The organism is Bradyrhizobium sp. CCBAU 51745, assembly GCF_028128715.1.
Classification (GTDB): domain Bacteria; phylum Pseudomonadota; class Alphaproteobacteria; order Rhizobiales; family Xanthobacteraceae; genus Bradyrhizobium; species Bradyrhizobium manausense.
Window position 1 is genome coordinate 287,248 of the sequence record NZ_LBJP01000093.1, and the last position, 57,549, is coordinate 344,796.

General features: G+C 58.8%; 53 protein-coding genes (1 of these 53 only partly in view). 34 read left to right on the top strand and 19 right to left on the bottom strand.

The window, feature by feature from the left end; translation table 11 throughout:
* The 3 genes from rfbD to XH98_RS37665 all read left to right on the top strand — a co-directional run.
* Positions 1-388 carry the final stretch of a dTDP-4-dehydrorhamnose reductase gene (rfbD, locus tag XH98_RS37655; protein ID WP_271621552.1) on the top strand. 605 nt of this gene lie to the left of the window's left edge, so 388 of the gene's 993 nt are visible here — the last part of the coding sequence; the start codon falls outside the window, past its left edge; it ends in the stop codon at positions 386-388.
* Positions 297-1,178, top strand: coding sequence for a glucose-1-phosphate thymidylyltransferase RfbA (gene rfbA / locus XH98_RS37660; RefSeq protein ID WP_271621553.1), 882 nt, complete (start codon positions 297-299; stop codon positions 1,176-1,178). Before rfbD ends, rfbA begins: the two co-directional genes overlap by 92 nt.
* A 98-nt stretch (positions 1,179-1,276) precedes the next feature.
* A complete protein-coding gene (locus XH98_RS37665; protein ID WP_271621554.1) occupies positions 1,277-2,395 on the top strand; it encodes a hypothetical protein in 1,119 nt (372 codons plus the stop codon).
* On the opposite strand, the gene XH98_RS37670 is transcribed toward XH98_RS37665, so the two are convergent.
* On the bottom strand, positions 2,392-3,345 hold the full coding sequence (locus tag XH98_RS37670; RefSeq protein WP_271621555.1) for a glycosyltransferase: 954 nt from the start codon (positions 3,343-3,345) through the stop codon (positions 2,392-2,394). The two genes, XH98_RS37665 and XH98_RS37670, sit on opposite strands and share 4 nt — an antisense overlap.
* Positions 3,346-3,467: 122 nt before the next feature.
* On the opposite strand from XH98_RS37670, the gene XH98_RS37675 reads away from it, so the two are divergent.
* The 4 genes from XH98_RS37675 to XH98_RS37690 all read left to right on the top strand — a co-directional run bounded on the left by XH98_RS37675 (position 3,468) and on the right by XH98_RS37690 (position 7,789).
* Positions 3,468-4,241, top strand: coding sequence for a WecB/TagA/CpsF family glycosyltransferase (locus XH98_RS37675; RefSeq protein WP_271621556.1), 774 nt, complete (start codon positions 3,468-3,470; stop codon positions 4,239-4,241).
* A gap of 1 nt (position 4,242) precedes the next feature.
* Complete coding sequence (gene wecB / locus XH98_RS37680) at positions 4,243-5,367, top strand: non-hydrolyzing UDP-N-acetylglucosamine 2-epimerase (protein WP_271621557.1); 1,125 nt, start codon at positions 4,243-4,245, stop codon at positions 5,365-5,367.
* Complete coding sequence (gene wecC / locus XH98_RS37685; RefSeq protein WP_271621558.1) at positions 5,360-6,622, top strand: UDP-N-acetyl-D-mannosamine dehydrogenase; 1,263 nt, start codon at positions 5,360-5,362, stop codon at positions 6,620-6,622. Before wecB ends, wecC begins: the two co-directional genes overlap by 8 nt.
* 174 nt (positions 6,623-6,796) lie before the next feature.
* Complete coding sequence (locus XH98_RS37690; protein ID WP_271621942.1) at positions 6,797-7,789, top strand: NAD-dependent epimerase/dehydratase family protein; 993 nt, start codon at positions 6,797-6,799, stop codon at positions 7,787-7,789.
* Positions 7,790-7,847: 58 nt separating this feature from the next.
* Here XH98_RS37690 and asnB read toward each other — a convergent pair whose 3' ends face one another.
* Complete coding sequence (gene asnB / locus XH98_RS37695; protein WP_271621559.1) at positions 7,848-9,515, bottom strand: asparagine synthase B; 1,668 nt, start codon at positions 9,513-9,515, stop codon at positions 7,848-7,850.
* A 75-nt stretch (positions 9,516-9,590) separates the two neighbouring features.
* The gene (locus tag XH98_RS37700; RefSeq protein ID WP_271621560.1) at positions 9,591-10,514 is read right to left on the bottom strand and encodes a thioesterase domain-containing protein; all 924 of its coding nucleotides are present in this window, start codon (positions 10,512-10,514) and stop codon (positions 9,591-9,593) included.
* Between the two features lie 410 nt (positions 10,515-10,924).
* On the opposite strand from XH98_RS37700, the gene XH98_RS37705 reads away from it, so the two are divergent.
* From XH98_RS37705 to XH98_RS37720, 4 genes are all read left to right on the top strand, one after another.
* Positions 10,925-12,067, top strand: coding sequence for an acyl-CoA dehydrogenase family protein (locus XH98_RS37705; RefSeq protein WP_271621943.1), 1,143 nt, complete (start codon positions 10,925-10,927; stop codon positions 12,065-12,067).
* Positions 12,064-13,995, top strand: a complete 1,932-nt coding sequence (locus XH98_RS37710; protein WP_271621561.1) for a non-ribosomal peptide synthetase — start codon at positions 12,064-12,066, stop codon at positions 13,993-13,995. Before XH98_RS37705 ends, XH98_RS37710 begins: the two co-directional genes overlap by 4 nt.
* A complete protein-coding gene (locus XH98_RS37715) occupies positions 13,992-15,323 on the top strand; it encodes a methyltransferase (RefSeq protein ID WP_271621562.1) in 1,332 nt (443 codons plus the stop codon). The genes XH98_RS37710 and XH98_RS37715 overlap by 4 nt, the downstream gene beginning before the upstream one ends.
* A 286-nt stretch (positions 15,324-15,609) precedes the next feature.
* Positions 15,610-16,317 carry a polysaccharide deacetylase family protein gene (locus tag XH98_RS37720; protein WP_271621563.1) on the top strand — a complete coding sequence of 236 codons (708 nt, stop codon included), beginning with the start codon at positions 15,610-15,612 and terminating at the stop codon, positions 16,315-16,317.
* Positions 16,318-16,340: 23 nt separating this feature from the next.
* On the opposite strand, the gene XH98_RS37725 is transcribed toward XH98_RS37720, so the two are convergent.
* Both XH98_RS37725 and XH98_RS37730 read right to left on the bottom strand, forming a co-directional pair.
* Positions 16,341-17,381 (bottom strand): glycosyltransferase family 2 protein, encoded by a 1,041-nt coding sequence (locus XH98_RS37725; protein WP_271621564.1) that lies wholly within the window; start codon positions 17,379-17,381, stop codon positions 16,341-16,343.
* A gap of 174 nt (positions 17,382-17,555) precedes the next feature.
* Complete coding sequence (locus XH98_RS37730) at positions 17,556-18,998, bottom strand: oligosaccharide flippase family protein (RefSeq protein ID WP_271621565.1); 1,443 nt, start codon at positions 18,996-18,998, stop codon at positions 17,556-17,558.
* A 311-nt stretch (positions 18,999-19,309) separates the two neighbouring features.
* On the opposite strand from XH98_RS37730, the gene XH98_RS37735 reads away from it, so the two are divergent.
* On the top strand, positions 19,310-20,143 hold the full coding sequence (locus tag XH98_RS37735) for a class I SAM-dependent methyltransferase (RefSeq protein ID WP_271621566.1): 834 nt from the start codon (positions 19,310-19,312) through the stop codon (positions 20,141-20,143).
* Between the two features lie 48 nt (positions 20,144-20,191).
* Entirely contained in the window at positions 20,192-21,715 is a 1,524-nt protein-coding gene (locus XH98_RS37740) for a hypothetical protein (protein WP_271621567.1), read from the top strand.
* A 251-nt stretch (positions 21,716-21,966) separates the two neighbouring features.
* Here XH98_RS37740 and XH98_RS37745 read toward each other — a convergent pair whose 3' ends face one another.
* Positions 21,967-23,271: an O-antigen ligase family protein gene (locus XH98_RS37745; protein WP_271621568.1), complete on the bottom strand. Its 1,305-nt coding sequence runs from the start codon at positions 23,269-23,271 to the stop codon at positions 21,967-21,969.
* Between the two features lie 156 nt (positions 23,272-23,427).
* Here XH98_RS37745 and XH98_RS37750 point away from each other — a divergent pair, with 156 nt between their 5' ends.
* From XH98_RS37750 to XH98_RS37765, 4 genes are all read left to right on the top strand, one after another.
* Positions 23,428-24,222: a hypothetical protein gene (locus tag XH98_RS37750; RefSeq protein WP_271621569.1), complete on the top strand. Its 795-nt coding sequence runs from the start codon at positions 23,428-23,430 to the stop codon at positions 24,220-24,222.
* Positions 24,219-25,292, top strand: a complete 1,074-nt coding sequence (locus XH98_RS37755) for a hypothetical protein (RefSeq protein WP_271621570.1) — start codon at positions 24,219-24,221, stop codon at positions 25,290-25,292. The genes XH98_RS37750 and XH98_RS37755 overlap by 4 nt, the downstream gene beginning before the upstream one ends.
* Before the next feature lie 66 nt (positions 25,293-25,358).
* Complete coding sequence (locus tag XH98_RS37760; RefSeq protein WP_271621571.1) at positions 25,359-26,303, top strand: class I SAM-dependent methyltransferase; 945 nt, start codon at positions 25,359-25,361, stop codon at positions 26,301-26,303.
* Between the two features lie 236 nt (positions 26,304-26,539).
* Positions 26,540-27,592, top strand: a complete 1,053-nt coding sequence (locus tag XH98_RS37765) for a hypothetical protein (RefSeq protein WP_271621572.1) — start codon at positions 26,540-26,542, stop codon at positions 27,590-27,592.
* Here the strand turns inward: XH98_RS37765 and XH98_RS37770 are convergent.
* Complete coding sequence (locus XH98_RS37770; protein WP_271621573.1) at positions 27,527-28,300, bottom strand: class I SAM-dependent methyltransferase; 774 nt, start codon at positions 28,298-28,300, stop codon at positions 27,527-27,529. The two genes, XH98_RS37765 and XH98_RS37770, sit on opposite strands and share 66 nt — an antisense overlap.
* A 176-nt stretch (positions 28,301-28,476) precedes the next feature.
* Here XH98_RS37770 and XH98_RS37775 point away from each other — a divergent pair, with 176 nt between their 5' ends.
* On the top strand, positions 28,477-29,787 hold the full coding sequence (locus tag XH98_RS37775) for a GNAT family N-acetyltransferase (RefSeq protein WP_271621574.1): 1,311 nt from the start codon (positions 28,477-28,479) through the stop codon (positions 29,785-29,787).
* A 16-nt stretch (positions 29,788-29,803) separates the two neighbouring features.
* On the top strand, positions 29,804-31,075 hold the full coding sequence (locus XH98_RS37780; protein WP_271621575.1) for a glycosyltransferase family 4 protein: 1,272 nt from the start codon (positions 29,804-29,806) through the stop codon (positions 31,073-31,075).
* Here the strand turns inward: XH98_RS37780 and XH98_RS37785 are convergent.
* Both XH98_RS37785 and XH98_RS37790 read right to left on the bottom strand, forming a co-directional pair.
* Complete coding sequence (locus XH98_RS37785; RefSeq protein ID WP_271621576.1) at positions 31,070-31,288, bottom strand: hypothetical protein; 219 nt, start codon at positions 31,286-31,288, stop codon at positions 31,070-31,072. The genes XH98_RS37780 and XH98_RS37785 overlap by 6 nt on opposite strands.
* Before the next feature lie 116 nt (positions 31,289-31,404).
* Positions 31,405-31,632, bottom strand: coding sequence for a PilZ domain-containing protein (locus tag XH98_RS37790; protein ID WP_271621577.1), 228 nt, complete (start codon positions 31,630-31,632; stop codon positions 31,405-31,407).
* Positions 31,633-32,782: 1,150 nt separating this feature from the next.
* On the opposite strand from XH98_RS37790, the gene XH98_RS37795 reads away from it, so the two are divergent.
* The 3 genes from XH98_RS37795 to XH98_RS37805 all read left to right on the top strand — a co-directional run bounded on the left by XH98_RS37795 (position 32,783) and on the right by XH98_RS37805 (position 37,772).
* Positions 32,783-34,429, top strand: a complete 1,647-nt coding sequence (locus tag XH98_RS37795) for an Ig-like domain-containing protein (protein ID WP_271621578.1) — start codon at positions 32,783-32,785, stop codon at positions 34,427-34,429.
* Positions 34,430-34,568: 139 nt separating this feature from the next.
* Positions 34,569-36,455: a type I secretion system permease/ATPase gene (locus XH98_RS37800; protein ID WP_442868680.1), complete on the top strand. Its 1,887-nt coding sequence runs from the start codon at positions 34,569-34,571 to the stop codon at positions 36,453-36,455.
* Positions 36,456-36,458: 3 nt separating this feature from the next.
* A complete protein-coding gene (locus XH98_RS37805; protein WP_057747578.1) occupies positions 36,459-37,772 on the top strand; it encodes an HlyD family type I secretion periplasmic adaptor subunit in 1,314 nt (437 codons plus the stop codon).
* A 38-nt stretch (positions 37,773-37,810) separates the two neighbouring features.
* Here XH98_RS37805 and XH98_RS37810 read toward each other — a convergent pair whose 3' ends face one another.
* Together XH98_RS37810 and XH98_RS37815 are read right to left on the bottom strand one after the other, a co-directional pair.
* The gene (locus XH98_RS37810; protein ID WP_271621580.1) at positions 37,811-38,890 is read right to left on the bottom strand and encodes a nucleotidyltransferase family protein; all 1,080 of its coding nucleotides are present in this window, start codon (positions 38,888-38,890) and stop codon (positions 37,811-37,813) included.
* The gene (locus XH98_RS37815; protein WP_271621581.1) at positions 38,877-39,932 is read right to left on the bottom strand and encodes a PqqD family peptide modification chaperone; all 1,056 of its coding nucleotides are present in this window, start codon (positions 39,930-39,932) and stop codon (positions 38,877-38,879) included. Before XH98_RS37815 ends, XH98_RS37810 begins: the two co-directional genes overlap by 14 nt.
* Positions 39,933-40,133: 201 nt before the next feature.
* Here XH98_RS37815 and XH98_RS37820 point away from each other — a divergent pair, with 201 nt between their 5' ends.
* Positions 40,134-40,394: a hypothetical protein gene (locus XH98_RS37820; RefSeq protein WP_220001576.1), complete on the top strand. Its 261-nt coding sequence runs from the start codon at positions 40,134-40,136 to the stop codon at positions 40,392-40,394.
* 1,257 nt (positions 40,395-41,651) lie between these two features.
* On the opposite strand, the gene XH98_RS37825 is transcribed toward XH98_RS37820, so the two are convergent.
* Positions 41,652-41,993 (bottom strand): H-NS histone family protein, encoded by a 342-nt coding sequence (locus XH98_RS37825; protein WP_271621582.1) that lies wholly within the window; start codon positions 41,991-41,993, stop codon positions 41,652-41,654.
* Positions 41,994-42,822: 829 nt separating this feature from the next.
* Between XH98_RS37825 and XH98_RS37830 the strand changes: the two genes are divergently transcribed.
* From XH98_RS37830 to XH98_RS37845, 4 genes are all read left to right on the top strand, one after another.
* Entirely contained in the window at positions 42,823-43,521 is a 699-nt protein-coding gene (locus XH98_RS37830; RefSeq protein ID WP_271621583.1) for a LuxR C-terminal-related transcriptional regulator, read from the top strand.
* Between the two features lie 728 nt (positions 43,522-44,249).
* Positions 44,250-44,531, top strand: coding sequence for a hypothetical protein (locus tag XH98_RS37835; RefSeq protein WP_271621584.1), 282 nt, complete (start codon positions 44,250-44,252; stop codon positions 44,529-44,531).
* Positions 44,532-44,582: 51 nt separating this feature from the next.
* Positions 44,583-44,999 carry a hypothetical protein gene (locus tag XH98_RS37840; RefSeq protein WP_057748023.1) on the top strand — a complete coding sequence of 139 codons (417 nt, stop codon included), beginning with the start codon at positions 44,583-44,585 and terminating at the stop codon, positions 44,997-44,999.
* A gap of 185 nt (positions 45,000-45,184) precedes the next feature.
* A complete protein-coding gene (locus XH98_RS37845; protein ID WP_271601033.1) occupies positions 45,185-45,421 on the top strand; it encodes a hypothetical protein in 237 nt (78 codons plus the stop codon).
* A 33-nt stretch (positions 45,422-45,454) separates the two neighbouring features.
* Here XH98_RS37845 and XH98_RS37850 read toward each other — a convergent pair whose 3' ends face one another.
* Positions 45,455-46,663: a hypothetical protein gene (locus tag XH98_RS37850; protein ID WP_271621585.1), complete on the bottom strand. Its 1,209-nt coding sequence runs from the start codon at positions 46,661-46,663 to the stop codon at positions 45,455-45,457.
* Positions 46,664-46,749: 86 nt separating this feature from the next.
* On the bottom strand, positions 46,750-47,145 hold the full coding sequence (locus XH98_RS37855) for a hypothetical protein (RefSeq protein WP_271621586.1): 396 nt from the start codon (positions 47,143-47,145) through the stop codon (positions 46,750-46,752).
* Positions 47,146-47,173: 28 nt separating this feature from the next.
* Here XH98_RS37855 and XH98_RS37860 point away from each other — a divergent pair, with 28 nt between their 5' ends.
* Positions 47,174-47,413 carry a hypothetical protein gene (locus XH98_RS37860; RefSeq protein ID WP_220001571.1) on the top strand — a complete coding sequence of 80 codons (240 nt, stop codon included), beginning with the start codon at positions 47,174-47,176 and terminating at the stop codon, positions 47,411-47,413.
* A gap of 294 nt (positions 47,414-47,707) precedes the next feature.
* The gene (locus XH98_RS37865) at positions 47,708-48,154 is read left to right on the top strand and encodes a hypothetical protein (protein ID WP_271621587.1); all 447 of its coding nucleotides are present in this window, start codon (positions 47,708-47,710) and stop codon (positions 48,152-48,154) included.
* Positions 48,155-48,185: 31 nt separating this feature from the next.
* Here XH98_RS37865 and XH98_RS37870 read toward each other — a convergent pair whose 3' ends face one another.
* A complete protein-coding gene (locus tag XH98_RS37870; RefSeq protein WP_271621588.1) occupies positions 48,186-48,905 on the bottom strand; it encodes a hypothetical protein in 720 nt (239 codons plus the stop codon).
* Positions 48,906-48,907: 2 nt separating this feature from the next.
* Complete coding sequence (locus XH98_RS37875; RefSeq protein ID WP_271621944.1) at positions 48,908-49,645, bottom strand: metallophosphoesterase family protein; 738 nt, start codon at positions 49,643-49,645, stop codon at positions 48,908-48,910.
* Positions 49,646-49,873: 228 nt separating this feature from the next.
* On the opposite strand from XH98_RS37875, the gene XH98_RS37880 reads away from it, so the two are divergent.
* A complete protein-coding gene (locus XH98_RS37880; RefSeq protein WP_271621589.1) occupies positions 49,874-50,503 on the top strand; it encodes a transglutaminase-like cysteine peptidase in 630 nt (209 codons plus the stop codon).
* 10 nt (positions 50,504-50,513) lie between these two features.
* Here XH98_RS37880 and XH98_RS37885 read toward each other — a convergent pair whose 3' ends face one another.
* The 3 genes from XH98_RS37885 to XH98_RS37895 form a co-directional block, all read right to left on the bottom strand.
* On the bottom strand, positions 50,514-51,689 hold the full coding sequence (locus XH98_RS37885; RefSeq protein ID WP_271621590.1) for a hypothetical protein: 1,176 nt from the start codon (positions 51,687-51,689) through the stop codon (positions 50,514-50,516).
* Positions 51,690-51,966: 277 nt separating this feature from the next.
* Positions 51,967-52,242, bottom strand: coding sequence for a hypothetical protein (locus tag XH98_RS37890; RefSeq protein WP_271621591.1), 276 nt, complete (start codon positions 52,240-52,242; stop codon positions 51,967-51,969).
* A 75-nt stretch (positions 52,243-52,317) separates the two neighbouring features.
* Positions 52,318-52,503: a hypothetical protein gene (locus XH98_RS37895; protein WP_271621592.1), complete on the bottom strand. Its 186-nt coding sequence runs from the start codon at positions 52,501-52,503 to the stop codon at positions 52,318-52,320.
* Positions 52,504-53,131: 628 nt separating this feature from the next.
* On the opposite strand from XH98_RS37895, the gene XH98_RS37900 reads away from it, so the two are divergent.
* From XH98_RS37900 to XH98_RS37915, 4 genes are all read left to right on the top strand, one after another.
* A complete protein-coding gene (locus tag XH98_RS37900; protein ID WP_271621593.1) occupies positions 53,132-54,334 on the top strand; it encodes a polysaccharide biosynthesis/export family protein in 1,203 nt (400 codons plus the stop codon).
* Between the two features lie 200 nt (positions 54,335-54,534).
* Positions 54,535-55,116 carry a hypothetical protein gene (locus XH98_RS37905; protein ID WP_271621594.1) on the top strand — a complete coding sequence of 194 codons (582 nt, stop codon included), beginning with the start codon at positions 54,535-54,537 and terminating at the stop codon, positions 55,114-55,116.
* Positions 55,117-55,176: 60 nt separating this feature from the next.
* Positions 55,177-56,703, top strand: coding sequence for an O-antigen ligase family protein (locus XH98_RS37910; protein ID WP_271621595.1), 1,527 nt, complete (start codon positions 55,177-55,179; stop codon positions 56,701-56,703).
* An 86-nt stretch (positions 56,704-56,789) separates the two neighbouring features.
* Positions 56,790-57,383, top strand: coding sequence for a hypothetical protein (locus XH98_RS37915; protein WP_271621596.1), 594 nt, complete (start codon positions 56,790-56,792; stop codon positions 57,381-57,383).
* Positions 57,384-57,549 lie beyond the last annotated feature (166 nt).

The window sequence follows — 57,549 nt, forward strand, 5'->3', positions numbered from 1 at the left end:
GCTACCGTCGATCGATCGAAGGACGAGCGCGGGAATATTTCATCTCGTCGGGCAAGGTGAAACGTCTTGGTATGGGTTTGCAGAGGCGATCTTTGATGGGCTCTCCCGTCGCGGAATCCCGGTTCCCAAGCTCGAAGCGGTCACAACGGACGAGTACCCCACCTCGGCGCGCAGGCCACGGAATTCGCGCCTAGATTCGTCCAAGGCTGAACGCCTATTCGGGGTCAGGTTGGGAGCTTGGCAGCATTCGCTTGATGTCTGCCTCACTGAACTACTTAGCACAGCGGGAGAAGCGGATGCTGAAAGGAATTGTTCTAGCTGGAGGCAGCGGAACGCGGTTGTATCCGATCACACGGGTGGTCAGCAAACAGTTGCTCCCGGTTTATGATAAGCCGATGATCTACTACCCGCTATCAACTTTGATGTTGGCGGGCATTCGGGATATCTTGCTGATCACCACACCGTCCGATCGTCCCCAATTCGAGCGGCTGCTGGGCAGCGGTCGACAATGGGGCATTCAGCTCAGCTACGCGGAGCAGCCCCGGCCGGCCGGCCTTGCCGACGCCTTTATCGTGGGCGCCGACTTCATCGGAAGCGATCGTGTAGCGATGATTCTCGGAGACAACATCTTTTTCGGAAATAGTCTCACCCAGCTGCTCGCTAGGGCCGCGGAACGGGAGCAAGGAGCAACCGTCTTCGCGTACCATGTCCGAGATCCGGAGCGGTACGGGGTCGTGACATTTGATGAAGCGGATCGCCCGGTGCGGATTGAGGAGAAGCCCAAACGGCCTGTTTCGAATTGGGCGATTACGGGACTTTATTTCTTCGACAGCCGGGTCGCGCAGTACGCCCGACGGATCGAGCCCTCGGCGCGTGGAGAGCTCGAAATAACCGATCTGCAGATGCGCTATCTTGCGGCTGGCGCACTTCACGTGGAGCGCATGGGGCGAGGCTTCGCCTGGCTAGACACTGGGACTGTCGAGTCGCTCACTGAAGCCGCCGGCTTTGTGCAGACGCTGGAGCATCGACAGGGAATGAAGGTGGGCTGCCCGGAAGAAGTGGCGTTCAGACAAGGTTTCATCGACCGGAACGAGCTCATCACACTGGCTGCTCCGCTGGAAAAGAGTGGCTACGGCAAGTACCTCACCGAACTGGTGAGCGTCCACGGCCTGTCCTAACTTAACACAAGGAAGTTGGTCCGGTGGAAAGAACTCAGAACGGCTGCGCCATCCCCTTGAGACACCCGGTCAACAGACCGGTCTCGCGCAACGCGCCCATGATCGATTATGCTCTCAGGGGTCTACGACAATGCTGGATCTCCGAGAAGGGCAGATGGTCTCACATCTATCATCTCGATGGACGTGCTTCGCCGAATGAGTCTCTGCCGCACAGCGACGTGTTTTACACGCTCAACGTCCTCCTTGGCATGTCGCGCGTACGGGACATTCCGGACGATATCGATCTGGCACAAATATTCGATCGGAACGTCGATGAGCTCACTCGGCTTCCGGTTGCGAAATATGCTTTTGGCATGGCACTTTGGGCTGCGGCCGAGCTCGGATTCGCGCTACCTGAGCCGGTGAAGCGGAAGGTGAGAGCGATCTTGACCGATCAGGCGCGCTGGAAGAGCTTCCGGGCCCAAGATTTGGGAATGCTGCTGATAGGGGTGGTAGCGCAAACGCGAGCTGGTGAGAACGAGTGGGCGGTATTTGCCGATCCGCTGTTCCGTTTTCTCAGACATCGCTTTCGGAGCGAATCGGGATTGTTTTTTGACACGCCATTCGGCTTTCGGCGGCGCTTCGCTTCGTTCGCGACACAGATTTATCTCGCCATGGGCTGCTATGAATACGGAGATTTCGTCAGAGATGGCTATGCCATTCATTTGGCAGACAAGTGTGTACGCAAGCTGATCGCCCTCCAGGGGCCCCAAGGCGAATGGCCCTGGTTCTTCGATGCGACGACTGGCCGCGTACTCGACTTCTACGAAATCTATTCCGTTCATCAATTTGGCATGGGCCCCGCGCTGTTGGAATGGGCGGAGCGCCACAATGTACGAGGCGCACGAGAGGCACTAGCGAACGGCTTCAAATGGGGTCTCGGGCAGAATCAACTCGGCCGCTCCATGCTTGTGCCCAAACTCGGCTTGACGGTGCGCTCGCACGTTCGCACGCGGGAATACACAACTAGGATTCCGAGGATGTGTCGCGCGTTGAAGAACGCCTACTTGGGACGCGAGACGGGGTTGATCGACAATTTGGATGTGCGGCTCCGCCTCGAATGTCGCAGCTACGAACTTGGCTGGATCTTGTGGTCGTTTGGTCAACGTGTCGACGTGCGCGAGCTTACGCACGATCAGGCGTTTAGCGATATCTCCGTGGAACGAGACACGATCTAGCGGTTCCAAATCACAGACCGTCTACTGCGCAGCTGTGCAAACATCGCAATGGCGCGATGCGTCCTCACCGCGCAGAGAACGGCGGTCGCCTTGAGGCGGGCCGCGCCACCCGCGAGACGGTCGCTCATCATGATGGTCACGACGCCCGATGCGGGGGAGGCTAATACCAGCAGCGCCTGTGCAATCCAGCGCAGTCGCCATGCCGGATCTCGTTCTCTCATGTTTCGATAGTGAGCAATTTGCCGATCCCATTTGGCGTACAATTCCCGCAGGGAATTGCGTGCGGGATGATAGACGATCATGCCTGGGGTGTATTGAAAGCGAAGGCCGGCGCAAACCGCACGCTGTCCCCATTCCATGTCTTCAGCGACGTCGACTCCCGCGAAGCGGCCCACGCGCTCGAAGTCGCGACGAAAGACCGCCATGTTGCCTGTCCCGGAGTAGCCGTGCCGTTCAATATATAGTTTGAACCGGTAGGCAAACACGCTTTCATATGCAGCGATAGCGCCGACGGCAGTTTCTGCCGGGTGCCAGATCCGAACGTCTCCCCCCAAGATCGTGCCAGGCGGAGACACGGTCAGTGCGTCGACAATGCTGCTCAGCCAATTCGGGTCTGCCCTGCAATCGGCGTCGATGAATGCAAGGATGTCGCCTCTTGCCAAATCCACGCCGGTGTTGCGTGCAGGTCCTGGGCCCGGGGTGAGCTCGCGGAGCAATGTTGCGCCTGGGTGCCGGGCAATGGCTTCGATCGGAACTGTCGCGGAACCGTTATCGACCACAATGACCTCAAACTTGTCGCGGTCCAGCAGCTGGCGATCGAGGCTCGAGAGGCAAATCTCCAGCGCCGCCGCTTGATTTAAATGCGGAATAATGACCGAGACCGTCGGTTTAATGTTGGGTGGGGTGGCGCCGCTACTCCAGGCGCTTGTATCCGGCTTTTTCTCGGCCATTCGCCGCCTCATTTTTCCGCTGATTTTAGATCGCTTGCATATTAAATTGTGCTGGACATTATATGTATTATAAATTTAAATCTATAATGTTTTGATTTAGGTCGGTCGGATTAGGGGTTCCCATGCGTGCATCTTTTCTGGATTGCCCCATTGATATTCTCACGATGGACGAGACCGTTGAACTTGGGCGTCAAGCCATGCGGACACGAAAGCGACTGCAGCACGTCGCACTAAACGTCGCCAAGTTCGTCAACATGCGCTCCGATGCAGTGCTCGCCGCGGATGTGGCGAGCAGCGACATCGTCGGCATCGACGGCATGGGAATCGTTTGGGCCGCGCGAGCACTTGGGCTTCCGGTCACCTCGCGCGTGGCTGGCGTGGACCTCCTTTGCGAATTGCTGAAGGTCTGTGCTGAGGATGGTTTCAGACCATATTTCTTGGGAGCCACTCCCGCCGTGCTCGATCAGGCCGTTCGTCGCGTCCGCGACAAGCATCCTGCCCTCGTCTTCGCCGGTTGGACGGATGGCTACTTCGATGATCGCGAAGAGCGCGAGATTGTCCGAAAGATCCGATCGAGCGGGGCCGACTGCCTTTTTATTGGAATGCCCACGCCGCGCAAAGAGCGATTTCTCGCGGCTCACCGCGACGAACTCGGCGTACCCTACATTATGGGGGTCGGTGGCGCGTTTGATATTCTGTCCGGCGTGGTTCGACGAGCACCGGTTCTCATCCAGCAACTCGGCTTTGAGTGGCTGTATCGGATCTATCAGGAGCCCGGGCGCATGTGGTGGCGTTACGCAAGGACGAATACTCTGTTTGCGGCCATGCTAGCGCAGGCGATGATCATGCGATCGTCCGTACAAGGAGCACTCCCGCCCAGCCGAGTCGGAGGATGAGATGCAGAAGCATTTCCTGATCCTGCTGGGGACCCGGCCGGAGGCGATCAAACTCTTTCCAGTGATCAATCGACTGAAGTCCGAAAACAGAAAGGACGTCGCGATCACCGTCTGCGCGACGGCTCAGCACCGGCAGTTGCTCGATCAGGTTCTCAAGTTGGCCGAAGTGATACCGGATTTCGATCTGGACATAATGACAAGCAACCAGACCCTCGATCATCTCACGGCCCGGTTATTGGCTCAGATCGGGGACATGCTCGAGAAAGTCAGGCCCACAAGGGTCATCGTTCAGGGCGATACGGCGACTGCGATGACGGGAGCGCTTTCAGCTTACTACCACAGAATTCCAGTCTCGCATGTCGAGGCTGGACTAAGAAGCGGAGATATCTTCGCTCCATGGCCCGAGGAGGTGAACCGAAAAATTGTTGGCTCGATTGCGGACCAACATTTTGCGCCGACCGAGCGGGCCGCGCAGGCCTTGCGATCCGAGAATGTCCCGAAAAACCGTATTCATGTGACAGGCAACACTGTCGTTGACGCGCTGATCCTCGCGAAGGCCAGGGTTGAAGGCGATCCCGCGCTTTCGGCGCGATGGAACGGGATTAGGCAGTGCCACGGAAACCGCCGCATTATCCTGGTCACGTGTCATCGGCGTGAGAATTTCGGAGGCGGAGTTCTCAACATCGCAACTGCATTGGAGACAATCCTTGCACGAGAGGATGTTGCGGTGGTTCTGCCTGTTCACCCGAATCCAAACGTCAGGGACGTGTTCGTTAGCAGGTTCTCCAATCACCCGCGCGTCGTGCTCATTTCCCCTCAGGAATACACCGACTTTGTCAGTCTGCTATCTCTGTCATATCTCGTCCTAACCGATTCTGGTGGCGTGCAAGAAGAGGCGCCGACATTCGGAAAGCCGGTGCTCGTCATGCGTGACACGACCGAGAGGCCGGAAGGCATTGAGGCAGGAACCGCCCGCCTTGTCGGCGCGAGCCACGAGCGAATTGTGGGCGAAACATTCCGTCTGCTGGATGACGATGAAATTTATGCATCAATGGCGCGCTCTCACAATCCATTCGGGGATGGCCATGCGAGCGAGCGAATCGTGAAGGTCCTACTCGATGCCTGAATTTGCCAAAGTCGCAGTTCTTGGTCTCGGCTATATTGGACTGCCGACCGCTGCGCTGATCGCGAGCCGCGGTTTACGGGTCGTTGGAGTTGATACCAACGAGCGCATCGTGGACACCGTCGGATCCGGTAAGATCCACATTGCTGAGCCCGACTTGGACGGGCTGGTTTCGAAGGTCGTCTCGAGTGGAGCGCTCGCGACCTCCTGCAAGCCCCAGCCGGCCGACGTTTTCATCATCGCAGTGCCGACTCCAATTGACGGAGAAAATCGTCCGGATCTATCAAGCGTGGATGCTGCCATCGAGAGCATCGTCGACCTTCTCACACCTGGTAATCTAGTAATTCTCGAGTCCACCTCTCCGATCGGAACGACTGAAGCAATCGCAAAACGGATTGGTGAACGGAGGCCGGACCTGCACATCGGCACCAACGGCAAGGAGAACGGCGCGATCTACGTCGCGTATTGTCCGGAGCGCGTGTTGCCGGGACGCATCTTGACCGAGCTTGCCAACAATGACCGTTGCATTGGCGGCATCACCACGGCGTGCACACGCCGCGCCCAACGCTTCTATAAGATGTTTGTTCGTGGTGCTTGCGTCGGCACGACGGCGCGGGCGGCTGAACTGGTGAAGCTGACGGAAAATGCCTTCCGCGACACCAACATCGCGTTCGCAAACGAGCTTTCGTTGATTTGCGATAGGTTGGAGATCAACGTGTGGGAGGTGATCGACATTGCAAATCGCCACCCGCGAGTGAACGTGCTACGGCCCGGCCCAGGCGTGGGAGGGCACTGCATTGCGGTGGACCCCTGGTTCATAATCGACTCTGCACCCGATCTGGCGCGTATCATGCGGATGAGCCGCGAGGTGAACAAGACCAAGACGCGCACGGTCATCGAGCGTGCGGAGGCGTTGATCGAGGAGAATTCTTACGCCCACATCGCCTGTTGTGGCTTGACCTTCAAAGCCAATGTCGACGACTTGCGCGAGAGCCCGGCGCTGGAAATAGTTTTACATCTAGCGGGAAAGTATGGTTCGCGCATAAAGGTGGTCGAGCCAAATCTTCGACGGTTGCCACCGGAATTGGCTGATTGCCGGGTCGGCTTTGTGAGTATCGACGAAGCGCTACGAAGCTGTGAGGTGGCCATCATTCTTGTCGATCACGATGAATTCAGGATGGTCCCGTTAGCTGAACGCCGTCATCTTGACGTCATCGATACGCGCGGCATCTGGCAGGATATGCCGATGAGGGCGTAGTCCCTCCGATGTTGATCACCGAGATGGACCCGCTTCATGTCGATGGCTTGTCCCGATACCTTGGTAATCATCGAGAAAACCGCCAAGGCTTGCAAAGCGAGGGTCGCGAACACATCCGACTTAGGATGCTTTAGATGCCTAGTCGCAGACTAAAGGAGAGTGGCGTTGAGTGATCTGAAGGGCAAGCGCATTCTCGTCACGGGCGCTTCCGGCTTCATCGGATCGCATATCGTCGATCTGCTGTGCGAGGAGGGCTGCATCGAGATCGTGGCACTCGACAACATGCTAACGGGTCGACCGGAGAACCTGCGCAGGGCGCTGACTCGAGGGCCGGTGCGGGTGGTACATGGCGACATGCGTGATATCAAGCTGATGGCCGCGTTGACCAAGTCGACTGACATAGTCTTTCACCAGGCCGCATTACGGAATGCCCGTTGTGCTGCCGAGCCGCGCCTCTTCATGGAGGTAATGGTGAGTGGCACGTTCGAACTGCTTCAGCTTTGTGTGAAGCACGACGTCGAGAAGGTCATAGCGGCCTCTTCAGCTTCCGTATACGGCCCGGCAGAGGAGCTGCCAACCACGGAGCATGAAGCGCCTTACCGGAACCGTACTCTTCATGGTGCGGGGAAGGCTTTTGGCGAGGGACTGTTGCGCGCCTATAACGAGATGTATGGTCTGGACTACGTCGCGCTCCGATACTTCAACGTCTATGGTAGTCGGATGGGCATTCACGGCCGCTACACTGAAATGCTGATTCGCTGGATGGAGCGAGTTGAAGCGGGATGGCCTCCTATCATCTTTGGCGATGGTCAGCAGACGATGGATTTTGTGCACGTACGCGACGTCGGCCGCGCCAACATACTTGCGGCCAAGGCTCATGTCACCGACGAGGTATTCAATGTGGGGAGCGGCACGGAGACTAGCCTGACGCAACTCGCGGAGGTGCTCGTAGAGATAATGGGGCGCCGCGGATTGGCCCCGGAGTTCGCTCGCGAGCGTTGCGCCAGCCCTGTGCCGCGTTGGTGCGCCTCAACTGGGAAAGCAGAGCGATTACTGGACTTCCGTGCGTCCATGTCGCTCGAAAAAGGTCTTGCCGAACTGGTGAAATGGTGGCGGCTCGAGCGTGGACTCGCGGCAGATCGTCAAAGATCCGAGTGGGCCTCGTAACTCCCGCTAACAACCTGCCGCGATTTGTCGAGAGTATCGCTGCGGGTGCTGGCGCTGGTCAGATGGCATCGATCGCACGCACGTGGATCCCCTTGACTGCTCTGCCGGATGGATCATCCATCTTTGTAAACTCCTGCGACCAACGGAACGCAGCGGGGCTCGAACACGCAATGGACGGCCCGACAGGTACAGTCAAACAAGCCGTTGGGTTCTTGAAGATGGTGTCAAAGATCATTCTATAGAGATATCCCTCCTTCGAGGTCGGCGTTTGCTTCGGAAAGCGATCGGCTGCCCGGGCCAGCATCTCATCGGAGACTGTTTGCGCCGCCTGTTGCTTCAGGCAATCGATCCAGTTGTACCCGACTCCGTCCGAGAACTGCTCCTTCTGGCGCCACAGGACGTCTTCCGGGAGGAGATCCCGAAACGCCTCCCGTAGTATGTACTTTTCAATTCTTTTGCCCGGACACATCTTGTCGGCGGGGTCTATAGACATTGCGTAATCCAGAAAATCCTTGTCCAGGAACGGTACGCGTGTCTCCACCCCCCACGCTGCCGTGGCCTTGTTGGCGCGACAACAATCATACTTGCTGAGCGCGAATAGCTTGCGCACCGTTTCCTGGTGGAACTCCTCGGCGGTCGGGGCCATGTGAAAATACAGGTACCCCCCGAACACTTCATCGGCGCCTTCCCCGGAGAGGACCATCTTGATTCCCATCGATTTTATCCTGCGGGCCATCAGGTACATCGGAGTGGCCGCGCGGATCGATGTGACATCAAAGGTTTCGAGATGGCGGATAACGTCCTTGAGGGCATCGAGGCCCTCCTCGATCGTGAAGACGATCTCGTGATGCACGGTACCAATGTGCGCCGCCACCTTCCGTGCATACTGCATGTCCGGAGCCCCTTCGAGGCCGACCGAGAACGAGTGGAGCCGCGGCCACCATGCCTCCTCGACTTCTCCCGTTTCAATTCTCTTGAAGCGATGCTGCGCGACGATTGCCGCGATCAGCGACGAATCCAGGCCACCTGATATGAGCACGCCATACGGGACATCGCACATCAGCTGCTGTTTGACTGCGGAGTCAAGAGCAGCTCGCAGGGCCGGTAAAGACACCTTTCGCTCGGGGACCGTGTGTGCCCACTCGGGATCGTACCACTTCACGAACTGTCGATCGCGACTTGTGTAATAGTGGCCCGGTGGGAACTCTTGGATCGTTTCGCATACGTCATCCAGCGCCTTCATTTCGCTTGCGACGTAGCTCGTGCCGTCGATGCCCCATCCTATATAGAGAGGAACAATGCCGAGATGATCTCGGGCAATGAAAAATTCATTCTGCCTTTCGTCAAACAATGCAAACGCGAAGATGCCGCTTAACATTTTGCATACGGCAGGCCCATATTCGTCGTATAGGTACAGAATGATTTCGCAATCTGAATTCGTCGTCCACGGGTGGGCGCGCTTCAGCTCTTGACGCAACGCGAGGTGGTTGTAGATCTCCCCATTCACGGCGAGCACGCGGCGGGCGCTTGAATCAATGAGGGGCTGCGCGCCGTGGTCGACATCGACGATTGAAAGTCGCTCGTGAGCAAGCACCGCGCGATCGTTTACGTAAACTCCACTCCAGTCTGGGCCCCGATGTCGGATGGTCTTGGCCATATCGAGGGCGCGGGCGCGCGCAAATTCCAGCGATTCCTTAAATTCGAAAAGTCCGACAAAGCCGCACACGATGTTTGTCCTATTGTTTGGAAAAAATCGATTGCTCGAAGACCAGATCCGCGGCGTGAAAAGGATTATGCAATGCTAATTCTGAAGTTGATCTAGCCTTCGTTGAAGCGAAGCAGCAAGGAGGCCGACTTTGGGTCCGAGCAAGAGGTCGTTGACGGGGTAGTCGCCAACGTGATGCTCGCGCAGGGTTCGGGCAAATCGTCCCCATTGGCGGGATCGGTGCCACTTGTCGCCCGTGACAAATAGGTCGATATGACCTGGATAAGGGCGCGGCGCGTATTTGCGGACCGCCGCTACGGTGGCGCTTTCGACCCGTTCTCTCGCCCTTCGTGCAGCGGGGTCCATGAGTGCTTGGGCTCGTTGCCGCTCTAGTCGCTGCCGCAGTCTGCGTAAGAACTCTGCGGGCGCCAGCGCAGTCGCATAGCTGGCAAGGCGAACCCACATCATTGAGGTGCGCCCGAACACCCGGGGGAATGGGCTGCCGATGAGCGCGAGGAGGGAGACCTCATGCCCCGCGGCGACGAGCTGTTGTGCAACCTCGAATGCAAGGGTCCCGCCAGCACAGTGGCCGGCAATTCGGTAGGGGCCGTGAGGCCGATACCGGCGTATCTGCTCGATCTCATAGCGTGCCAGCGCTTCGATGGAATGCAAAGGTTCGGTCCCGTCGAGCCCTGGTGGCTGTATGCCGATAACCGGCTGCGCAGCATCCAGGTGGCGTGCCAATGGCAAAAGACAAAAGACATCGCCAGCATGACCGGATACAGCGAAAATCGGCGGCCTGCTTCCCTCTGGCTTAATCGGAACAATGGAGACTGGTCCGCTCTGCAGCGCCTCCGCCTGGCGCAGCAAGGCGATTATCTCGTCCTTACGGCCCTTCAGCGCTTCGCGCAATGCGAGGTCGAGCGCACCCACCGGCGCGCTGCACCTGAGCTGGGCATTCTCAATCCACAGCTTCACGTCTCGGGATCGAAGCGTCGACAGCAGTGCGGCAGCATCCATTACAACCAACCTCTCGCGCAGGCGTTGACCACTTAAGTTGCGTCCTCCGCCTCGGCCCCTCCGGTCGCTTCTCTCCGCTCGTGTCAGCAAGCCGCATTGTTACTTTAAAATTCAATATATGGCAATTAAATCTGGGAAAGAAAAAACTTGCCAATTATTATATCTGTGTCAGATTAATAATGGCGGTGATTTTGGTATTTTCGTTGAGTTCTCGGCGCGAAGTGTATTGAGCGTTTAAATATGAATTTAATGCAGCCATCATTTCGGCCGCGGTTGGCTTCCGGGCGATCGGAGCAGTCCGTGGACTTGCTTGCCATCGAAGCAGAACCCGGGCTCGCAAAATGGCCTGACCGATATCGTGGCGATCCGCGGACACCGACCAAAAACTGCGCGGAAGAGAAGTGGCACTGATGAACTGCGAAGCGCCTTGGACCACCGATGATACGCGGGTCTTCAGGAAGACGGCGCACGAGTTCATTGCAAAGGAGTTTCTCTCGCGCCAGGCCCAGTGGGATGAGCAGGGGCGGCCCGATCGGGAAGCATGGCGCAAGGCAGGCAGGGTCGGCCTGCTGCTCCCAGACGTGCCGGAGGAGTACGGCGGGGCTGGTGGGACGTTTGCTCACGAGGCGGTTGTCATCGAGGAGCTCGCCCGGGCAGGAATTCATTCGGGCTTTGGTGTTCAGAGTATCGTCGCGCACTACATTCTTGCTTACGGAAACGAGGAGCAGAGGCGCCGTTGGCTGCCGGGTATGGCCGCCGGCGAGCTGATCGGCGCAATTGGGATGACGGAGCCCAACGCAGGATCTGACGTTCAGGCAATTAAGACAACGGCCCGCAGGGAAGGAGATGAGTACATCGTCAATGGCTCCAAGACGTTCATCACGAATGGCTCGCAGACCAACCTTCTCTGCCTGGCTGTCCGGACAGGGGGGGCCGCGCCGGGGCCAAGGGCACTCTCTTTGCTCGTGTTGGAAACCAACGATTTGGCGGGTTATCGGGTCGGACGTTCGCTGCACAAGATAGGTCGGCATTCTCAGGACACGACCGAGCTGTTCTTCGACGATGTGCGCGTGCCGGCCCGGAATTTGCTCGGTCCGAGTGAGGGTAGGGGATTGTTCCAGATGATGGATCAGCTCTCCTACGAGCGGTTGTCAATCGCAGTGAGCGCGGTCGCCGCCGCGGAGAGCGCGGTGGACCTAACGACGCGCTACGTGAAGGAGCGCAACGCATTCGGCAAGCCGCTCATCGATCTGCAGAACACGAGGTTCAAGCTCGCAGAGTGCAAGACCGACGTGCACATCGGTCGGATCTTCGTGGACAAGTGCATTCAGCAGTTCATCGCGGGCCGGCTCGACTCGATCACTGCGGCGATGGTGAAGTACTGGCTCACCGAATGCCAATGTCGAGTGATCGACGAGTGTGTGCAGTTGCACGGCGGCTACGGCTACATGCAGGAATATCCGATTGCGCGCATGTGGGTCGATAGCCGCATCCAAAAAATCTATGCCGGATCGAATGAGATCATGAAGGAAATCGTAGGGAGCTCTTTATGACGACGCTGAGCGAGGTCCGGGTGCAGGGGGCGACGAAGGCTGCAGGATGGCAATTGGACCATCTCGTCAACAAATGGAACAACACGCGGGCCGAGTTCCCGCAGGTCTGCGCACACGAACTGTTCGAACAGCAAGTCAGTCGTGAACCGGCGGCGATCGCACTGGAGCATGGCCGAGTGCAGATCAGCTATCAGGAGCTGAACGAGCGCGCCAATAAAGTGGCTCATCACTTGCGTCGAAGTGGGGTTGGGCCAGACGTCCTGGTTGGGGTGTGTTTCGACCGCTCTCCGCAAATGGTCGTCGCGCTGCTCGCAGTCTGGAAGGCCGGCGGAGCCTACGTGCCCCTCGATCCGAGTTACCCGCTCGAGCGACTGGCGTTCATGATCGAAGACTCGCAAACGCCCATCCTACTCACGGAGGAGAAGCATCGGCGGCTCTTCGAGGCGGCGGCCACCAGGCTGATCTGCCTTGATTCCGATTGGCCGATGCTGTCCCGAGAGCCGCGCGAAAATCCCTCGCCGATCACGGCTCCAACGAACCTTGCTTACGTGATGTATACCTCCGGCTCGACCGGCAAGCCCAAAGGGGCCATGATCCTTCACCGCGGGCTGGTCAATTACCTCTGGTGGGCAATCAAGGCCTACGAGGTCGGGCCCGGGAGTTCGGTGCCCCTTCACAGTTCTATCTCTTTCGACCTCACAGTGACCAGTCTGTACACGCCTCTTCTGGCGGGTGGGTCCGTCGAGCTGCTTTCCGAGGACGTTGCAGCGCAGAGCTTGGTGGCTGCGCTGCTCAGATCGGGGGATCGCGGACTTGTTAAGATCACGCCGGCGCACCTGGAACTGCTGAGCCGTCAGATCGATCGCAGCGAGGCCGTGAACTTTTCACGAGCTTTCGTGATCGGAGGTGAAAATCTGCTGGCCGAAACTCTGCAGTTTTGGCGCGATGCTGCGCCTGATACGAGACTGATCAACGAGTATGGTCCGACTGAAACGGTCGTAGGTTGCTGTGTCTATGAGGTGCAACGCGGAGATCCTCGTACGGGATCTGTACCTATAGGGCAACCCATCGCAAATACCCAGTTGTACGTCTTGGATGCGAGCTTGGAGCCGGTCCCTCCTGGGGCAACCGGTGAACTATATATCGGCGGTGCAGGTGTAGCGCTCGGGTACCTGAACAGGCCGGAACTGACGGCAGAACGTTTCTTGGCAGATCCGTTCAGCCGAGACCCTGAGGCGCGCCTATACAAAACGGGAGACCTCGCCCGCTACCGCAAAGACGGCATGCTTGAATATCTCGGGCGCGTGGACGATCAGGTTAAGATCCGTGGCTATCGAGTAGAGCTTGGCGAGATCGAGGCAGCCCTTGCATCCCATCGCCGTGTTCAGTCATGCACAGTTGTTGCGCGGGAGGACGAGCCGGGAAGAAAAATTTTGGTCGCGTATGTTGTCCCGCACGATTCAAAAACATCAGGTGGTGACGAGCTACGGGCATTTCTGAAGGACACGTTGCCGGAATATATGATTCCTGCCCAGTTTGTATTCCTTGACTCGCTTCCGCTCACACCAAATGGAAAAGTGGATCGCAAGGCCCTGCCTGTGCCATCGAGAGAAAGCATAGCGGCAGGAAAGGGTGGAGCACCCAGGAGCAGGAGCGAGGAGACGGTCGCGGAGATCTGGAGCGAGCTGCTGAAGGTCGATGGAATTGGTATCCATGACGATTTCTTCGACCTCGGAGCAGATTCGTTGACTGCCACTGCTCTGGTCGCAAAAATTCGCGGGGCCTTTAGCGTCGAACTCAGTCTCGCGAGCCTGTTCGAGAGGCCGACGATCGCGGGAATCGCGGAAATGATCGACGTGCTCGCGCTTGCGCGCGGAGGCCCCGGGGCGCAAGCCGCGTTAGGCCAACGTGAGGAGTTCACGCTATGACGGAAACTGTTGCGCTCTTGTCCGCCCTCCGGCAACGCGATGTGAAACTCTGGATCGAACACGATCAGCTCAAGTGTAGTGCTCCAGCTGGCGCACTTGATGCCGAAATGCGGGCCAGCTTGGTTAACCAAAAGGACCAGCTCTTGGCCCTGTTGCGGCAGTCGAATGGCAATCCGGCTGCGCCAGAAGAACCCGCACCACCGCTCCTGCCGACAATTTCTCGCCAGGTCGGGTTGCCCGTGATCCCGGCCAGGGATGAGCAGATATCCGACTTCGTCAGCGCGCTACGGAGTTGCGGATACGACCTCGCGAAATGCGCTGCACGCCTCGGCGTGTTCCCGCGGCTGGGCGTAAATTTTTGGGAGAGGATGAGATCGAACTGGAAGCCTCAGTCGAATGACCCGATCGATAACCTGATTACGCTGTTCATCGACGGTCACCCGGTAAGGGCGGATCTCCTGGCCCGCCAGATTTCAGCCTCGTTCGTAGATACGGCTCTTGAAATGAGGCTGGTTGAAGAACGGGGCCATTTGCTGAGCGCGAACCTATGCCTGTTCCCATGTTTCGGGAAATACATCGTCACCGACCAGGCGGCGAAAAACACGGCCATCAACCAGGTTATGTGGCTTTGGGGGGAGAGTTTCATTTTAGGAGGCTTCGTCGACCGGAAAGTGCGCAGACGCGGCATTGATCTCGGGACCGGTTCGGGGGTGCACGCGATTCTTGCTAGTGATCACTGCTCGCAGGTGGTCGGCGCAGACGTCAGCTCTCGTGCGATTGCTTTCTCCAATTTCAACGCGCAGCTGAACGGGAGCAAAAACATTGATTTTGTTCTGAGCGACCTGCTCGATTCGATCGATGGGTCATGCGACCTCCTGATCGCCAACGTCCCCTATGCCCCCGACACCGCAGCCAGAGCAGGCGACAATTTCTGGAGTGGCGGCATTGATGGCACCGACCTTTTGAGGAGAGTTGTTGAAGCCCTTCCGACAAGATTGGAGAGGGATGGGGTCGCCCACATCAACTCGCTGTTTCCGAATCCTCCGGGAACGCAGATCAAGGATCACTTTGATGCCTGGTTGGGAGGAAAACTCGGCGAGTGGCAGGTGTTGGATCACACGTGGGCAGTGCCACGATATCAAGACCTGCTTTCCGACAAGCCGTACGAGGGGGACAAGAGCGCTTGGCGTTTTGGCGTCGTGAGCTTGCGTCGTTCTGGCGGCGGCAATGGCTGGTGGAAGGAACTCGCCGGACGGGGGTGGTTTTTCCGACCCGACGGAAGCTGCGCCGTCGTTGCTGATCACGAACTTCATCAAGAGGCGCCGTAGATCGCCAGGATTGAGCCGGCGCAGGGCGGTGCTGAGCGGGCCCTTAAGGTTGGTACGATCGGGTCAGCGAAGGTGCGATTGACGATAGCAGGAAGAGCATTGGTGCGGAATGAGGATGCCGCGAGCTAAGCGAGAGCTAAAGATTGCTATAAGTCTGGTTTACTACGTCCTCCGAAGCATTTTGCGGTGCTTGCTCAGCCTTGCCGGACGATCGAGCGCGCAGCGGCTTACGATCCTGTATTATCATGGTGTCCTCCCTGGAGAGCGGACCGCCTTTGCGCGTCAGATGGAGACGCTTCACCGCGCGGCGCGGGTGATCCCGACATCGTACAGGGGGAAACTCCCTCCGGGAAAGAAATGCGTTGCAATAACGTTCGACGACGCGTTCACCAGCGTTGCTGAAAATGCACTTCCAGAGCTAGCCAAACATTCCTTTCCTGCGACAATATTCGTCCCGGTGGGGTGGTTAGGGCGAACGCCAGGATGGGCAATGGAGGAAGACGCCTTGGCACGTCCCTCCGCTGCTGGACCAAAGGTTTCCGAGTTGGTGATGTCGTCGGACGATTTGAAGGCGCTCCCGGCCTCTCTTGTCTCGCTCGGGTCTCACAGCATGACCCATCCTCCAATTTCCGCATTAGATGCCGAGCGAGCGAGAACGGAAATCGCCGACTCGCGCCAGCAATTGGCTGAATTGAGCGGGCGGGAGATTCTCGAGTTTTCGTTTCCTTATGGTGACTATAACGCGTCCGCCCTGGCGACGTGCCGCGCAGCAGGCTATCAGGTCGCGTATTCGATCAAACCTCAGGAAGTTGATCCCGCTGGCTCCGAGTTCTTGCGCGGACGCACGAAGGTCGATCTGTCGGATAGTCCAATCGAGTTCTATCTGAAATTCAATGGCGCGTACGAATGGTCTAGCTATGCGTCTCTCTTGATGAACGCGTTCCGATGGGCCTGCCGTAGGCCGGTGTCAAAAATCGAAGTCCAAGCGCGGTGAGCCCCTGTTTGAAGGACCCTCACTCAACCGTGAAACTTTGGCCGGCCTGTCTCGCCCCTAATTCCAGCCAATAGTCCCTCTGCAGCAGCTCTGAAATTCTTAGAGGACATGGCAAAGAGATAGGTGATTGCATAGGCGCAGCCAAAGAAGAGTCCCAACGGAAAATACCGATGCCAGTGCATGCGGACGAAATGAAGGTTGTTCCGGCTTTCGAGATAGACGGAAAGCCGAGATCTCTCGGCCCGCAGACGGGCCGACCCGATCGTCGTGCCGCCCTTATGAGGTACGATCGAGTCCGGCGCATACCCTAACCCGTATCGCTTGGCGCGCATGGACCAGTCCGCATCCTCGTAATACAGGAAGAATCGCTCGTCCATTCTGCCAATTTTTTCGAGACAGGCTCGCGTGACATACATAGATCCCCCTGCGATGCAGTCCAGATCGCCCTCGATCGAGCTGAGATCCACCGATGCACCCGCCTCTTCCCCCAGGCCAATAAAAGCAAGGCTTGTTCGTAACTTGCGCCAGCGGTGACCGGCGCGACAATAGACGTAGTTGTGGTCAGCAGAAGACACGATGGTACTGCCGACCATGCCTTTGCGGCCGGCGACGGCGCGATCTGTGAGAGCTTGCAAAGCGCGAGGATGAGGCTCGGAGTCCGGATTCAAGACCCAGATTCCGGCCCAGCCCGCGCTTGATAGCAGCCGGTCGATCCAAATGTTGAGCCCCCCGGCGTAGCCAAGATTCTCCGCAGCGCAGCCCAACCATACGCGCGCGCCTCGACCCTTCAGGGCCAAGCGTTTGACCTCGCTCAACCGTCCCGATGGGGTGATCAAGGCATCTTGTGCCAACTCGCCCGAAATCGGCCTGCAGGCCCCCTGAGGGGCCACCAATCTCTCACACAGGTCGCGGAACGCGCCGGGGCCGCCATTTTCACATATGAAGACGTCGAAACGAGGTTCTTCGGTCAACTGGGCGAGGGCGGCTAGACAGGCTTGTACGTCTTCCGGATTGCGAAAGCTGACGATCAGGATTGCCACTCGGAACGGATCTGCGTCAATCACACGAGACTCCAACTGTATCTGTAACGCCGACCGACTCCGCATTCAGCAGCGCAAATCCGTTACATGGACCCGGTAACGTCGACCGCATTTCGTCGCCCCTTCCTTTCGCGGGTTTGCCGGAGATACCCGCAATGTTTACTCTGTTTCAATCGATGCGGCACGGACCCGCGTCGACTAGGGCGCGAGCGCGCCGGCCAAGAACGACCGTTGTCTCGTCCTCCACGACGCGTATGCGCGCCAGAGCAGCACGGACAAGGGCAGCAGACAGGTTGCGGAGAATAGCATGCGCGTTGTCCAGGTTGGGCTGGGCGCGGACCAGATCATAAGGCCGAATAAGCTGACCGAGGCCAAGCTGAAAACCATGCACTGGAGAATGATGCGTCCGGAAGATCTCAAGCTCGTGAAGGCGACCCAGTGAAAGACAGCAATGGAAATGATATCGCCGAACAGTCTTCCGGCCAGAATCGACTCCGGCGCGGGGTGCGTCACAACCAAAAGTGCGCCCGCAACGACGCCGAGGCCGACGGTGGCATTTGCGAACGCGAGTTTCGCCGTCTCACCTAAGCTCAGCAAAAGTATGGTATGAGCTCCGCGATACGTCGAGAGGAACACGATCCCCGTAATGAGAACGCGCCATGATGGCGGGACGGAGTAGTGGCTGCCGTAGATGAGCGGGGCCAAGAAATCGAGCGTCAGGCCGACCGCAGCAGCATAAGCGAAGGCAAGAAGTGAAAAGAGCCACAGCAACCAGGTGAACGAAGCAAGCTGCCGCTCCGGCGTGCCTTGACTACGCACCATCATCGACATTCCAAGGGTGCCGAAAATTTCGAACATCGGCGATATCGGGGTCTGTGCGAGACCGACCACGACCGCGTACACCGCAAGCGACTCCACGCCGAGTTTGCCGGCCACAAGGAGCCGGTCCGCCTGGCTTATTAACGCGAGCGCAATTCCGTTCGCGGTCAGCGGTAAACCATACTTAAGCACCTCCCGAATAAACCGCGGAGGGGCACGCCACTCATAGTCAAAGGGAGAGAGCAAATGGCTCAAGACGACCAGCAAGAATGCCTCCCCGGCCAACGATATCAGAATGATCCGATGATCCGGCACCCAGGGCACCGCTAGGATCACGATAGCAAACCCCGCTATGCTGCTCACGCAAACCGAAAGCGCTTGGGGGCGATATTCGTAGTCCCTCTGGATTTGATAGACGCCCAAATGATAGAGCGACCGTACTAACGGAATGAACGCGGCAAGCAGGAAGCTTCTCCAGAATTGGGGCACGCCGAACATTGCGCTCAGCGGAACGCAAAACGAGGCGAGAGGGATCGAGATCACCAGCCCTCGCAGGAGCTGTAGCCCATGCGCTGCTGCCAGGAACTCGCGAGCCTCTGGTCCCGATCTGACAAGCACCACATGATTCAGGCCAACCTCGGAGATCATCTCCGAAGTCGTAATCACGACAGCGATTGCGATCGCTATGCCGAGTTCTGCTGGGGCAAGAAAATGTGACAGCAGGATCGTTCGAAAGAACCGGGATGAGAATCCGACCAGCGGGGCTGCCGCAGCCAACGACAAACGGCGGGTCCATGGGCCGATTTCGAATCCAAGTTTCATGAGACGTATACCTGCGCGCGATGAACAGAAGCTGCCAACCAAGGCGCTCTGCTCAGTACGCGTAAGAACAGGAAAACTTGTCCACTGACTCTAAATCCGAGCTCGCACAGTCGCGCTTGTGCTAGTCGGAGTTGATTCAGTGTGGGGATGCATCGCGGAGGTTCCCGCCTCGAGTTTGATTCTCGCATGAGCCCGACGATGCCACCCCTCCGGGGACTAATTAATTAAATGACGGTTTGATATTAATATCTTGATCCATTAGTTTCAACTGGTATAATTATATTTGAATTAAATAGATCGTAGGAGGGTGCGTGACCTTACAGGATCTGGTGATCCACAATTACCGTCAGGCGCTGGCGAGAGTCGGGTTGGATCATCTTGCTCCCTCGCCGGAGAATGTTTGGCCTTACGTGAAGCACCTAAAGCCGTCCCCGCGACACGGCTCGGGCGAGAGCATGGAGCAGCTCTTCTACAGTCATACCGGGCGGCTCGCCCACAAATGGCATCACTATCATCGCATTTACGATCGTCATTTGGAAAGATTTCGCGGAACGTCCGTGAAATTCCTCGAAATCGGCGTCAGCCATGGCGGATCGCTGCAGATCTGGAGCAAGTACTTCGGACCGAACGCCACCATCTTCGGGATTGATGTCGATCCACGCTGCTCCGTCGTGGACGACCCGCCCTCGATCAACGTGCGAATTGGCTCACAAAACGATGTGCAATTTCTGCGGTCCGTGGTTGCTGAAATGGGCGGCATCGATATCGTACTCGACGATGGAAGCCACTGGGTGCCGCACCAGCGAGCAAGCTTTGAAGCCCTGTTCCCGCTGATCTCGGCGCGCGGTGTCTATATTGTCGAGGACCTGCAGACCAACTACTGGCGTGGACGTTACGAGGGAGGTTGGCGCCGTCGCTCGACCTTTTTGGAGCAGATGAAAGACCTCGTCGACGACATGCACAAATGGTGGCACACGAGGCCGCAGCGCCTGCCTGACGCGCATCGGTTCGTTGATGCGGTGCACTTCTACAATGCGATGGTGGTGATCGAGAAGGAGCCGCAGGACAAGCCATCCTCGATACAAATTGGCGAGCCGTCGTTTGTCGATCCTTTCACCGCTCGGGTTGAGGAGCCAATTGAGTGAGGGCGTCCTCTATCGTCGCCTGCTCTGAGAACCAACTGCGCGGCCTCGATGATGGACCGATTTGGCCTTGCAAGCAGGTTTGCTCTGATCAGCTTCATAGGCGTGCTGAGTTCCATCACGACGATGAGCGCGCGCGGAAGCACCTACTATATCTCCGCCGAGGGCTCCGATCTGAACGGCGGCACCGACAAGGATGATCCCTGGCAGCATGCGCCGGGTATGCCGGATTGCAACGCCGCTTGTTCGGCGGCCACTCCAAAACCCGGCGATCGCTTCATTTTTCGGGGTCGCGACACGTGGCATACGTCTGTAGGTAAGGTTCGCGGAATGCCCTGGATGTGGACCTGGAGTGGGACGACCACGGATCACGTCTACATAGGAGTGGACAACACCTGGTTCAGCGGTTCGTCCTGGGCGCGTCCGATCCTGCACATGGACAATCCCTCGGGTACGGAGAGGCCGGAAAGCTGCAGCTACGACGATTCGGACATAACCGGCGTAAGTCTCGAGAACGTGCGGTACGTCGATTTTGACGGCTTCGAATTTACAGGAAAGTGCTGGGGTGGGACCCCGCGCGGAGCTTCGATTTTTCGCAGCGGCTCCTACATCACCGTTTCGAACTCATACTTTCACGGCTGGACGATGACGACGCATGCCGGCAACGATACTCACTACATGATTTCGGGTGCGGGAAGCGGAACAACGGGCAACGTTGTTGCATCGAATGTCTTTGATGGATCGGATTCGTCCTTGGGGACAACGCCGGGGAAGTCCAGCGGTTTCGCGATTTACGCCGAGTGCTATGATGTGCATGGCAATGTTTTTCGTCACGTCTCCAACGGAGCTGTGTGTTCGAACCTGACCCATGTTCACGAGAATCTCTTTGAGTATATGTACAACCCGGTTGAGCGGCATTTTGCTCACGGCAATGTTGTGGAATCTCTCGGAGGGCTCGAGCAGGGAACGACATATTTCTACAACAACGTCGTTCGGCATACCGCTGAGGGAGTGACGGTCTGGCTGCAAGCATCGATTTTATATGTCTTCAACAATGTCTTTTATGATATCGGCAATCCAATTAACTGCCTGATGCAGAACCCGCCGGGCTTTAGGGCCGGAGCTGGCGTCGCCACCTCCTACATCTACAACAACACATTCGAATCGCCCTGCCATCTTAATTTCAACGCTGCCAACAGCACTACGCCCTCATGGTCGGGCTCGGTCTATTTCGGAAACAACCACCTCGTCGGATATTCGAGTGTTGCCGCTGGCATAGGATGCCGCTCCGCGGCGAGCTGCTATCTCAATGACCAAGGCGGCAATGTCCTTCAAAGTAAGGCGAAAGCCGCGGCCGAGGGCTACGCGACCGCAAACGGCTACGCTCCCGCCTCTGGGAGTGCTGCGACAATCGGTCGTGCGCTCAACTTATCGGCGATGTGCCCGTCTGTCCCCGCGCTCTGCAGCACCACGAGTTTCGGTGCAATCGATAGGCCGGACCGCGTCGTAATCTATCCCGCAATTCCCGTTCTTTCGCGACCGAGCGATCATCCCTGGAACGTCGGAGCCTTTTAGCGCAGTCGCGCGCCATGCGAGCAATGACGGAGAGTGTACATGTTACAACGTGACCCCTATTTGGAGCTTCTGAAGAAGGCCCTGGTCCGCGCCTTATATTCAGAAACAACGATCTCGCCGGTTACTCAAGCGTTGCCGCTGGCTTAGGCTGTCGCTCGGCGAACAACTGCTATCTCCATGATCAAGGTGGCAACATTCCCCAAAGTAGATCCGAACCGAAGCACGGCTTCACGACAGATGATTGGCGCCCATTAGGGGGCCGAGGACATAACGTGGTGCAGCCCGCTCGCGCCATCGAAGGTCAGCCGGCGAGCGTTGGAGCACTGCTCCCGAAGAGAAGCGCGGATTCCAATGCAGAGTCCCCAAAACAACCAAACATTGTTCCAATAATGAACTGTCAGCCCCACGAACATGAGCACCACGAGGCTCAAGGTGAATGCGGTGCAAAGCTGACCGACGTAGGGATCATGCGAAGTGCGGGCGTAAATCTGCCGCGAAGGCCAGAATGAGGCAACATTTGCAAGGAGCAGAGGGATTATCGAGGGAATTCCGAACCGAATGATCATGACGAGCCAGGTGGAATCGACTGAAACGTTCCCGAAGAAATCTTCTGCGGGCGCGTAGCTATCGAATCCGTACCCGACGTAGGGCGACAGGCCGATATAGTAGAACGCAGTGTCCCAGGTGGCGACCCGAAAATAGCCGGTGGATGGATCGAGCGTCAGATTTGCGACGATCCATGACACCGGCCTGTTTGCAACCAAGAAGACAACCAAGAGGAGGGCGAACATGGCTGCGGTTAGAACCTGCCATCGGCAGCGGATGCCATGGAGGAGCCCATCGTAGAGCCGGACAAAGATCGCGATCAAGAAAGCGATGAGCGGTGCGGACGACATTGCGAGCACACATCCAAAGAAACACAGGCTGCCATAGCAAAGTCTACCAAGGGACGTGCGCTCGGAGTACAAGAAGATGGCCCCGGCCGCGGCGCAGAACGTGCCGAATAGGATCGGATGAGGAAATGTCGAAAATGCGCGCAGCCATCCGTATCGGTATTCATATCCCGGAATGGGTAAGCCAAACAGCACGAAGCCAACGTGAGTCTGGCTCAATTGTTCGAGGCTTGCGAGGGCGATTAAAACGATGCAAATGAGTTTGAGCGCTCGAACAAATGTTTCCAGCGCTGGACGGCCGAAGATATAGGACCGCGCCACCAGGTAGCCGCCCCCGAATTCGGTTATCAGCGCGGCCGTCGACGACCATGACTGGTCTGTCTGGGATACGGCAATCAACAGCCAGGCACAAAACGCACATGTAATTATATCAGGTGCGCCCCGATGCCGGCCTCTTTGCAACAGTTCGACCGCTGCGGGGAACACCAGCAGCGCGATCACCAGCCGGGCGATTGTGAACTTTGCGCCCGCTAGGAAGAAAGTCATGTTTGAGTGAACGGCAAGGCCTATCACGACAGCCCAGATGGCGAAGCTGTTCGGGCTGTTCGGCGCAACCGGAATGGCAGCCTGAACTTCCGGCGAAAAATGACGATCGAGCTGCACGGGGGGGGGGGGGGGGCCGGGCTGACAATCTGCAAGCCTCCTCAAACACCGCTTTTAATAAAAACGGCCGTTGATCTTTATTATATTATATAATACATTTTTATTTATTGTGGAAATTAAATCTCTGATCGGACTGAGGTCGAGCTTGAGGTCGCAATGGCGTGGTCCGTACAGATCTGTTGTGTCGCAAACAACAATGCGATCTTGAAGCGAAATCTGAAGTCGTCGCCGGACGTGGCCAAACGCCGGGTCCCACTTTCGGTGATATGGGGCGCGAAGGCCGCGTCAATTGCTTATCGCGAAGCCATTCAAGCAGCCCGTGCGGAGATTGTCGTTTTCGCCCATCAGGACGTCTATTTTCCAGAAGGCTGGTTCTCCAGACTGGAATCCGTCTGCGAGCGGCTGAGTTCAGCCGACCCATCCTGGGCCGTAGCGGGTCTATGCGGCATGACAAACGAGGGCGAATTCGTCGGACACCTCTGGGATGCCGGGCTGGGTGCCGTATGCGGCGGATCGTTCAGCTCCCCCCGAATCGTAACCAGCCTCGACGAAGTGGTCTTGATCGTGCGCCGCGCGTCAGGGATCGTCTTTGATCCGGCATTGCCGTCGTTCCATCTCTACGGGACCGATATCGTGCTTGAAGCACATCGAGCCGGCATGAAGTCCTACGTCGTCGATCTGCCGGTCATTCACAACAGCAAGGCCGGCGTTCGCTTGGACAAAACGTATATTGCCGCCTATCGCTTTATGGTTCGCAAATGGAGAGCACTGCTTCCGTTGCCGACGGTCATCGTTCGGCTGACGAACAATCCTTGGCCGCTGCTGCTGCGCCGCCTGCGCCTGAGATACAAGGCCATTTTCCGGGCCTCCACATTGCGCCCCATGGTTGAATCGCCCGAGTTGGTCGCGAGACGACTCGGATTTGCCAAGACGCTGGAGGATCGCGCTTGAACGATCTCTCTGGAACGATTGCGTTGCAGTCGACTGGTAGCCCGGTTGCCGCCGCTGCGCCCCCGTCGATGACCGTCGTGGTGTGCATCGAATCGGGGTTATTGGAGCCGCTCACGCTGCGAATGGTCGAGAGCTTACGCCGATTTGGCGGCCGCTTTGCGAGCCTGGACGTGGTTGCTGTAACCCCTCGCTTCACCCCGCCTCTGGCGCCGACGACGCGCCGCCGTATGGCGGAATTGGGGATTGATCACTTGCGCGTGCATCCGAGGGATCCGTACGCTTGGCACCACTACATGAACAAGCCGGAAGCGCTCGCGGCTGTCGAGGCACGGACCCGGAGCAATGCAATCGCCTGGCTCGACAGTGACATTCTCTTCTTGCGTGAGCCGAACGAACTTGAGCTGCCGGATGGGGTCGATTTCATCGCTGGTGCTCCGGACGCAGGCGTGATCGGGTCGGCTGGAGCGGGGGATACTAACGACTCGTTCTGGGGACGATCCGCGGCGCTCGTAGGCAAGAGGCTTGACGATTTGCCGTGGTTGCGCACCAGCGACGGGCGCCTCATTCGGTTCTACATGAACTCCGGCGTGTTTGTTTATCGCCGCGCAAGCGGCTTTGGTCGCGCGTATCTTGCTAACTGCAAGAAGTTCTTGGAGTTGAAGGTGGCAAGGACGCATTCCCAAGTGCATTTCCTGGACCAGGTGATGCTCGGCTTAACAGTCATCGAGCGCGGTCTGAGCTGGAAGATGCTACCGGCCTCAAGCAACTTCCCCGTTTGTGGTGCTTTGCCCGACAACTACGAACCTTCCAAAGTCGCCGACGTGAGTGTTCTCCATTTTCACGATTCGATGGGTCGTGCGCTCTGGGGGAAGCTCCTCGATAGCCTGGGACCGGACCATGATCGGGTGCGCGCCTGGCTCGAACCGCAGGGCCCGATAGAGTTGCCGCCGTCGGGCCTGTCTTCGCTCATGCGCGGAGCGCTCCGTATAACCCGCGGTGTGCGGAGACAAGTGTTCTACGCGCGCTCCGGATTTAGCAAAGCCAGCAGCAGGGCAGGATCGACTTGCTGATCGAAAGTTGGCGCCGCCGGCAGGCTTGGCGGAGCAAGCTTGTCCACAAGGTGGAGGAGGTGGATCGTGGGAATCGACTTGACTGGCCTCAGGGCCTTAAACTTCGCAAACCGCGTCTACAAATTCAATTTTCGAAAGACCGCAACATTGGGCCGGCACGAGATCCATTTCTGGAAACAGGAATTCGATACCGTGCGGAAGGGTTTCGGCTTCGAATATGACCAGTCGCTCGCGGTAGGTTCGTTCTGCGAACCCCTTCTCGAAAAGCTGGGTGCCGAAGACATCACCTCCATCGATGCGTCCGGCTTCGAAGGTGCATCGCTGGTTCACGATTTCAATCTGCCAGTTCCGGAAACGCTGCACAATCAATTCGATGCGTTCCTGGATTTCGGCTCGATCGAGCATATTTTCAATGTCGCCCAAGTGATCGACAACATCGTCAAGTTGGTCAAGCCTGGTGGCCAGGTCCTGATCGCTACCAACGCGAACGGGTTTCCGTCACATGGCCTGTTTCAGTATTCTCCGGAATTCTTCTATAGCGTCTTCAGCGAACGGAACGGCTTCCGGAACACATGCGTTTTTCTGGTCAATACGTCTCGTCCGAAGCTGTGGCATCTCATCGAACAACCAGCCCGTCTCAAGCGGAGGAACCAGCTCCCGTTTGCAAGTCAAATGAGCTTGGTGGTCCTTTCCACCAAGGTCAGCTGCGCGGATAAATTGCACGTGGTCCAGTCCGATTATGATGATACCTGGGCGAGGTTCGATAGGGGCAATTGGACCAGATGGAATCCCGAGCAAATCTCGACGTGGAAGAAAGTGCTGCACGGAGTAGTCAACCCGTACGCTTACAAAATGGCGTCGCAGCTCGCTTTGGCCTTTGAGGTACGACAGCAGTACAGAGCCGATCGCATCCTGCTGGACCCGGACAATGTGGATCCAGCAAGATTCAAGAGGGATGGCAGTTCTCGAGCCGGCTCCGAGGCATACGGCGCGGCTGTGGAAGCGCATTGATGGCGGGAAGGAGAACGCGGGTCGGCATCACCAAATCCGGCCTCCTCATGCAGGCCGCCGGTTCGCGTGAACTCGGCTCGACCGACCGTGGCGGACCGCTTGAGGGCAAGTCCAGGCGCGAACTTGCGCGGTTCGGGTCAGGCGCACGCCCAAGGCTGCTCGCGCCGGAGGAACGGAGCACGCGCCGGAGCCGATCCTGGCGGCACCAACAGGCGAGTTTGTGGGCCGGAGCGCTCTTGGCCGGATTGATCATTGCCCTTCCAGGCCCCTGTGAAGCGCGGGATGCGAAGCCAGTCGCTCGACCTGATGCTGAACGCGGAGCGACGACCGGAATTGCGACGGGCATCCAAGCCGGGCCGACTGGCTCAGCCCAGAAGGATGATCATCCTCCAGACGCCGGGGCTTGTGCCGCCCAGCATCCTCTTCTCCTGAGCAAATACAGGAAACGGCCGGACTGGCCAGTCGCTGGTGTCGACTTTTGCGTGGGCTACGCGGTGGACACCGTCTTGAAGGACCCTGCAACGATCTCGCTCGACGGTGCCTCAGTCGATACGAAGAATCATATTGTCACCTTGACCGGTAGTAACGTTACGCTTGACGGCTATGACTTCTCGCTTGACGGCGGCTGGCAGGTGCGCGTGAAGGCTTCCGGGAGCAGAATCGTGAACTCACAGTTCGTCGTTGGCTCCAACGATCTTCTACCGATCGTGGGCAGTCCGGAGGCCTCGGATCTCGATATTAGTCATTGCACGATTGACGGCGCCGAGCACGACCCCCCTCCTTGGGGAACAATGGTCGCATATAGTGGGGTCGACCTTACCATCGAATACTCCTGGCTGAAGAATTCCGGCGGCGACATGATTCAGCAGATCGGCGGTACGGGCTCTATCGTCATCGAGCACAATCTCATCGAGAATGGCGGCTTGAGTCCGGGGACGCACGGTGACTACACGCAGCTCGAAGGCGGTCCGTTCACCGTCGCCATCAACTACAATACGACGCTGCAGAGTCGCGGCACCACGCAAGGCCTAATGACCGAGTACGTCGCGGAAGGTGAAATCGGCCACAATACGATGATCGGAACAGTCAGTTACTTCGTGTCGGTGGACCTGTCATCGATCAGAACAACGTTCACGGTTCATGACAACTATTTCGATCCTCGAGGATACGGATTTGCCTATCCTTCGCGCAATACCGGAACGCCGAACGACTCGAGCCCGAAATCAATCTTCACCAACAACGTGAATATGCGTACGGGTGTCGTGCTGCAGGACGCCGTGCGTCGGTGAGTGTCTGTAGACCGCCGCCCCGATTGGTAGGTCCAATCGTTCGAGGAAACCAGATTGGTCGAGTATCTGGGAAAAGATAGGATTGCTGTAAACGATGTAGAGTTCGTGGTCGTTCTGCTCGAGCACGCTTCTTAAATTGTCGAGCATGCGCTTGAGGACGTCCTTTCCGAATGGATTATAGAGGAAGAGCACAGTGTCCTCGGTCGGAAATCGATAGGATGCGGCGTCGGCAAGGACCGAGGATATGTCCTGACATCTGGGCGCCATGAGTCGGCTTATATTTTCGGCCGCAATCGCGTTCAGTTCGGCGGCGAACTCGATTCCCAGCACGCGCCGAAACGGGTATTCCGAGGCCACGAGCAAGGTCAGACCCTTGCCGGAGCCTACGTCGATGTACACAAAGCGTTCGAGTGGGATCTGCAGGATTTCGATGGCTTTCCGCACGAAATCCGGGTCGGATGCCTGATACCGGACTCCTTCCGCATGATGAGGGCTCCGGATCTGCAGTTTCCAAAGAGGAATCGTCCCCGCGGTATCCGTTCCGTAACGACGATCGAAAGCGCTTTGCGCTTGCTTGGCAATGGAGAGGCGTCGCACATGCTCGATGCCGCCTTTCACGAACGACGCGAAGCCGTCCTGACGGAGCTTCTGCATACCAAACCGCAGCAGTGTCCTGAGCTGGCTGCGTCCGCTGGTCTCCTCAGACATGTGACAACTCGCGTGCTGGGATAGAGGGGCGGTCCTGGCGGGTTGCCGTGGCTTGCAGGCGACCAAGACAAATATAGCAGATAAATGATTAATTAAAATAACGCGATCTGGCTTTAATATTCATCCAATATGTTGTTTAATTCGAAGCCAGGATTTCAGCCATTGTGCGAGCTACCATGGTCTCAGCGGGATACAGGGGGGTCGACCGGGCCGGTTACGTCGCCCAGGGTCCGAGCTCGGGGGACCGTGTTTCTAAAGACGCGGTCAGCGACCGCGCCCTGCACGCGAAATCCATTCGAACTGCGGCTGTGAGAACGGACGAGGCTGCGCCGCGCCACATCGAGATTCTCCGAACCCGGCCGGAAATCGAAGCGCTTCGGAAGTTCTGGAACGCATGCAATCCACCGCGAGACGCCGATCTCGAGTTTTTCTTATTCATTTCCGACATCTATCCTGAGGTCGAGCGGCCACATGTCCTGGTTCTCTACGAGGGCGGCGCTCCAAAAGCTCTTCTCGTGGGCCGACTTGAACGGGTTCGCTTACCCCTGCGGCTGGGATATCTCCCGCTCCCTGGTCCGACCGTTCGGATGATCCAAATCGTGCACGGCGGCTGGTTGGGAGCACTCTCCGAAATCAACGCCAAGCTGCTCGTGGAAGGTCTAATTGCCTCGCTCGCGGCGGGAGAGGCCGACGTAGCGTCCTTGCATTCGCCCGATCTTGCTTGCTCGGTCGCTCGATACGCTCGAACTCTGCCGTCGTGGTGGTGTTCGGACCACACGGTCAGGCCAGAGGCGAGGCGGGTACGCGAGCTTTTGCCGGAAGCCGGCCCATTCTTGCGCAGCCTTTCTCAGAACGAGCGATACCAGCAGCGAAAGCGCGAGCGAAACCTGAGAAGCAGCTTTGGCGAGCCGTTGATCGAGATCTTTACCCGGCCGACCGAGGTCGATCGGCTGATGCGTGACGCCGAGACGGTCGCCTGCAGGTCTTATCAGAGAGGCCTTCACGTAGGCTTCTCGGATACTCCGGTCATTCGCAATCGTCTGCGGTTCGAAGCTGAAAGGGGATGGCTACAAGGATACGTTCTCTACCTCAACGGCGACCCGGTGGCTTTCTGGATCGGTTCCCAGCGCAACGGTGTTTTCCTTAGTGAGTACCTATCATTTGATCCGGCATATACGAAGTATGCTCCCGGAATGTATCTGATGCTGGTCGTGATGGAGAAACTGCATGACGGTCCCAGTCATGCTCCCGTGCGACTTGTCGATTTCGGCATCGGTGATGCTCCGTATAAGGCACGATTGGCCACTCGTCATTGGCAGGAATCGACGGTTCTCGTCTTCAGTCCGCGGTTGAGGTCCGTTTCGACCAATGCGCTACGTTTGTCTGTCGCGATGGCGAACCGGTGGATGAAGGAGGCACTGCGCTTCACACCCTGGCTCTCGACGTTGAAACGGAGGTGGCGCGCCCGGGTGATGAGCGATGAGTGAGGGGGCGGAGACATCGGTGCATTCTACCCTGGGCCAGAAGCTCGAATTGCCTCGCGAGGCGCGCGACAGCGAAGCGGCTGATTCCGCCCTAAGTCGGGCAAGCCCGGCGCCGCCACCACATGATAAGCAGGACCTTGGCGAAGCGGCCGCATTGGGTGTGTTGATGCCGCTCCCTCTGAACGGAATGGGCGTCGGCTATACATGCAGCTCTCTTGCCCGCTGGATGGCGGATGAGCGGATCGAAGTCACGGTCGTCACATCCCGTAACGAGCTCGCGCTGCCTTCAATTAAGGTGATCGAGGCTTTGCCGCGCTGGGCTCGACATCTGCCTTATCGTTGGACTCGTGGCTATGCGGGTCACAGGATCGAGCAGGACTTCCTTTCGTGTTTCGACCAGTGCCGATCGCGAAGGCTCGCGGCTAACCTTTGGCCTGATGCGTCGCTTGGGACAATCCATGAGCTGAAGCGGCGAGGGGTGACTGTTTTTCGAGAACAGTTCAATTGCCACACGGCTACGGCCAAAAGGATTCTGGACCAGGCATATGGGCGCCTTGGTGTTGAACCAGCACACACGATCACGGCTGAGACCGTCGAAGGCGAGAGGCGGGTCTTGGATGCGGTGGACTATGTTTTCTGTCCGAGCCCTTTGGTGCGAAGCTCATTGCTCGAGAATGGTATTCCGGCACGCAAGCTGCTGGACACCACGTATGGATGGGATCCCGAGCGGTTCGCAGGACCGCAAAGGCCTCTCGCGCCAGCCGAAGGCATCACGGCTCTTTTCGTAGGCACGATCTGTGTGCGTAAAGGTGCTCATCTACTGTTGGACTACTGGCAGCAAAGCGGCATCAAGGGGCGCCTGGTGCTGGCCGGTGAACTGGAGCCGATCATCAAGGAAAAATATGGGCACCTGTTCGGGAGGGATGACATCGTTGTTCTCGACTACTCCAAAGATGTCGGTGCACTCTACAAGTCTGCCGATATGTTCCTGTTTCCATCTCTGGAAGAGGGAAGCCCTCTGGTGATCTACGAGGCGTGCGGTTGTGGCCTGCCGACGGTAACGTCTCCGATGGGGGCTGGCAGGATCGTGCGGCACGACTGCGAAGGATTTGTAATCGATCCCTACGATGCGGCAGGCTGGTGTGCGACACTTCGTAGGTTGGCCGCGGACGCGGTACTAAGGCGGCGTATGTCCAATGCTGCCTTCGAACGTGCGCGATTATACAGTTGGGAGCAGGTGGCAGCCGCCCGACGACAGCAGATATTTGACGCCCTCCGCGTGACTTCATAATCGGGGGCTGAAAGGTCGTAGGTCAAGCCCTGGTCCGGCGTCGTCCGCTGCGGTCACTGCTTCGGCTGTTTTCGCGATCTTCCGCAGATTGGCTTCCAGATCTGAGACAATGTCGTGCAGCAGATGTGCTGCAAGTGGATCTGTGACCTCGCGCTCTAGGATGCGGTAACGCGCGATTTGCAACTCCTGCTCATTACTTTGGCGCTCTGTCATCGTGTTGCACCCTCGAAAAGGCTACCCGGATGTGACCCCTTCAGTCGTCCATTGGGCGAAGCGCTTCCTGGTTCGGCCGCTATTTCTTCGTCGTGCCCTGAGGCGGTCCGGAAATTCTAGTAGAACGCGACGGCAATTCGAGTTTCCTTGCGCCAGACCACCGCGCAGCGCCTCCGCTCGCCTTCCGGAAGCAGAGTGAGCGCAAATTCCTCCGGAACGCTGCGAGCTTCACGAACGTCGAGGGCTGCACCAAACGGAGAAATGCTCCGGATGTTGCACTCCGTCTGCGAGCGTCCAAAACTAATCAAGCCCAGATGTGCCGATCGGGGTTTGCTCTCATTCATGACGGTGCTCCTAATTGTGAGGCTCCGGCTGCTGCTGGAGTAGCCCACGGAATGGCCCGACTCCGCAGCTCGGGAAATTGAAGAATAATAACACGTTCCCAGCGCCGGTTAAATAATTAATTGTTTAATTTGTGGCAATAAATGTAGGTGTCGCGATATTCGGTGGCGTTCCGCCCCTCGATTTGGGTCGTCAAGTGGTTGACGCAAGCTATTGAGAAAAAAGATATTTCAGATTGCTTCCGGGTCGGCAGGTGCCTCCCGAGCGACGGGCCCGGGCTTTAACTGGAGATGGAATTAAATGGATGGAGTTTTAAAATTAAACCGTCGCGGGCTTGTCGCCGCCTCTGATAATGGGAAGCGGATAGCAGTCGTAGCGACACGACCACTTGCGCCCGCGAGCGGCAATTCATCTGAGCTGTTCATTTGCATACGAAAGGAACGTGCGCCCGCAGCCGGCGGGCGAGTTGCGTGCCCGGTGAGGGAAGTAATCGGTCGCTGCTTGACTCCTTGTCGATCCGACCGGCCGTCACGCCCATGAGTATCTCGGCGGATCTTTGGTTAGAAACGGTGGCGCAATCGCAACAAATTGTGGCGGCTCGTGTTCGCTCTATTCCATCTGCACAGGTTTTACTCTTGCGTTTTGGAAGCAGACGCCTGCGAAGCAAGATTAAATGAATCCGGATTGCGACAGGTCGAATCCGATCTGGTTGATGATGTGGATCTTTCTCGGAAAATTCATTGTGAGTCACAATCTCAATCCCCGGGTTCATACGGTATTTCAAATTGAACTGTGAGCCATTGTCTGATGGCGGTGAGCCAGTATTCGGCGTTTTGATAATTTAATTTTCTGGTGGGGCGTGCCTACCAAAACATCACCCTAGCACAGCCCCGATGTCGTCCAAAAAAAGCCCGCGGTGCCGGGGCAATAGTCTGCCCGCCGGTCCTGACGTGGTCGGCTCGAGAAGAAGCAAGACAGCATGGCGCTCGGGGAGCATCCTTGGATGAGCACATGTTGAGGGGAAATAGACATCAGGAGAACAGGTAGATGGCGCTTAACGACGGCTCAGCTAATGCACCGGTTGGATCACCGCAGCTTCCGAGCTTGCTAGACTCCTACGGCGCTAGCCGCCCTGCATGGAGTGTCGCCGGCGTGGATTATCATGTTGGGGTGCCGCAGGGTTTGGCACTCAAGGATCCCGCGACGATTTCGATGGCCGGTGTTTCGGTTGACACGACCAATCACGTGGTGACGGTCTCTGGCAACAATGTCACTCTTGATGGCTACGACTTTTCTGGCGGCGGTGGCTGGCAAGTAAGTGTCGAGGCCGCGAACACAAAGATCCTCGATTCCAATTTCGTCGTCGGGTCCAACAACTACACGCCGATTGTTGGTACCGAACAGGCATCCAACCTCAGTGTGTCCAATTGCACGATCGACGGGGCAGGACACGACGCGGGTGTGTCGGGCACTCTGTTTTTGTATAGCGGCACCAACTTTAGCATCGACCACTCGTGGCTGAAGAATGCTGGCGGGGACACGATCCAGCAGACTGGTGGCTCCGGCTCCATCGTCATCGAACACAATCTTATCCAGGATGGCGGCCTGAGCCCGACATCTCACGGGGACTTTACGCAGTTCGAGGGCGGCCCATTCACGCTTGCCATGAACTACAATACCACTGTGGAAAACAACGGTGAGACCCAGGGACTGTACACAGAGTTCATCTCTCAAGGGCAGATTACCCACAACACGATGCTCGGTAACCAGAGCTACTTTACGTCAATCGATACCCAATCCCTCACCGGAACCCTGACAGTCCAGGACAACTATTACGACCCGTCCAAAGCTTACGGTTTTGCCTATGAGGGCGGCTCGAGTCCGTTGGCTGTTCTTGATCATAACGTGGATATGACGAGCGGGACGCCCGCTACCACCGTCACGGGCACGCCCACTGACACGGTCACGCCCGCTCCGACTGACACGACTACGGCTCCTCCGACTGACACGGTGACCGGCACTCCGACTGACACGACGGCGGGCACTCCGACTGATACGACGGCGGGCACTCCGACTGACACGTCTACGGGCACTCCGACCGACACGGCTACCGGCACGCCGACCGACACGGTTACCGGCGCTCCGACGGATTCGTCGGACGGTTCGACGGGAACAGCTACGGTTGCTCCGAATGCTCCGGTGCTAGTGAGCGATTCAATCGTTCATCATCATGCAATCGTGTCGGGAACGGCCGATCCGGGCACGACCGTGCAGCTCTACGAAGGTACAGCGCTGCTCGGCTCGGGGACAACGGACGGTGATGGAAACTGGAGCGTAAGGACCTCTGCCCTCAAGGCCGGGTCACACACCTTCACTGCGACGGCTACGGATGAGGCGGGCAACACGAGTGCCTTGTCTGATCCGCTGGATCCCACTATCGGTTCGCATAGCGGCTCGCACGCTCAACATGCCAGTACGATCGCCGAGCCGAGCGGCAGCCAGGTCAATCCGAGCGGTGGTGCTCAGACGGCTGGCAGCGATGGTCTTTCCGGCACGGGGAGCACAGACACGTTCGTCTTCCACAGCACCTTCGGCCACCAAGTCGGGGCTTCCACGGCCGCCGGAGCTGGCCCCGATCAGCTCCAGGCCCACAACAGCGTATTCGACAGTTTTGCCAGCATCCTGTCGCATGCGGCTCAGTCGGGCCACGACGCCGTTAGTCCAACCGGGATTGACACGCTCGCACTGAAGACCATGAAAGTCGATGCATCTCACAGCCACGACTTCCATTTCGCCTAACCGACAAGCGTAACGACTCTACTCTGCCTTGGGGATGGTCTCGCAAAGGCACGGTTCAGGGGCAAGTGCTATGAGTGATATTGGATGGCGGGGGGTGATCCCCCCGCCGCGGAAGCTTCGCCGAGCGCAGTTCTCAGCGATGGCGAAGTGCTTTGAATATTTCGCGGAGGTCTCCGCTGTCGCTGGCCGCTTCCTCCATGAAGCCGAACTCCGTTCTCGCACTGCCGAGCTGATCGGCTGGACGAAGCAGGTGCTGGAAGCGCTTAGGCTGCGACTGTTCTCAGATCAACAACGGGCCGGCGAGCACTATGACGAGCCGAGCTCCGAGATCTCATCGGTCTTGCGTTCTTGCCGTCTGGTCTTTTGGGCGCTGGCGGCGTTCAGCGGCATGAGCAATCTGTTGATGCTGACCGGATCGTTTTTCATGCTCCAGGTTTACGATCGGGTGCTTCCCGGCCGCAGCATCCCGACCTTGATTGCACTCATAGCGCTGGCAATCACGCTTTATCTGTTTCAGGGCGGGCTCGATCTCGTGAGGAGTCGCATCAGTGTCCGCGTCGGCCGCTACCTGGATGAGCGTCTGGGCATCCGCGTGTTTGATGCGATTGTGCGGCTTCCTCTTCGAACCAAGGCGGACGCCGATGGTTTGCAGCCGCTGCGGGATCTCGATCAGGTGCGCAGCTTCCTATCCGGGGGCGGTCCGGCTGCGCTGTTCGACTTGCCCTGGATGCCCCTTTATCTCGGCATCTGCTTTCTCTTCCACTTTTGGATCGGCGTGACCGCTCTGATTGGAGCGTTCGTTCTGGTCGGCATTACCGTGGCCACCGAGACGCGGACGCGCGGACCGGCCAAAGCATTTTCGCGTCTGGCGGTCTCGCGCAGCGCCTTGGCTCTGGAGGGCCGACGAAATGCCGAGGTTCTGCAGGCCATGGGAATGCGCCGGCAGGCAGCGCTGCGATGGCAAGACGTCAATGCGAAATATCTTGCGGCTCACGAGCGGGCGAGCGACATTGCTGCCGGCCTCGGAGGCGCCTCCAAGATCTTTCGTGCGATCTTGCAATCATCGGTTCTCGCTGTCGGCGCCGTGCTGGTTATCAATCAGGAATCGACGGCCGGCATTATCATCGCGGGATCCATCCTCACGGCTCGGGCGCTTGCGCCTGTCGAAACGGCGATTGCGAATTGGAAGGGATTTGTCGCGGCACGTCAGTCGGGACATCGGCTGGACGGCCTGCTGAAGCTTCTTCCGGCCGAGGAAGAGCGACTGGCTTTGCCGGCGCCGACCGGAACGCTCACGGTCGAGCACCTCTATGTTGCCCCGCCAAATTCCGAGAGGGCAACTCTCAGTGAAATTTCATTCCAGCTGCGAAGTGGAGAGGCGGTCGGTATCATCGGTCCAAGCGGATCGGGAAAATCGACCCTGGCCCGAGCATTGGTCGGGGTGTGGCCGTCTCTTCGCGGCAGGGTCAAGCTCGACAATGCCGCGCTCGAGCACTGGTCAGCCGAGGCGCTTGGCAAGCACATCGGTTATTTGCCCCAGGACGTTGAACTTTTTGACGGAAGCATTGCGATGAACATCGCGCGGTTCGATCCGCAAGCGACTGCCGCGGCGGTCCTGGAAGCGTCGCGCGCGGCAGGCGTGCATGATCTCGTCCTCTCGCTTCCCGACGCCTACAGCACGAAAATCGGGCAGGGCGGCATGGCACTGTCGGCCGGTCAGCGACAGCGTATTGGACTTGCACGCGCGTTCTATGGAAATCCCTTCCTGGTCGTGCTCGACGAGCCATCCTCGAATCTGGATTCGGACGGTGAAGAGGCGCTGAGCAAAGCAATTATGAACGTTCGTCTGCGCGGCGGCATTGTCGTGATTGTCGCGCATCGTCCGAAGGCGCTCGAGGCCGTTGACCATGTGCTCGCGGTCGGGGAGGGACGGCTCCAATCTTTTGGAAAGCGAGAAGAGGTTCTCAGGAAGGTGCTGCGAACCCCTATACCTCTCAAGGTCGTCGCCGAGGGGCATGGGAGATAGGTGATGAGCAGCCAGATCGCTCCTGCGATGCAATCAATGCAGCGTTACATGATTCTGGGCGCGGTCATGTTCGGCTGCGTGATCTTCGGTATGGGCGGCTGGGCAACGACCACCCAGTTGTCGGGCGCGGTCATTGCCCAGGGACTTGTGGTGGTCGATTCCAGCGTGAAAAAAGTTCAGCACGCGACGGGCGGCATTGTCGGCGAGTTGCGCGTTCGGGAGGGAGATCGCGTCAACGCTGGAGACATCCTGATCCGGCTTGACGAGACCCAAACCCTGGCAAATGCGACCATTGTCACGAAAAGCCTGGACGAACTCCTTGCGCGCCAGGCGCGACTGGAAGCCGAGCGCGATGGTGCCGATCAGATCGTCTTTCCCAAAGTGCTCCTCGATCGGACCAAAGAGAGCAGTTCCGAAGCAAGTCGTGCGATCGCAGCGGAGCGTACGCTGTTCAATCTGCGGCGTCAGGCGAGAGGCGGCCAGAGGGCCCAGTTGGAGGAGAAGAGCTCCCAGCTGGAAAATGAGATCAAAGGCTATTCCGGCCAGGCTGAGGCCAAGCAGAAGGAGGTCGATCTGATCCGCCAGGAGCTGGAAGGCGTACGCTCGCTTTGGCAGAAGAATCTGGTCCCGATCACGCGGCTCAACTCGCTCGAGCGGGATAGCGCCCGTCTCGAAGGCGAGCGCAGCCAGCTGGCGGGAATGATTGCCCAGTCGAAAGGCAAGATTGCGGAGATCGGACTGCAGATCATCCAGATCGATCAAGACTTGCGAACAGAGGTCGGCAAAGACCTGATCGATACCCGCTCGAAACTATCGGAGCTTTCGGAACGCAAGACGGCAGCGGTCGATCAGCTCAATCGCATTGATATTCGGGCACCGCAGTCCGGCCGTGTTCACGAGCTCAGCGTGCACACCGTTGGCGGCGTCATCGGCCCGGGCGAGCAAATCATGCTGATTGTTCCGGACGCCGATACACTCGCGGTCGAGGTCAGGATTGCTCCACGCGACATCGACCAAGTCTATGTCGGCCAAATGGCCACGATGCGCTTTGCTGCATTCAATCAGAAGACCACGCCGGAAATTGATGGGGAAGTCAGTCTGGTGTCTGCCGATATCACCCAGGACCAGCGCAGCGGGACCAGCTACTACACCGGCCGGGTGCTGCTCAAGCCGGAGGAAGTGGCGAAATTGGGATCCGCCAAGTTGCTGCCTGGCATGCCGGTTGAGGTGTTCATCAAGACGCCGGGAAGGACCGCGTTGTCTTACCTCTTGAAACCATTGCGGGACCAGGCCGAACACGCCCTGAAGGAACGATAACCGGACATGGCAGGGTGAGCCGCCGGTGCCGCAATTGGCTAGACCTTGCCGACCCGGTGGGCGCGAGCCCTTTCCATGATGAACCGAAAGGTTTCGGGCTTGGGCATCGCCCAAGTCCCACTACCGGACTGGCCGGCTCCCCGATATTCAGCGCCCAGCCCGCAGCGATAGTTGCGGTAGTCAAGCACGGCGGCGGCAAGAAGCGGCCAGCGCGCCAGCGGGAAACGTGCTTGCATGACTCGCCTTTTGAACTGCAGGCGCGGAATGCGCCGGCTGCGCATCGAAGCGGGAACGTCGACGCCTAACAACTCGGTCAAGGCGATGAGCTGGGTTTCGAGCGCGTTTCGCGCCAGTTTCCCTGGTACATAGCCGGCGAGCCGGATCCAATCGAGCCCGTCCGGCGAGTTGATCAAGTCGCGAAGCTGCAGGAGGTGCCTTAGATCAATTCCGCCTACCCAATAGTCGTAATCCTGGAATTGATCATGCATGGTCAGCAACAGAGCCTGGTAAGCTGCTGTTGGCACGTACGCTGACCCTGCACCAATCGATGTGAGCTTGCTATTCTCCAGGATGTCGCCCGCCGGGCGGTAAAAATACGCGGGGCCCGGCAGGGTCCGGTGCAGGTCGATCATTCCGACATCCTGAGGCCGCTTGAGATCGGTGCACCATTTTTCACTCGCGGCAGGAGTTTGGAAGTGCACGACGTAGCCGATGTCAGCGAGTGCCTGCAGAGAGATCTGCGTCTGCTCCGGCGGGACCAGAAGATCAATATCGGCCATGAGCCTCATTGAGGCTTGCGCGCGTGAGGCTGTAACAAGGGTGGCGGCGCCCTTGAGCAACACGGGCGTCACTCCTCTATTGTTAAGCGCAACGACGGCTTCGGTCAGCTGGGCAGTGAGCCATTGATTCCGAACCTCATTGCGGCGATGGATCTCTCGCACATAGGCGCAGACTTCTTCCGGCAGGCTTTGCTGGAACAGGTTCACGAAATCGATCAGGGCCGGCGTCGTTAGCGTCTCGTTCGCAAGTCCCAGAATGGCGAACCAATCGGGATCAGATGGCAGTACACCTCGCAGGCAACGGCACAAACTGAGCAGCGCAGAGCTATGAATCGCCATGACAAAGTCCGGTGAGCACACGCGCGGCATCTGCGGCATCCGAATAGAGGAGCTCGAAGCATTCGGAGTCCGCGAGCATCCTCTTCAGTGCGATGAATCGTCTCCGTGATAGCTTACCGTCCGCCGCGAACGAGCCCTCCAGGATTCTACCGATTGCATCGATTTGGCCGATCCGGATCAGCTTGGTCGACAGACCTTCACTCCGCTGCAGGAAGACGATCCATTTGGCTGCAAATCTTCCATGATGCACGTTTACGGCGGGGAGATAGCGCACGCGAGCTTCGTCTGACCGGCGATGGACGGGCTGATCTCTGAGATCGCTGCGCAATCTCGAGACGATGTCCCAAGCCCCCGATTTTACCGTGAGCGGAAACGGCAGTCCCTCGGCCTCTCCGTCTGGTGCAATAAGCACCACGTCGTCGCCGCCATATTGAAATCCGGCGTGGCACAAATGCACAGATAGCGTTGATTTGCCGACGCCGGGATTGCCACAGACGAGCAGCCCATTGCCCTGTCGTATGAGCGAAGCCGCGTGAAGCGCGACATCCGTCCGATCGCTCAGGATGAGGCGCTCGGTCAAACACGCCTTGATCGCCGGTGCCAACTGATCAATTTCGCAGCGGAAGGTCCTGCCCCCGTTGAGGCGAAAAAATGCCTGATCAGCGTTCTCGACCGCCTCTATGAGGATGTCACTCGGACCGTGCCCGCGCGTGGAATGTCCAAAGAGCGGCTCCAATAGACCGAGCAACCCCTCGTTTGAGCATTGAACGGCAATCGTGCGCTGAGCAAAGCGGGTGTGTAGCGCCCAGTCGCTCGAGGGCTCCCACTCCAGATCGACCAGTCCCAGTTCAAGCCATTGATTTAGGGCCTGCTGCACCAACCGAGAGGCCGCGGTGCCGTCCATTCCGCAATTGCTCAGTTCCTTCGTAATCGCCTCGGTTTTCGCTCCCTCAAGCAATTTGCACCAGATGAAAGCGGCGATGCCGTTGAGTTCGTAGATTTGCTGATTACGCTCGCTGAAGACCAGGGGCCGATTGTCCATCAATGTGAACGAGCTATCTGAGGCCGGACGGAAAGCTACGGTTGGGCAGGAAACGAGGCCAGCCATAGGGGTTGGGGTTGTGCTTACCATCGAAGTCCTCAGATTAATCATCTCGCTGCTCCGCGCTCAAACGCAATAATACCCCTCGACAAAATAAAATAAATATTTAAATTGAAATTTTTAAATCAACGAGGGGCGGACATGTCAATCAAGTTCGTCGGCGACATTGAATGGGACGGCAAGGCTCTCTGCGCGCGGGTCGCTACCGGGTTCGGAGAGGTGCTCTGCAGGGTTCCGCGAGAAACAATTCACGCGCTTCCGGTCTATTCGGACGCGATCGAGCGGGAGATCCGCTCACAGCGGCACGCGATCATGGAAAGGCTTGCTCCGGCTCTCAGAGCAAAGCTTGCCATTGCAAACAGGGATCGGGCGATCGAACTGCTTCCCTCGGAAGTTCACTAGCAGCAGCGCACGAGCTCCGCGAGCGCGCATCGCGGCCTCGCTTGAAAAGATAATTAAACATAATGCGCTAAATTAAATCGACCGATCGGGACAATCGTTGGGCGGCAGCGGGCATGACGGCGAGTATCTCATTGCGAGAGCCAATTGGCGAAGGCGCTGCAATTGCGATACCATGCTGGCAAGTGCCAAAGCGGTCGCAGAGAGCTCTTGATCGCGCCGGATCATTTCAGCCAGTCGATTTACAACGTCGGGATTTGTGATCATCCGTAACTCGCATGCAAGAGGCGTGCAACTGAATTGGCCGGGCGGACCAATGCTGCCTGGGACCCCTCAAGTAGTACAGCGATAACTTAGCCGGAACCAAATTCGGGCGGTGTGAGGCAATTCACATTTGCAATCTGCCGGACAGCACAGGAATTGCGCAGCAAGAGGAAGCCAGGCGGCGCCATGGCTATTCCGGCTTGCTCCTGATGAACGAGCGGTGCTGATTGCACCCATCGTGCTGACAGTTCACCAATGTCGAGGTGCCGAGGATATCAGCTGCGCCATCCTCATCGGAGCTATGCCACGCTGAGATTGCAAAGTGGAGCGTGAGTAGCATGCTGCCGATCATCAATAGTCCAAGCAAGACGCGATCCACTTGCTATCCCCACCCTGGTCTGCACCGGAACAGAAGAAACGGTTCTGCTGAGTCGAAAAATGCAGCACGGCTTACCTTGCTTGCATTCTCCCCGAATTTCACTGGCGAGGTGCGAAGCGGGAGGCGTGATTGAAAGCGGGATGCGTTTTGGATTAAATAGCTTAAAATGCCGGCGCCTCATCAATAATCTTGCTGGTTAAATTTGGGGAGGAGATATGAGAGAGCGTGAGAGGGGCTTGTTCGAGCCGTCGGGCAGTCTACACGATCGACGCAGCATCGAGAGAACGGGACTGTCGCTGATCCAGCCTGGCAATCGCGTAACGATGAGCAACCTTGGACGTCGTCGCCACCCGAGCTACGCGGGTCTTGAAGGGACGATCGTAGGTCGGAGCGCCTATCCAAGTAGCGTTCGCGTGAAATTCGACCGCCGAATTCAGGTGGAGACCTTCCATCGCGACTACCTCGAGCTCGTGGACCCGACTGCCGCAGGGGCTGCCAGCGATGTTGTCACTTGTGGGGATCGTTGACGTTCATTGCCGACCCCGCACATCGGCAAATCAGGTCCGTGCGAGGGATGCGGACAGAGCGGTGCGCCATGCGCCCGATCTTCCCAGGTCTTACGTCTTCTGACGGCGCTTTCGTTGCGTCGATCGGGCGATCAAAAGATCGTCAAGCTTCTTGCCCGCCCGCAGTTGCGCCCTGAGCCAGCGGGGCTGCTTGCCGCGACCCGACCAAGTCTCGTCCGGATTCTTGGGGTTCCGATATTTCGGCAGCACCGGTGGGTACGGACGGCGTGTGCGCTCCGTTTGAGGATTGCCCTCCCCACCTTCAATCTTGCGCAGTCGTGCCTCGAGCTTGGCCTTTTCCGCGGCCATTCGTCGACTGAGCACAGAGGTCACCTGGTCATAGAGTTCCCACAGCTCAGCGGTGGTCATCGAACCCCAGTCGCCCGTCTCCATGAAGCCGTCCCCAACTACCCCGCTCGGCGCGCAGGGATTTAACAGCCGGGCCGCTTTCGGGCAAGGGCGATGCGGGTCCGATATCGCTAGGGCCGACTAGGGCGATACCTCCGGGCGGCTTGTCTCTTCCCTTGGGACCGTCTTGTTGACCGTCGCCTGCCGAGCATTCTCTGCTCCGCCTCGAGCACGCGATTTCGTAGGCTCTGCAATTCCGTAAATTGTACAACGAGGGACTGATGAGTTTCCCGTAAAGCACCTAAAGGATACATGGGCCACCTACTGGTTACAAACACTGACCCGACCGGCATCGATGATCTGTGAGCAGCCATCTTTTCGGTCGCAGGCACCGACTAATTAGTATGACTATTGGTGAAGGGCGCCGCAGCGCTGTCTTGCTAATCTCCCCCTTTGGCGTGCGGATTATGCTCGACCTTAAATGCCAACAGCAGTAGCCCCTATATATCGTTGGTTATACTCGCGATTCGCAGAATGTGAGATCTCGGTCCTCGCGGCCAACCGGTGGAACCCCGAGCGTGCCCGCAGCTTGCAGGCGAATATCATAATGTTTACTACCGATTAAAAAGAGTTTTCCCCAGTTTTTCTTGATCCGCTTGCGCACGCGGCACGTCGTACTATTCCAGAGGGCTCTTCACTCAGGGGAAGATATGCGCTAACATAGCTATCAAAGGTTGTTGGCTTGGCAGGCACCGAGCGCGACATTTTTGTCTAATGAAAGTTAATGTATGGGGCGAGCTTTTGAAGAAGATGCCAACGGACGGGACTAAATTGGTTCGGTGCGGGGTTTGGCAATAACAAGATCGAGGACCGCATGCGCCGCACGACGGTAGTCATTGCAGACCGGCAGCCGATCGTACGTGAAGGGATCACCAGCATCCTTACGGCGCAGCCTGACTTTGCAATCGTGGCTGCCTGCCGGGACGGAACCAGCTGCATCGAAGCCATCCGCCGCTTTGTGCCCGACATTGCCGTTTTGGAGCTTTCGATGCCCGATCTCAGCGGGCCGGACATTCTGGCGATGGTAAAAGGCGACCACCTCGCCACTCGAGTGGTCTTCTTCGCGGCCTCTATCGCGGAGCAGGAGTTGGGCGCGGTGATGGCGGAGGGGGCATACGGTGCGCTCACTAAGGATGCCGAGCCTGAGGTATTGGTCCGAATGTTGCGACAGGTTGCGCAGGGTCACGCTGTATCGCCGGTGCCCTCGCCTGAACCGGAGGGATATCAGGACGAAGCGCCAAATCGCGAGAAGCCCTTACGGCTGCTGACCGATCGCGAACGCCAGATCATGACTCTGGTATCGGAAGGGTTGTCCAACAAGGAGATTGGGCGGCGCCTCAATGTTGCTGATGGAACGATCAAGGTCCACCTGCATCACATTTTTCAGAAGCTTGAAATTGCCAACCGGACAGTACTAGCGGCGCTAGCGATCTCGCAGCACGAGGCACGTATTGCTCCCGTGGAGATCGATCCGTCCAATACGTCGCTAGAGGACGAGGCCGACGTCAAGTAATGATTCCATTCGCGGCCCTCCCGGCACCAGATCCTGCCCGCAGCGGTGAGCCTGCTCTCACGCGCAGTCTCAGCATGTTGATACAGGCTGAGGGGGCCCGCATAGAAATTCGGAAAAAATAGATGAAGGTCGCTGCGCCCCAGTGCCGTCTTTGAAGAGCGTCGCTCAACCACAGAGCGATTAATCCTGAAGCAACCCGTTGCACAAACTTCACGTCGTCTGACAAAAGTTTCAGCGACGGCCATCTTGAAGTCGTCACATCTGCACGATGAAATGTGATGGGAGGAGCGTTCCGAGCACCTAGGAACAGTCCAATGACAGCAATTCTGGTTTTGGCATCGATTTTTGCGGCAGGTTTTGGCTGCGGCTATGGCGTGCGAGCATGGCGCTCACGCAGGCGGTCGGCACGGTATCGACTCTACGCGCCCTACACTCCGGCTTCAATCGGTGCTGGCCGAAGCCCGCCCACCTCGTGACGATCATCGGTTAGGTTAGCTCATCTCTTTCCTTGAGAGCACCGGACCAGGAGTTTAGAGCTTACGAGCCTGTTGCGAGATTTGAACGACGTCTGCAATTGCGAGGCGTGCGTAAGGAACCGTGGATGGCGTATCTTATTGCGTTGCTGAGCCTGACTGCTGGCGCGGTCTCATTGATTGCTTTTGTGTGCATTTATAGTCGACGGCTCGAAGGACTCTCCGGCCCCTGGATCCTCCGTGAGGGTCGTCGTAATGATTGAGCAAAAGCGCCATGCGCCGCGAAGATATTTCGTTGATGCGCAGGGGCATCGCGTTCTGATCGGCCTGTCGTCGGACGAAACGGCGGAATTTGAGGCCTTGGATCTGTCGCCGGTCGAAGGTGTCGTGCCGCCGGCGACCAGTGACATCAGCGACGGGGTCGCCGGTGAAAACGAGGTGAGGTGGCTCGAACTCTACCTCAAGCATGAGGGGGCGTGGCGGACCTGGATCACGCAAAGTCGAGCCGAGCAGGCGACAGCGTTCAAACTTTATTAACCGTATTTGACCGATGGTGGCCGCTTCAAATCCGAACGTGGGATGGCCCAAATGTTCCAGCTATTCCTGAGGGCACGCGCGCACAACCTCCTCAATTCCCGGCGTGAGGACAAGGGCTTCAAAGCCCGCTCGGCCGAGCGCGACGCCGAGACTGATCGCGTCCGGATCGAGGCGATCATGACAGCGCTCGATACTGCGCTGCAGGAGGCGGAAAGGGAGCAGGCCGGCCTCAATCGGCGTGTTGATGACGCTCTTGCGCGCGCCTCGGTCACCATTGGCAACGGCACCGACGAATATCTGGAGCGGGAGCCGCTGGACAATCATCATCAAGACCTTTTCGCCGCCGATATCTCCAACGGCCAGCGCAGGCTCAAAGAGCTGAGCAGCACGATTGCGCACCTGAAATTCGTCAAGGCTGCAATGCTGACCCGCTTCCCGGATTTCAAGCCGCCGCAGCTCAACAGCTAGTCGGCATCTGTTTCACAGAAGAGCGTCCAGCGCTCGAATCGACGCGCTGTGGCGCGATGATCCGGGCTTCTTTGCGGTTGGGCGTTTCGGCCGTCTTTGATATGGTCCCCCGTCACGCGGCGTGGATCAAAGGAGTGAGCAAGGTGCCCGTCAGAGATATCCGGAGGTTGTTGGGACTAACGTGCTTGTTTGCGCTGATTGCTCCCGCGACGGCGTCTGCCATCACCGCCGAAGTGGCGCGCACATGTGACGCGGCGGCCGCAAAGGCTTTCCCGCCAAAGCAGGTTGGTAATCCGGCCGCCGGCAGTTCCAAGGGCTCTGCGAAGGAGCGGCGTGACTATTTCAACAAGTGTGTCGCGAACAACGGCAAGGTTGACGACGCGCCGGCCGATGCGCCCAAGGATAGCAAAGCCAAAAATTAGGCAGGCAACCCGGCAAGCTGGTCGTCCTCGCGCTTAACGGGGTGGGGGGCAGGGGGAATAAAACGCACCATTAGTCGCGTTGATGCGTTCGACGCATTGATTGGGATCGGTGACGGTCCCTGCGACCGTGAAGTCGTAGCCCATGCCCTTGACGACCACGATGTAGCGTCCCGGGGCAAGCGTGAAGCCGTCCTGCTCGGGCTGCAGCAACAGCATTCTTGGCTGGTCCTCAACGGGGCCCACTTTATAGGGGTAGGACATGCTGCGGATGACCCAGGCATCGCCGGCGCTGACCATGGCAGCCTTCCCGGCGGCGTCCACGCCCATCGCGCGGGAGACCTTGGCGACGACCCGAACCTCGGTCACGCTTGTATCCATCCCTCCATCCGGGCGGAACACGATGAATTTGACATCTCCGCTCGTCAGCGTGGTTGCGCTTGGCGTGTTGATGGCCGCCGATATCGCGACGCGCCGGTCCGGGATCTTTCCAGGGACCGCCTTGAGCTCCTGGAGTTGGCCGTCGCTGAAGGCGTAGACCCCGAACGTTGTCGGCAACGGCATCGAGGGTTGTGCCGGCGGCGCCGGCTCTTTTTGGCTATCCGGCGTGCGTTCCGCGGTCTCGCGTGGTGGGTTCGGCGGCGCCGCTGGCTGCGGCTGAGCATCCCGGGACGCGGCCTGTCGCTGTGCGAGCTGCGACAGGGCGGCGAACTGTGTCTTCAACCGCGGCCAATAGGCCACTCCGATTCCAACCGCGAGGATCAGCAGGAGCAGGACGGCCAATCGAATGGCAGATGTGAAGGCGCGGGTTCGCTTGGGGCGGTCTGGGGACTTGGACGGTGCGACAGGACTGCGCGGTGGTTCTGCCGGCTGAGGAGCGGCCGCTACGGTCAAATCAGGAGGCGCTGCCGGAATGGGCGGCGGGCTCGGGGAAGCGACAGAGGGAGGAACAGCAGCGGATGTTTCCGCGACGTTTTGCGGCGTTGCTGCGACGCTGCCTTTGAAGGAACGCTCGACCTCTTCGATGGCGCGTTCGAGGATCTGCAGGAGATCACGGGATTCCCGCGCGTCGGCGTGGGTAAATTGCTCGCGCAGCTTGACGCGGGCGAGCTCGTAGACGATTTCCCGCAGCTGCTTGGGATCGGCGGAGGTCTCTCGGATGCGATCCGACAGAAGGCGGACAAAGCCGGCCTTGATCTCTCGCGTGTTCGGAGCGTTGGCCGCAGTGTCGCCGGGATCGGTCATTACGGTCGATCAACTAGCTCGGATGAGGCTGTTTCGCTAGGCTTTTCCACATCAGGCCCGCCTCTCCGAGAGCGGTCGCTCCATGGTCAAGCTTGCAAGAGCCTCTTCAGGCCGTCCCAAGGAGCTTGCTTTTGGACGAAAACCTGTGACATTCCGGCGAGCTTCTCATTCAGGTGCTTGATCATGCGCAACGGTTTAATGGCACTCACATTTGTGGCCCTTTTGGTGCCGCCTTCCTTTGCACAAGGGGTCAAGGACAAGGCCAATCTGACCAGCACCAGCATCGTCACCACGACCACCACCAAGAAGACCCAGACGACCGAGGCTTCTCGCCCCACTGCGATCCGGAATTTGGCGCCGGGTACCCTGCCCAGCGGAACAGCGGCCCAGGGCGTTTGGAGGGATGGCAAGCTCGTTGCGGTGCCGCGGCGGTAAGACCCCAAGGAACCGTGAAGCAGCCGTGAAGGAACGGTGATCGCCACCCTAACGTTGCTGATCGGGAGATATCGCATGCAACGTTTAGCTTTGATCGCGGTCGCGCTGTTCGTGCCCGCAGCCGTCGGGGCGCAGGGGGTCAACGACCCCTCGACGCCTGATCGTAACGTCATTATCGTCAATCCGTCGCAGCCATCGCCGAGCACGGCGACGCCGAATATCCCCAGCCAAATTCAGCCGCCGATCACCAGAGGCGGGCGGGCCCAGCCTTATTACGGCAACAGAACACGGGGTAGCGGCTCAGCTCGGCGTTGATCGCTGGACGATGCCATAATGCGCTTGTTTTGCCCGACGGGTCAAGTGTATTTCGGGAAAACAGTAGACCTCCGTCCGGCTGTTGCCGCTACTGTGCATGGGGTTGTTTTTCGATTTTTGAGGACGGCCGGGCTAAGGGGGCCGGTCATTGCCCGCTTGACGTCATACCTCCGCCGGCCGGGAAATTGCCGGCCTTGAGGGCCATCCGCAAGGGTATAAGCTTGAGACAGGTCGGTGATCAGCCCCTTTTTGTGACCAGTCCGTTTTTTATGTTCAGTCCTTGGAGACTTTACGGTGCATCCCCCTCGACGTGATCCGTTGTTAAATGGCGCGCTCCGCAGCGTCCTGCTTGGTGCCCTCGTTGCGGCATCAGGTGGTCTTGGAGCTTGCCTTGTTGACCCGACGCCTTGCTTTGCGGAAGACGAGCCGGGACCGACCATCAACGACTTTCTTCCGTCCAGCGAGCCGGAGCTGACGCGCGATCAATGGCGGCAGCGGATCGACGAGGCCAGACAGCGCGCCAAGGAAGCCTCGCGCGAGCATCGCGAGCATCCCGAACTCTACAAGCCTGTCCCGGAAGACCCTGATCTTGTCGCGACTGAACGTATTCTCAATGACGAAAGTCTGCAGCGAGGCGACATCGTCACCACGAAAAAGGGAACGTTCATCTACCAGGGAAGATCCGATCAGCCGCGCCGCGAGCAGGACTTCGTGCCCGTGGCCCCGAAACCGGGGCGCTAACGGCCCGCAAGCGGACTATTCGCGTCCGGTGTCAGTACCGAAGCAGGATATCCTTGAATTTAGGATCGATCATTTGTGCTGATTCCATCAGGAGTGATTTGCCCTGAGAGGTTGCCTGTACATAAGCCGCAATCAGAAGAGGGGCGTAGCGCGCGCGGTTGGCGAGCGCCGAGCGGATGTCGGATTGCGCGAGCAGCCTGATCTCATCGTCGGTCGCAGCCACGCTCGATGTCACCGTCTGGACGCGGGAAAAGGCAACATCAACCGGGACTGCCCCGGTCAGATAGGACATTTTCAATGCGGGCGTCGTCGGCTCCCCCGCTTGCGCCTTGAGCGTACTGAGCGTGAGCCACAATGCGGGACGGATCGGTGAGACCTTGAGCGCGGACATGACGGCATTCTGGGCCGCCTTGTTCTCTTCGGTTCTCTTGGTCGCATCGGATGCCGGACGATGCAGAACGTTCGCAGCCTGCGCGGAGGCATCATTGGCAAGCAAGTCCCCGTCGAAGGAGAAGCGGGCTGCGAGCCGGGCGGTGCTCAGATTGGCGTTGTCGGGCGGAAGCACGCCCGAGAATAAATCCTCCGCTCGAAAGCCCGGCCGCACGAGATCGCCGAAGAAGGTGAAGCCTGCATAAAGCGCAAGGACAAGCGAGACACAAATTCCGATGATACGAAGCGGGACAATGCGGTTCACAATCGAATCCGAAAACCAGGTGATGCCGAAAGGCTGAACCAGCCGCGCGGCAACCATTATTAAATTGCGAGCAGACTATCGCCCTGGATGGTCAGCAGCGTCAAGTTGCCGGTCGCGTAGGCGCCGGTGTCGATATTGATGCGGTTGGGGCGGATGTCGGGAGTGCTGACCGGTGTATGACCGTGCACGACATATTTGCCGAAGCGCCGCTCGGATTCGAGAAATTCCTCGCGGATCCAAAGCAGATCCTCCTCCTTTTGGCGGTCGAGGGCGATGCCCGGCTTGACGCCGGCGTGGACGAAGAAAAAGTCGCCGCACGTGAAGGACGAGGGCAATTGCTGAAGGAAGGCGAGGTGCTCCGGTGGGATCGCCAGGTTCAACGCCTCGATCAGTTCGGCCTGTTGTTCGGCCGTGGGGTTCATCGTCGGCGTGATGCCGTAGGACACCAGCGTCAGAAGTCCGCCGTAATGCCGCCACTCCTGCAGACGTGATGGATCCTTCAGGACCTCGAGCAGGAAGACCTCGTGGTTGCCCTTCAGGCACACCGTCTCGTGCGATTTCGAGCGTTCGATCAACAGATCAAGGACGGCGCGAGAGTCCGGACCGCGATCGACATAGTCGCCAAGAAAGACCTGAATTGCGCGGCGAGGCGCGGACCGGGCAAGGTCGGCGTCGATGACGGTTAACAGCGACTGAAGCAGATCCGCGCGGCCATGCACGTCTCCGATCGCATAGATTCTCACGCCGTCGGGGAGCCGCGGCTTGATCTTCTTGCGTAAGCGTGTGGATAGGCCCATCAGGTCGGTCAAATCGCCTTTTGCGTCGCGAGCGGACGCCGAAACGCTCTTAGCAGAACAAGTCTGGGATCGGTATTCTTAATTGTTTCTGACGAGCAAGGGCGCATTTTGATTAAAGCGTCGCGCAGCCCTTGAGCCATATTTCAAGAGGTGTCGCGTAGCGTCTCCCCACCAAGAACGGGGGGCGCAGATTGCTTAGCGTCTCCCACCTAGAACAGGGGGCGCAGAATGCGCAAAGTTGTAAAGTTCCTATTGGCCGTCTCCGCCGTTGTCGTTGCTGCGGGGGTGCAGCGGAGCGCGGAAGCCGCCTTTGTCGGAGCGCCCATGGGGTTGCGCGGGGCCATCCAGTACATCAAGTTCGACCAGCCGACGCTGGCGCCGATGGCCTTCACGATCTTTTGCCTCAAGTACAAGGACGAGTGTAAGCCCACAACGCAGCGCATCGTGTTCCGGGGCGGCCGTCTCAAGCTGACGCCCGAGCGTCTGGCGCTGCTTCAAGAGGTCAATCGGGACGTCAATGCCTCGATCCGTCCTGAACCGAACCTGGAAGGGCTGCGCGGGGAAAAGTGGCTGCTGCATCCTGCGAGCGGCGACTGCAACGACTACGCTGTGACAAAACGTCACGACCTGATCGCAAAGGGATTCCCGGCGCGCTCGGTGTTGCTGAGCGAGGTCGTGGTGCCCTGGGGTGAGCACCATCTGGTGGTCGTGGTGCGCACCACGGCCGGCGATCTCGTGCTGGATAACCTCACCACGCATATCCTGCCGTGGTCGAAGAAGTCCTATCGCTGGGTCCGGATCCAGACGCCGAAGAACCCATACTATTGGGCCTCACTGAGCGGCGATCGCGACGCCTGACGATCTGGTCTTATCGTGAGCTGACGCTCTGCGATAACCCCAGTCCCACGATCACTGAAAGGCATAGGATTGCTGCCGGGCGCAGCAATCCCGGACCTGCGAAGCTCTGAACCAGCGCAAACAACAAGCAGGCTGCGGCCGCCGTTGGAAAGAACGAGTCGCGTCCGCGCTGCAAGGCGCCGAAGAACAAGCGGATCAAGGCCAGCACGCACGCCACGCCTGCGACCGCAAGACCAACCCATCCCATGTCGGCGAAGATGGCTGTTGCTGTCGAGGGGGCCAACAAAGCCTCACTTGCGTCGCTCTGGTAGATCCGCCCTAGGGCCGAAAAAGTCCCGGCCCCCGCACCGAACCATCGCGTGTCGGCCAACATTCGCTCCAGCGCGGCCTTGGTTTCGGTCCCGACGTCAGGGACGAGGCGCAGGAGGAGGGCAAGCCCGGAGCCTTGTTCGAACAGGAATGTCAAGACAATCGCCGTGCCAATCAGCCCGGCTGCAGCCAGGGCGCCGGCGGCCAATGGCGACAGGTCAAGTCTGCGGATCACCAGGACCATCAGGATCAACACGATGCCGAAGCCGGCTGCGACCGCACTGTTGGCGCTGGAGAAACCGAAGGTCGCAAGCGCGCTGACCAATGCACCGAGCAGGCCGTAAAGACCGATCGTGATGGAGCGCAGCAGCGAGTGACGCGTCTCGGCGCGCTCGGCGGCAAGCTGCATGACGGCCATATTGAGCATGATGCCAAGGCCCGCCATGGTGGTGGCCAGATCGGCAGGCGTCGCCGCCATCAATCCGGGCAAGATCCGATGAAGGTCCATCGCCAGGGCCGCGATGGCGGTCGTTCCGCTCAGCACCAAGAGCACCAGTTCAGCGCGGCTGCGGTCGCGGACCACCACGATCGTGACGCCGAGCAGCGAGACCGCCGCTACGGCTTGCAGCAGGGCATTCAGCGTCAAGCCGATGTCGGCCGTGATCGGCCCGAGCGGCACGCCGCCGAGGGCATCATGGGTGCTGGCCCAGATCGGATGCGCCAAACCCAACCAAACCGGCGCGAGTTGGAGCGCAATGCCGAGCGGAATGGCAACGAGAATCCACCGGCCGAAGTGCGTGGCGCGCAGATAGTGCTCGTAATCGGCCTTCTGTGCGCTTGCGGCTGTCGCCAACAAGCCTAGCGCCGCAGCCATCATCCCGAGCTGCGCACCAAATCTGGCACCGGCAATTTCGAGAACGGAAGCGGAAACAATTGCAATGATGAGAGCAAAATAAGCGAGGGACAAACGGCGCGCTCGACGAGGAATCCTGGACCTGTCCGGTCACCATACAAGCCGTCGATCCGTTTTGAAACAGCACGCCTGCCCCTTGCGAACAGCTTCGCCGCAAACCCTTCGCGGGTTCGCAGAAGGTTTATCGCCGGTCGCGAAGACCCCCGAAAGGCGATCTGTCGAGGAGCTCAGCTAAACGGAATCAGCGCGCTGCTTTGGCGGGGCGGGCGAACACGCGGGCGGCCCTGCTGGCCGCGAGAGCGAAGCGAGCGCCGGAGCCGAAGAGATAGCCGGCCTGCAGGCTAATGGCTGCGAACATCGCAGCCTTGAGACCTTCGAGGAAGCCGAGGCTGGTCATCAGGCCGACCGGGAGCACGGTCAGCACCAGGAAGAAGGTCACCGGCAGCAGCATCAGGACGCGAAAGCGCTGGCCCAGGACGGCGCCTGCGAGAAAGCTGAAAATCAAAAGCTCGGTCATCCGAAGCACTCCCCTGCTTCGGACCTTAGGTTCCCCACCCTGAAAGGACCCTTAAGTGATATGGCCAAATTTGGCCTATTGGCCGCAATTGGCCACCAGCGAATTATAGGCCTCGCGCAAGCCGGTCAGGGAGACCACGCCTTTGATCTCGCTGTCGCTTTCCTTGATCGTCACCGCCAACGAGGGCGTCGTCTGCCATTTCCCTGATGCAAACGCCGAGACCTCGTCCGGCAACAGGACGGCGGCCCCGGCGGCGGCCATGCTGGCCTCGACCGTCAGCGTCCCGCCATTGCTCGCGGTGATCGTGACCTGGGGCGGTGATCGTGACCTGGGGGTGACTCCGCGGCGGGAAGGGCCGAATCAGGGCCACCAGCACATCGACCTTCCCCTTGGGGGCACAGCGGACGATCAGGCCGGCAAAATCCGGGTCGGATTGGGTGGTGTCGGCCGTCTTGGTGATGGCGGCAAAGGTCTCCCCGTCGGGGCCCCGCGTGCGAGCGAACGTCCAGACTGAAGAGGCGGCGACCGCAATCCTGCCCGTAACAACGGGGCTCAACCGGGCCCTGCTGGGGACCACCGGCCAACAGCAATCCGGTCAGGGCGAAGGCGAAAAGGGGCACGTCGAAGATCCTCGGGGGCTCGGGGGACATCTAGCAGAGCGGGCGCGGATGCGGGAGCGCCATCGTTTTCGGCCGAAATGCCCAGGACCAGGCACGGAAATTACAACAAATGGTCATAGAGGCTTAAGCCCTGGTTCCGAGAAGTTGCGGGGGGGCAACACTCGCCAACATACGGCGCCGTTAACCGTGCTTGAGGGGCCGTACAGCTTGCCGCATCGCCCCCTTGGCCGTACCAATTCCTCTGATTGGGGAACTATTGGGCGCGATTCATGCAATCCATTGCCAAGACTCGTCTCTTGAAGCCGGCATTTTTGCTGGCTGCGCTGGCCTTGGGCGCCTGTTCGACCAACCCGGGCTCTGGTCCGCTGATCGACGATGTTAACAATCACGTCCAGACGGAGAACGCTCCGGCCTATGAGCTGGTGCCAATCAACCCGGCCACGGTTAACATCCTTCACACGCACGAGCCGAAGGGCCTCGCCGGGGCGTTCACCGATAAGCGGCCTCCGGCCAGCATCGTGTTTGGTATCGGCGACGTGGTCAGCGTCACTATTTTCGAAGCCGCGGCAGGCGGTCTGTTCATTCCGGCCGAGGCCGGCGTCCGTCCGGGCAACTTCGTGACGATCCCGGATCAGTCGGTTGACAATGACGGCTTCATCACGGTGCCTTATGCCGGCCAGGTCAAGGCGGCGGGATTGACCGCGGTTCAAATCCAGCGCGCGATCGTCGAGAAAATCTCCAATCGCGCCATCGAGCCGCAGGTTGTTGTTGCGATGGCGAGCCAGCGGACGCAGCTCATCAGCGTGCTGGGCGAGGTCAATTCGCCAGCGCGTTATCCGGCGAGCGCGGCGGGCGCGAAGGATAAGGTGCTCGACGCCATTACACGCGCCGGCGGCATCAAGGGCCAGGGCTTCGAGACCTGGGTCATGCTGGAGCGTGGCGGCCGTCGCGCGACCGTGCCGTTCGAGAACCTCGTGATGACGCCTGAGAACAACATCTATGTTCGCCCGGATGACAGTATCTATGTCTACCGCGAACAGCAGAAGTTCCTGGCATTCGGTGCGAGCGGTCAGAGCGGCGAATTCAACTTCGACGCCTGGCGCATCAACCTTGGCGAGGCGGTCGGCAAGGCCGGCGGTCTCCTCGATGGTCAGGCTGAACCGGCTGGCGTGTTCCTCTATCGCCGCGAGCCGCGCGAGGTCGCTGCCCAGCTCGGCATCGACGTCAGCAAGTACACCACCGAGACCATTCCGGTCATCTTCAGCATAAACCTGCGCGATCCCGGCGGCTTCTTCCTCGCCACCAAGGTCATGATGAAGAACGGCGACATCATCTACGTCTCGAACTCGCGCAACGTCGAAGTTGCTAAGTTCCTGACCTACCTGCGGGTGATCATGGCGACCGGCGCTGATGCGATTAACCTCGGCAACGACGCGCTGATCTTCCGCAACAACATCAAGCTGGCGCCGTAAGACGCCTTCTTGATCCACCACGATCGATGGCACCGGGGCTTTGTCCCGGTGCCATTTTCGTTTAGGGATGCGGGGTTCGTTCGAAGATTTAGGGCCTCGCGTTCACTTATGGCGTGACCGGATCGAGGAGATCCGGATCAAGGCGCCACCGAGTACGGCGCACGCGTCATCGGTCACCCCGCAGGGTCGCAAGAGGCATCATGCGCTTTCGAGCAGTCTCGCGTTGTCTGGCACTCGTCCCATTTGCCGTGGGGCTTGCCCCATTGGGGAACGCTTCTGACGCGCCAGGTGAGCTCGGCATCCGCCACCGGATCGACGTGGTGGTCTCCGCGGACGCAGACGCGCCGATCTTCCAGCACTTCAGAGGCGCCAAGGGGCAGCTCACCTTCACCGTCCGCCTCTCGGCGAATTCCAAGGAAAGCAGGTTTTTCGGGATGCTGCACCCGTCTTTCCCGGACATCATCGTTCCCGACAGTTCGGGAAAGCCACTGGTCCAGCAGACCAAGCTGTGGGAGGAGGAGGTCTGTCACCAGCGGCGCGGCCTGCCCAAGGTCACGGTCACCCAGCTCAGCGGCCATTTCGGCGAGGGGGAGGGGCGGATCGAGATTTCCGCCACCGTCAGGCACATCGGGCTTCTGGTCCCACCCGATGAATTAACCCCTGGAATAAAACTCGATCAGGGGAGTGATCGTCTTGGGCTATTCTACGGTTTCCGGGCGGGGAGCCGGAATAGCCGTCTCAATGTGGATCTGAAGATTTATCCGTTGGATTGTTTCCTCTAAGAGCTCGGGCTTGAGCTCAAGCAAATAGCACCAAAGCAAAAAGCAGCCCAAGAAAGACCGATGCGCCTCCGGCTTCCCCATATCCACTGGTCGTGGAGCTTGCCTGCGGCGTTCATCCTGTACTTCGTCGCAGCTTTCGCGCCCTTTCCGTTTGGCTCAACCAATGATCTGTCGATTGCGTTCTGGTGCCTATGCCTCGGCATTGCATTGATCTTCGCGCCAACGCGCGATCTGCGAAAACCGCATCTGTGGATGATTGCCGGCATCGGCGTCATCGTTGTTGCTTACGCGTTTGTCCTGCACGAACAACTGTCCGATCACCCTTGGGTTGCACCGTTCCAGCCGATCTGGAAACAAGCGTCGGATCTCTTGGGCGTGCCGATCGCCCCGTCAGCCTCCATCGTCAAGAACGAGGCGTTCTTCGCGCTGGGCGCACCGCTTGCCAACATCTTGGCGATCCTCCTTGGTATCATCGTCGGCAGCGACCGCGAGCGCGCACGAAGACTGCTTTGGGTGATCGCGATCTCGGGAGCGCTCTACGCGCTCTATGGCGTGCTGTCGTTCCTGATCGAGCCCACCTTGATCCTGTGGCGGGACAAGACCGCCTATCTCGGCAGCGTGACCGGCACCTTCATCAACCGCAACACGGCGGCGGCGTATTTCGGCTCGTGCGCGGTGATCTGGATGCTGTTGATCCTCGAAGATGTCCGCCGCCGGCTTCCGGAGCGGCACATCCACTGGCGGCGGCTCACGCGCGACCTGACCGAGATCCCCCCACGCGAGATCCTGCCACAACTCGTGGCTCTGCTTGTCTGCCTCATGGCGATGTTCATGACGACCTCGCGTGCTGGCGTCGGCCTTTCGCTGCTCGCTATGATCGTTTCAACAACGGTTTTCCTCAGGAAGGATCTGACGCCACGCACCGGCATCTGGATCGCCCTCGGATCGGGTGTCGTCATTGCTCTTGGCCTCCTACAACTGCTCGGTGGACAGGTTTCCAGCCGCTTCGATAGTCAGGGCCTCGTCGATGAGGGCCGCGTGGAGGCGTGGAAATCGACGCTACGGATCATCGCCGATAACCAATGGTTCGGCACCGGCATGGGCACCTTCCAATGGGCGTTCCCGCCCTACCGCAGCCCACACATCTCGATTCGCGGCGTCTGGGATGCCGCTCATTCGACACCCCTGGAGCTTGCCTCCGAGGTCGGCATCCCGATGGCGCTTCTGGTCGCATTGGCCTGGGGGATTATGTTGAACGTTCTGGCGAAGGGCGTGTTTGTGCGGCGACGCGACGCCATCATCCCGCTCGCGGCGGCGGCGACCGCCACGCTGTCGCTGCTGCATTCGTGCCTCGATTTCACGCTTCAGGTCCCTGGCTATAGTATTCCATTCTTTGCGCTTTTTGGCGCTGGGCTGGCCCAATCTTTTCGCACGGCCGAGGCATCCCAGCGCCCTGACGATGCCTCGGCCAGACGGACTGACGATGGGCGCAGGACGGGCACGCAGCGGGCCTTACGCCGCACCCCCAGCTTCATAAAAGTGTCTAGATTTGAAGCAGTTGCGCCGTTTACGAAGTCTTTAGAATAAGTGGACAGCTCCTTCTACTTACAGTACGTTCCGTGCTGCACAGCCATTTGCCCGGGCAGGGGCAACTGGTATTTTGGGGGTTGATCATGAGCATTTTGAAGGTTGCGCTTCGTCTGGCTGCAGCCGCGGCGCTCGCCGCGACCATTTCCACGGCCGCGAGCGCTGCGGTCTATCCGCCGCAGCGTCAGCTGGCGGCGCAACTCATTTCCGATTTCAAGAGCTCGCCGAACAGCCTGTTGCAGCAGTATCCGACCGGCGGCGCGCAGATGATCTCGCGCGTGCGCGACCTCGGCGCGTCCGATCCCACGACGCTGCCGGGCCTGATTGCGCTGTTGAAGGATCCGGCGGCCAACAATGATCAGATTCGCGCGATCGTGGCCGGCCTTGCCCAGGTTGCCCGCATGGCCGCACAGAGCGACGCGGCGTTTGCCAACGAAATCCAGACCGCGATCGCCGGCACCGGCAATGCAGATGTTATCGCTGCTTATCAAGCCGCGATCGGCGATGTTGCGATTGCTGCCACTGGTGGCACGGGCGGTGGCGGTTCGACGGGCGGCGGTGGCGCGACGGGCGGCGCCAACAGCGGTTCAACGACGTTCGGCAACAACGGGACCCAGAACACGGCTCCGACCTCCACCGGTTCGGTTGCGAGTGCGACGAGCAGCGTCAGCCCGCGCTGAAACATCCGGACGTTGATCTGTGTTGCCGCAGGGTTGCCGAGCGGCAAAGGGATTTGCGAGGCGGCGCCTTCATGGCGCCGTTTCGCATTTTGATTGTTAAGCTTCTTGCGAGTTCTATGGCGCCGGGCGCGTTTGTACTGGGTCAATTTAGTTTCATGTTCGACGT

What these genes read in the sequence shown, in the direction of transcription:
- rfbA (WP_271621553.1), top strand. Translation starts at nt 297, where the DNA reads ATGCTGAAAGGAATTGTTCTAGCTGGAGGCAGCGGAACGCGGTTGTAT.
- XH98_RS37665 (WP_271621554.1), top strand. Translation starts at nt 1,277, where the DNA reads ATGATCGATTATGCTCTCAGGGGTCTACGACAATGCTGGATCTCCGAG.
- XH98_RS37670 (WP_271621555.1), bottom strand. Translation starts at nt 3,345, where the DNA reads ATGGCCGAGAAAAAGCCGGATACAAGCGCCTGGAGTAGCGGCGCCACC.
- XH98_RS37675 (WP_271621556.1), top strand. Translation starts at nt 3,468, where the DNA reads ATGCGTGCATCTTTTCTGGATTGCCCCATTGATATTCTCACGATGGAC.
- wecB (WP_271621557.1), top strand. Translation starts at nt 4,243, where the DNA reads ATGCAGAAGCATTTCCTGATCCTGCTGGGGACCCGGCCGGAGGCGATC.
- wecC (WP_271621558.1), top strand. Translation starts at nt 5,360, where the DNA reads ATGCCTGAATTTGCCAAAGTCGCAGTTCTTGGTCTCGGCTATATTGGA.
- XH98_RS37700 (WP_271621560.1), bottom strand. Translation starts at nt 10,514, where the DNA reads ATGGATGCTGCCGCACTGCTGTCGACGCTTCGATCCCGAGACGTGAAG.
- XH98_RS37705 (WP_271621943.1), top strand. Translation starts at nt 10,925, where the DNA reads ATGAACTGCGAAGCGCCTTGGACCACCGATGATACGCGGGTCTTCAGG.
- XH98_RS37710 (WP_271621561.1), top strand. Translation starts at nt 12,064, where the DNA reads ATGACGACGCTGAGCGAGGTCCGGGTGCAGGGGGCGACGAAGGCTGCA.
- XH98_RS37715 (WP_271621562.1), top strand. Translation starts at nt 13,992, where the DNA reads ATGACGGAAACTGTTGCGCTCTTGTCCGCCCTCCGGCAACGCGATGTG.
- XH98_RS37720 (WP_271621563.1), top strand. Translation starts at nt 15,610, where the DNA reads ATGGAGACGCTTCACCGCGCGGCGCGGGTGATCCCGACATCGTACAGG.
- XH98_RS37730 (WP_271621565.1), bottom strand. Translation starts at nt 18,998, where the DNA reads ATGAAACTTGGATTCGAAATCGGCCCATGGACCCGCCGTTTGTCGTTG.
- XH98_RS37740 (WP_271621567.1), top strand. Translation starts at nt 20,192, where the DNA reads ATGATGGACCGATTTGGCCTTGCAAGCAGGTTTGCTCTGATCAGCTTC.
- XH98_RS37750 (WP_271621569.1), top strand. Translation starts at nt 23,428, where the DNA reads ATGGCGTGGTCCGTACAGATCTGTTGTGTCGCAAACAACAATGCGATC.
- XH98_RS37770 (WP_271621573.1), bottom strand. Translation starts at nt 28,300, where the DNA reads ATGTCTGAGGAGACCAGCGGACGCAGCCAGCTCAGGACACTGCTGCGG.
- XH98_RS37775 (WP_271621574.1), top strand. Translation starts at nt 28,477, where the DNA reads ATGGTCTCAGCGGGATACAGGGGGGTCGACCGGGCCGGTTACGTCGCC.
- XH98_RS37785 (WP_271621576.1), bottom strand. Translation starts at nt 31,288, where the DNA reads ATGACAGAGCGCCAAAGTAATGAGCAGGAGTTGCAAATCGCGCGTTAC.
- XH98_RS37790 (WP_271621577.1), bottom strand. Translation starts at nt 31,632, where the DNA reads ATGAATGAGAGCAAACCCCGATCGGCACATCTGGGCTTGATTAGTTTT.
- XH98_RS37800 (WP_442868680.1), top strand. Translation starts at nt 34,569, where the DNA reads ATGGCGAAGTGCTTTGAATATTTCGCGGAGGTCTCCGCTGTCGCTGGC.
- XH98_RS37805 (WP_057747578.1), top strand. Translation starts at nt 36,459, where the DNA reads ATGAGCAGCCAGATCGCTCCTGCGATGCAATCAATGCAGCGTTACATG.
- XH98_RS37810 (WP_271621580.1), bottom strand. Translation starts at nt 38,890, where the DNA reads ATGGCGATTCATAGCTCTGCGCTGCTCAGTTTGTGCCGTTGCCTGCGA.
- XH98_RS37815 (WP_271621581.1), bottom strand. Translation starts at nt 39,932, where the DNA reads ATGGACAATCGGCCCCTGGTCTTCAGCGAGCGTAATCAGCAAATCTAC.
- XH98_RS37820 (WP_220001576.1), top strand. Translation starts at nt 40,134, where the DNA reads ATGTCAATCAAGTTCGTCGGCGACATTGAATGGGACGGCAAGGCTCTC.
- XH98_RS37825 (WP_271621582.1), bottom strand. Translation starts at nt 41,993, where the DNA reads ATGGAGACGGGCGACTGGGGTTCGATGACCACCGCTGAGCTGTGGGAA.
- XH98_RS37830 (WP_271621583.1), top strand. Translation starts at nt 42,823, where the DNA reads ATGCGCCGCACGACGGTAGTCATTGCAGACCGGCAGCCGATCGTACGT.
- XH98_RS37835 (WP_271621584.1), top strand. Translation starts at nt 44,250, where the DNA reads ATGATTGAGCAAAAGCGCCATGCGCCGCGAAGATATTTCGTTGATGCG.
- XH98_RS37840 (WP_057748023.1), top strand. Translation starts at nt 44,583, where the DNA reads ATGTTCCAGCTATTCCTGAGGGCACGCGCGCACAACCTCCTCAATTCC.
- XH98_RS37850 (WP_271621585.1), bottom strand. Translation starts at nt 46,663, where the DNA reads ATGACCGATCCCGGCGACACTGCGGCCAACGCTCCGAACACGCGAGAG.
- XH98_RS37860 (WP_220001571.1), top strand. Translation starts at nt 47,174, where the DNA reads ATGCAACGTTTAGCTTTGATCGCGGTCGCGCTGTTCGTGCCCGCAGCC.
- XH98_RS37870 (WP_271621588.1), bottom strand. Translation starts at nt 48,905, where the DNA reads ATGGTTGCCGCGCGGCTGGTTCAGCCTTTCGGCATCACCTGGTTTTCG.
- XH98_RS37875 (WP_271621944.1), bottom strand. Translation starts at nt 49,645, where the DNA reads ATGGGCCTATCCACACGCTTACGCAAGAAGATCAAGCCGCGGCTCCCC.
- XH98_RS37880 (WP_271621589.1), top strand. Translation starts at nt 49,874, where the DNA reads ATGCGCAAAGTTGTAAAGTTCCTATTGGCCGTCTCCGCCGTTGTCGTT.
- XH98_RS37885 (WP_271621590.1), bottom strand. Translation starts at nt 51,689, where the DNA reads ATGATGGCTGCGGCGCTAGGCTTGTTGGCGACAGCCGCAAGCGCACAG.
- XH98_RS37890 (WP_271621591.1), bottom strand. Translation starts at nt 52,242, where the DNA reads ATGACCGAGCTTTTGATTTTCAGCTTTCTCGCAGGCGCCGTCCTGGGC.
- XH98_RS37895 (WP_271621592.1), bottom strand. Translation starts at nt 52,503, where the DNA reads ATGGCCGCCGCCGGGGCCGCCGTCCTGTTGCCGGACGAGGTCTCGGCG.
- XH98_RS37900 (WP_271621593.1), top strand. Translation starts at nt 53,132, where the DNA reads ATGCAATCCATTGCCAAGACTCGTCTCTTGAAGCCGGCATTTTTGCTG.
- XH98_RS37905 (WP_271621594.1), top strand. Translation starts at nt 54,535, where the DNA reads ATGCGCTTTCGAGCAGTCTCGCGTTGTCTGGCACTCGTCCCATTTGCC.
- XH98_RS37910 (WP_271621595.1), top strand. Translation starts at nt 55,177, where the DNA reads ATGCGCCTCCGGCTTCCCCATATCCACTGGTCGTGGAGCTTGCCTGCG.
- XH98_RS37915 (WP_271621596.1), top strand. Translation starts at nt 56,790, where the DNA reads ATGAGCATTTTGAAGGTTGCGCTTCGTCTGGCTGCAGCCGCGGCGCTC.